The sequence below is a fragment of the Trichococcus ilyis genome, assembly GCF_900109135.1.
Lineage (GTDB): Bacteria > Bacillota > Bacilli > Lactobacillales > Aerococcaceae > Trichococcus > Trichococcus ilyis.
In genome coordinates, this window is the sequence record NZ_FNYT01000026.1 from 1 (window position 1) to 42592 (window position 42592).

At 53.5% G+C, this 42592-nt stretch carries 34 protein-coding genes, 1 tRNA gene, 1 pseudogene and 1 riboswitch; of the genes and pseudogenes, 8 read left to right on the top strand and 28 right to left on the bottom strand.

Features of this window, described 5'->3' with window-relative positions; genetic code table 11:
- Nucleotides 1-144 precede the first annotated feature (144 nt).
- Entirely contained in the window at nucleotides 145-1365 is a 1221-nt protein-coding gene (sstT, locus tag BMX58_RS11285) for a serine/threonine transporter SstT (protein WP_068624423.1), read from the bottom strand.
- Between the two features lie 224 nt (nucleotides 1366-1589).
- On the opposite strand from sstT, the gene BMX58_RS11290 reads away from it, so the two are divergent.
- The 3 genes from BMX58_RS11290 to BMX58_RS11300 all read left to right on the top strand — a co-directional run bounded on the left by BMX58_RS11290 (nucleotide 1590) and on the right by BMX58_RS11300 (nucleotide 2936).
- Nucleotides 1590-1679, top strand: a tRNA-Ser gene (locus BMX58_RS11290).
- A 180-nt stretch (nucleotides 1680-1859) separates the two neighbouring features.
- Complete coding sequence (locus BMX58_RS11295) at nucleotides 1860-2228, top strand: cyclophilin-like fold protein (protein WP_068624425.1); 369 nt, start codon at nucleotides 1860-1862, stop codon at nucleotides 2226-2228.
- A gap of 294 nt (nucleotides 2229-2522) precedes the next feature.
- On the top strand, nucleotides 2523-2936 hold the full coding sequence (locus tag BMX58_RS11300) for a hypothetical protein (protein ID WP_068624427.1): 414 nt from the start codon (nucleotides 2523-2525) through the stop codon (nucleotides 2934-2936).
- A 244-nt stretch (nucleotides 2937-3180) separates the two neighbouring features.
- Here the strand turns inward: BMX58_RS11300 and BMX58_RS11305 are convergent, their stop codons facing one another.
- From BMX58_RS11305 to BMX58_RS11315, 3 genes are read right to left on the bottom strand one after another with little or no spacing between them, the layout of a single operon-like run.
- Nucleotides 3181-3573 carry a type II toxin-antitoxin system PemK/MazF family toxin gene (locus BMX58_RS11305; RefSeq protein WP_068624429.1) on the bottom strand — a complete coding sequence of 131 codons (393 nt, stop codon included), beginning with the start codon at nucleotides 3571-3573 and terminating at the stop codon, nucleotides 3181-3183.
- On the bottom strand, nucleotides 3570-4085 hold the full coding sequence (locus BMX58_RS11310) for a Panacea domain-containing protein (RefSeq protein WP_068624430.1): 516 nt from the start codon (nucleotides 4083-4085) through the stop codon (nucleotides 3570-3572). The genes BMX58_RS11305 and BMX58_RS11310 overlap by 4 nt, the downstream gene beginning before the upstream one ends.
- A gap of 49 nt (nucleotides 4086-4134) precedes the next feature.
- Nucleotides 4135-4884 (bottom strand): NAD-dependent protein deacylase, encoded by a 750-nt coding sequence (locus BMX58_RS11315; protein ID WP_068624432.1) that lies wholly within the window; start codon nucleotides 4882-4884, stop codon nucleotides 4135-4137.
- 398 nt (nucleotides 4885-5282) lie between these two features.
- Between BMX58_RS11315 and BMX58_RS11320 the strand changes: the two genes are divergently transcribed.
- Entirely contained in the window at nucleotides 5283-7859 is a 2577-nt protein-coding gene (locus BMX58_RS11320; protein ID WP_068624479.1) for a vitamin B12-dependent ribonucleotide reductase, read from the top strand.
- A gap of 143 nt (nucleotides 7860-8002) precedes the next feature.
- Here the strand turns inward: BMX58_RS11320 and BMX58_RS11325 are convergent, their stop codons facing one another.
- The gene (locus BMX58_RS11325; protein WP_204243807.1) at nucleotides 8003-9250 is read right to left on the bottom strand and encodes an MFS transporter; all 1248 of its coding nucleotides are present in this window, start codon (nucleotides 9248-9250) and stop codon (nucleotides 8003-8005) included.
- 141 nt (nucleotides 9251-9391) lie between these two features.
- Here BMX58_RS11325 and uvrC point away from each other — a divergent pair, with 141 nt between their 5' ends.
- Both uvrC and BMX58_RS11335 read left to right on the top strand, forming a co-directional pair.
- Nucleotides 9392-11176 (top strand): excinuclease ABC subunit UvrC, encoded by a 1785-nt coding sequence (uvrC, locus tag BMX58_RS11330; RefSeq protein WP_068624434.1) that lies wholly within the window; start codon nucleotides 9392-9394, stop codon nucleotides 11174-11176.
- Between the two features lie 116 nt (nucleotides 11177-11292).
- Complete coding sequence (locus BMX58_RS11335; RefSeq protein ID WP_068624436.1) at nucleotides 11293-12144, top strand: DegV family protein; 852 nt, start codon at nucleotides 11293-11295, stop codon at nucleotides 12142-12144.
- A 294-nt stretch (nucleotides 12145-12438) separates the two neighbouring features.
- On the opposite strand, the gene BMX58_RS11345 is transcribed toward BMX58_RS11335, so the two are convergent.
- The 9 genes from BMX58_RS11345 to BMX58_RS11385 form a co-directional block, all read right to left on the bottom strand.
- The gene (locus BMX58_RS11345; protein WP_084254010.1) at nucleotides 12439-12942 is read right to left on the bottom strand and encodes an AbrB family transcriptional regulator; all 504 of its coding nucleotides are present in this window, start codon (nucleotides 12940-12942) and stop codon (nucleotides 12439-12441) included.
- A gap of 133 nt (nucleotides 12943-13075) precedes the next feature.
- Nucleotides 13076-15082, bottom strand: a complete 2007-nt coding sequence (locus BMX58_RS11350; protein ID WP_068624440.1) for an HIRAN domain-containing protein — start codon at nucleotides 15080-15082, stop codon at nucleotides 13076-13078.
- A 166-nt stretch (nucleotides 15083-15248) separates the two neighbouring features.
- Nucleotides 15249-16439 (bottom strand): iron-containing alcohol dehydrogenase, encoded by a 1191-nt coding sequence (locus BMX58_RS11355; protein ID WP_068624485.1) that lies wholly within the window; start codon nucleotides 16437-16439, stop codon nucleotides 15249-15251.
- A 143-nt stretch (nucleotides 16440-16582) separates the two neighbouring features.
- Nucleotides 16583-18820: a heavy metal translocating P-type ATPase gene (locus BMX58_RS11360; protein ID WP_068624442.1), complete on the bottom strand. Its 2238-nt coding sequence runs from the start codon at nucleotides 18818-18820 to the stop codon at nucleotides 16583-16585.
- 222 nt (nucleotides 18821-19042) lie between these two features.
- Complete coding sequence (gene ypfJ, locus BMX58_RS11365; protein ID WP_068624443.1) at nucleotides 19043-19924, bottom strand: KPN_02809 family neutral zinc metallopeptidase; 882 nt, start codon at nucleotides 19922-19924, stop codon at nucleotides 19043-19045.
- A 404-nt stretch (nucleotides 19925-20328) separates the two neighbouring features.
- Nucleotides 20329-21078: a beta/alpha barrel domain-containing protein gene (locus BMX58_RS11370; protein ID WP_068624446.1), complete on the bottom strand. Its 750-nt coding sequence runs from the start codon at nucleotides 21076-21078 to the stop codon at nucleotides 20329-20331.
- A gap of 44 nt (nucleotides 21079-21122) precedes the next feature.
- The gene (locus tag BMX58_RS11375; protein WP_068624448.1) at nucleotides 21123-21950 is read right to left on the bottom strand and encodes a DUF975 family protein; all 828 of its coding nucleotides are present in this window, start codon (nucleotides 21948-21950) and stop codon (nucleotides 21123-21125) included.
- Between the two features lie 107 nt (nucleotides 21951-22057).
- The gene (locus tag BMX58_RS11380; protein WP_068624449.1) at nucleotides 22058-22441 is read right to left on the bottom strand and encodes a zinc ribbon domain-containing protein; all 384 of its coding nucleotides are present in this window, start codon (nucleotides 22439-22441) and stop codon (nucleotides 22058-22060) included.
- Nucleotides 22441-22992: an O-acetyl-ADP-ribose deacetylase gene (locus BMX58_RS11385; RefSeq protein ID WP_068624450.1), complete on the bottom strand. Its 552-nt coding sequence runs from the start codon at nucleotides 22990-22992 to the stop codon at nucleotides 22441-22443. The genes BMX58_RS11380 and BMX58_RS11385 overlap by 1 nt, the downstream gene beginning before the upstream one ends.
- Before the next feature lie 189 nt (nucleotides 22993-23181).
- On the opposite strand from BMX58_RS11385, the gene BMX58_RS11390 reads away from it, so the two are divergent.
- Nucleotides 23182-24387 carry an MFS transporter gene (locus BMX58_RS11390; protein ID WP_068624452.1) on the top strand — a complete coding sequence of 402 codons (1206 nt, stop codon included), beginning with the start codon at nucleotides 23182-23184 and terminating at the stop codon, nucleotides 24385-24387.
- Nucleotides 24388-24670: 283 nt separating this feature from the next.
- On the opposite strand, the gene BMX58_RS11395 is transcribed toward BMX58_RS11390, so the two are convergent.
- The 12 genes from BMX58_RS11395 to BMX58_RS11450 form a co-directional block, all read right to left on the bottom strand.
- The gene (locus BMX58_RS11395) at nucleotides 24671-24880 is read right to left on the bottom strand and encodes a YdbC family protein (RefSeq protein ID WP_068624454.1); all 210 of its coding nucleotides are present in this window, start codon (nucleotides 24878-24880) and stop codon (nucleotides 24671-24673) included.
- A 351-nt stretch (nucleotides 24881-25231) separates the two neighbouring features.
- Entirely contained in the window at nucleotides 25232-26593 is a 1362-nt protein-coding gene (locus BMX58_RS11400) for an MmgE/PrpD family protein (RefSeq protein ID WP_084254011.1), read from the bottom strand.
- A complete protein-coding gene (locus tag BMX58_RS11405) occupies nucleotides 26581-27747 on the bottom strand; it encodes an amidohydrolase (RefSeq protein WP_275425231.1) in 1167 nt (388 codons plus the stop codon). Before BMX58_RS11405 ends, BMX58_RS11400 begins: the two co-directional genes overlap by 13 nt.
- A 56-nt stretch (nucleotides 27748-27803) precedes the next feature.
- Nucleotides 27804-28547: an amino acid ABC transporter ATP-binding protein gene (locus BMX58_RS11410; RefSeq protein ID WP_068624456.1), complete on the bottom strand. Its 744-nt coding sequence runs from the start codon at nucleotides 28545-28547 to the stop codon at nucleotides 27804-27806.
- Nucleotides 28548-28557: 10 nt separating this feature from the next.
- Nucleotides 28558-29229 (bottom strand): amino acid ABC transporter permease, encoded by a 672-nt coding sequence (locus BMX58_RS11415; RefSeq protein ID WP_068624457.1) that lies wholly within the window; start codon nucleotides 29227-29229, stop codon nucleotides 28558-28560.
- Between the two features lie 96 nt (nucleotides 29230-29325).
- Nucleotides 29326-30147, bottom strand: a complete 822-nt coding sequence (locus tag BMX58_RS11420; protein WP_068624459.1) for an amino acid ABC transporter substrate-binding protein — start codon at nucleotides 30145-30147, stop codon at nucleotides 29326-29328.
- Between the two features lie 14 nt (nucleotides 30148-30161).
- Nucleotides 30162-30662 carry a GNAT family N-acetyltransferase gene (locus tag BMX58_RS11425; protein ID WP_068624461.1) on the bottom strand — a complete coding sequence of 167 codons (501 nt, stop codon included), beginning with the start codon at nucleotides 30660-30662 and terminating at the stop codon, nucleotides 30162-30164.
- Entirely contained in the window at nucleotides 30659-32044 is a 1386-nt protein-coding gene (purB, locus tag BMX58_RS11430; protein ID WP_068624463.1) for an adenylosuccinate lyase, read from the bottom strand. The genes BMX58_RS11425 and purB overlap by 4 nt, the downstream gene beginning before the upstream one ends.
- Before the next feature lie 311 nt (nucleotides 32045-32355).
- A complete protein-coding gene (locus tag BMX58_RS11435) occupies nucleotides 32356-33804 on the bottom strand; it encodes a UDP-N-acetylmuramoyl-L-alanyl-D-glutamate--2,6-diaminopimelate ligase (RefSeq protein ID WP_068624465.1) in 1449 nt (482 codons plus the stop codon).
- Nucleotides 33805-34027: 223 nt separating this feature from the next.
- The gene (locus BMX58_RS11440; protein ID WP_068624467.1) at nucleotides 34028-34693 is read right to left on the bottom strand and encodes an SIMPL domain-containing protein; all 666 of its coding nucleotides are present in this window, start codon (nucleotides 34691-34693) and stop codon (nucleotides 34028-34030) included.
- A gap of 100 nt (nucleotides 34694-34793) precedes the next feature.
- Entirely contained in the window at nucleotides 34794-35258 is a 465-nt protein-coding gene (locus tag BMX58_RS11445; protein WP_068624469.1) for a hypothetical protein, read from the bottom strand.
- A 2-nt stretch (nucleotides 35259-35260) separates the two neighbouring features.
- Nucleotides 35261-36028, bottom strand: coding sequence for a hypothetical protein (locus BMX58_RS11450; RefSeq protein ID WP_131814085.1), 768 nt, complete (start codon nucleotides 36026-36028; stop codon nucleotides 35261-35263).
- Nucleotides 36029-36272: 244 nt separating this feature from the next.
- Nucleotides 36273-36348, top strand: a riboswitch (Fluoride riboswitch).
- Nucleotides 36349-36401: 53 nt separating this feature from the next.
- Here BMX58_RS11450 and BMX58_RS11455 point away from each other — a divergent pair.
- Nucleotides 36402-37595 carry a cation:proton antiporter domain-containing protein gene (locus tag BMX58_RS11455; RefSeq protein WP_068624473.1) on the top strand — a complete coding sequence of 398 codons (1194 nt, stop codon included), beginning with the start codon at nucleotides 36402-36404 and terminating at the stop codon, nucleotides 37593-37595.
- A 49-nt stretch (nucleotides 37596-37644) separates the two neighbouring features.
- Here BMX58_RS11455 and BMX58_RS15040 read toward each other — a convergent pair whose 3' ends face one another.
- Together BMX58_RS15040 and kdpA are read right to left on the bottom strand one after the other, a co-directional pair.
- Nucleotides 37645-40578 (bottom strand): response regulator, encoded by a 2934-nt coding sequence (locus BMX58_RS15040; protein WP_068624475.1) that lies wholly within the window; start codon nucleotides 40576-40578, stop codon nucleotides 37645-37647.
- Nucleotides 40579-40598: 20 nt separating this feature from the next.
- Nucleotides 40599-42283 (bottom strand): annotated as a pseudogene (gene kdpA, locus BMX58_RS11465) (potassium-transporting ATPase subunit KdpA).
- Between the last annotated feature and the right edge of the window lie 309 nt (nucleotides 42284-42592).

Below are 42592 nucleotides of genomic sequence, written 5' to 3' on the forward strand. Positions count from 1 at the left end.
GTGGACACCCTTGTCTTTCGCTAACAGTTCCTACTGCAAAGCCTGTAGTGGACTTTCACCACCAAGTTATCACCCATGCCGGGCGCACAAAAAAACCACTGCCCGACACACGGAGCAGTGGTTTTCTTTCTATTTGATATTCAGTCAGGCTTTGTTGCCTTCCTTGCGGCGTTTCGCGAATTCGGCAGTCGCGGTGAAGAGGACGTCCGTCGATGAATTGAGGGCAGTCTCGAAGGAATCCTGCAGGACGCCGATGATGAAACCGACCCCGACGATTTGCATGGACACATCATTCGGGATGCCGAACAGACTGGCCGCCAGCGGGATAAGCAGCAGGGACCCACCAGCAACACCCGATGCCCCACAAGCGCTGATCGCTGCCAGGACGCTGAGGATGAACGCTGTCGCGAAATCCACTTGGATGCCCAAGGTGTTTACCGCCGCCAGGGTAAGGACGGAAATCGTTACCGCCGCCCCGGCCATATTGATGGTCGCACCAAGCGGGATCGATACGGAATAAGTATCCCGATCCAGCCCCAAGTCATCACACAGCGTCATGTTCACGGGGATGTTCGCAGCGGAGCTTCTTGTGAAGAAAGCTGTGATGCCGCTCTCCCTCAAGCATCTGAAGACGAGCGGGAATGGATTGGAACGGATATAGATGTAGACGATGATCGGGTTGACGACCAAAGCGACGAACAGCATGCAGCCGATCAAAACTGCGAGCAGTTTGCCATAGCTCAACAGAACGCCGATTCCGCTTGTCGCGATGACATCGAACACAAGCCCCATGATACCTAAAGGAGCGAAAGCAATGACAATCCTGACCATTTCCGTCAGTGCATCAGAAACATTGGACAGCATCAGTTTGGTTGAAGCCGCGGCATTCTTCAGCGTAAAGCCCAGCATGAGGGCCCATGACAAGATGCCGATATAATTGGCATTGTAGAGCGCTTTGACCGGATTGTCCACGACGTTCAGCAGCAAGGCCTTCAGGACTTCCACAACGCCGCCTGGAGCGGCGACATCTTCGGCTCCGGCGCCCAACGTCAAAGTAACCGGGAACAGGAAACTCGCGATGACGGCTACAAGTGCCGCCAAGAAAGTCCCCATGAGATAGAGCACGATGACCGATTTCATGTTCGTCTCCTGGCCTTTTTTGTGCTGTGAAATGGCCGATGAAACCAAGAAAAAGACCAGCATCGGCGCGATTGCTTTCAGGGCACCGACAAACAAGGTGCCAAAGATTGTGACCGGCTTAGCCGCGTTCGGTGCAAGGAGCGCAAGGATAATGCCGACAATGAGGCCGATAATGATACGTTTGACAAGGCTCAGCTTGTACCAGTTATTCAATAGTTTATACAATTCAAATTCCTCCTGATATATACAAAAGTGACAAATAGATGAGTGCACAGAATTTCATTTTACCATAATTTAATCTATTCAGGGACAAAACCTTTCCATTTCCGGTTTAGAAATAAGGCGACACATCTAAAAGAGCCCTCTTGCCAAAGCTGTATCGGCCTTTTTTGAACTTTTTGAAAAATCCTCTTTCCCGATTCCCCAAAAAGCGTTATAATATCATTTATGGAGAATTACTCAAGTCCGGCTGAAGAGGACGCACTCGAAATGCGTTAGGTGTCGAAAGGCGCGCGGGGGTTCGAATCCCCCATTCTCCTTAAAAGCTCTAACTATTGTCCGAAAAACGGTCGGCATTCCTAATTGGGATGCCGACCGTTTTTTTGCTGTACGCCGTTTGTGTTTCATTAGCTGTTGACTTGGAGTCCACTTCAAGTGTTAGTCTGATAAAAAATGGATCGCTTCCGTTCCCCAGACTCATTCCGAAAGAAGGTACCGCAATGGCAAAAACAATGAAATTGCAGCTTGACGGCATCGCCTATACAGCCACGCTCCAAGAAAATACGGTCACGGACATGCTTGTTTTGCAAGGACCGATCGAGCTGCTCCTGAAAAGATATGCCGGGCAGGAATATTACGCCCCCCTGCCGAATCCATTGCCTATTTCGGGCATGCCTACGACAACGACTGTCCATGCGGGCGGTCTCTATTGCTATGAAGGTTTCGGCGTCTTGTCCATTCCTTTCCAGGATGTGCCGGTGCATCCCTACGAGGCTATGCACCTCGGCGACATAAATGAGGATATCCTCTCCCATCTGGCGAATGCGGGCAATGCCATCAGCGCCAGACTCGAAATCGTTGTTGCCTGAAAGCAATGATCCCCTTCCCGCAGTTAAGATTGGAACCCACACATGCAAATGAAAGAGCGCACTGAAATCAGCCTATCTGATTTACAGTGCGCTCTTTTTTGGCCTTCTATCTTCAATAGGCTGTTCAAGGCGGAAGTCGTCTGTAGTCTTATAAGACTATAAGGCGGGGGATTCGTGATGTCCATGGAATAATATAATCTCATTCGAAAATAAAGCGTCACCTCACGTAAGTACTGCGTGTTGGTCTGCTTATTTTTCACGGAACTTGCAAGCTCTGCATGACCTAAATATGATATGAAAAAAACCATCGTATCTCTTTTGTTTGCATTCGTGTTGTTCTTCGGAGCGCAAGCGAATGTTGCTGCAGCAACTGAAAATGATATCATTAAAACTTTGGTGGCTACTAGCTTACCAGCCAATTATGTGCAGCAAGCAAAAAATTATTTGAAGTCCAATGATGTGACTGCTGAAGAAGCAGACCAGATCATTGCCCACATCAATAATGCACAGGTTGTCGTGAACGCACGCGGCGCGAAAAGCATGAACCAGCTTACTAAAGCTGATAAACAAGCCATCTTGGCTGAGCTTACTGCAACTGCTGCCGTATTGGATATCACCATTTCAGTGACTTCAAAAGAAGTCGTTTTCAGTGATGCAAATGGCACTGTTGTTGCCATTTTCCCAACAAAGGGAAATGGCATCAAATAGACTGGAGCAAATAAGCTCTACTTGGCAGGTGGAATCTCCTTGCTGGTAGCCGCAGCTGGAGCAGCTGTTGTTGCTAAAAAAAGATTTCAATTTGCAGTGGAAGCTTAAGCGTACGTCGCTCAGTTTGCATATGCTGTTGTAAAAAACACCCTTGGATAGTCGGAGGCCCATCATGGACCTCCGCTGTGCAGGGGTGTTTTTTTGTGCGTTTCGAGTCCAGTCCAGGGGGCACGGCTCCGCCCAGTCAGAACAGCTCCGCAGAAAAATCCCGGTAAGCTGCCTTCACTTCCGCATAGAGATCCGGGTAGGCTTCGCTCAACGATGACAGGATCCCGATCGCCAGCTGGGAGCTGTTGATCGTCTGGATCTTATGGATGCGGATGTAGGAAATCTCGGCATTCAGGCTCAGTTTCGGATAGCGTTCCTTTTCAACCTTGATGTCATAGGCGAGATCGATGTTCTGCGCGGTCGAAACTTTCGAAATCGGAAAGGCCGTGAAGTCGCAAGGCAAAGTATCGTACTCCGCGCCGACGATCAGGAACGGGCGCGATTTGAAGGCGATTTTGTCCGTTTCCAAATCATGGTAGGCGAAGCGGGTCTTCACGATGGCTCCGATGTAGGCTTGCGTCTCGTTCATGGTTTCAGCACCTCCCCTTCGAATTCCTCCAGTTCGTCCAGATAAACATCAAACACTGTGTCATAGAGCCGCACTTTTTTCGCGTCTTCGCGGATGTCCCCTAGTTCCAGCAAATTTGGTCCGGCAGCTGCCGGTGCAAGCCCCGTTCTGCTCTTGCGCCAGGAAGTTTCGCGGCGCGCCGACTCGGACAAATACCAGCCTTCGTACTGTCCGTAGGCAAAGACGGTGCGGTCCAGTATGAACTGTTCGCGCTCCGTCAACTTTTTCATTTCCAACGGTTCGAACGGATCATAGTCTTCCTCGAAGAAGAAATGCAGTTCCGGAAGCACCGGCCCCTCTTCCCATCCTTCGAAGTTTTCCTCGAACAACGGCTCTCCGACCAGCGCCAGACATTCGCGTTGCGCAAAATAGAGCAGCATCTGCAGCTTCAGTTCATTGTCGCCGAACCGGGCTGCCGTATGGTTTTCATAGGAATAGACCAGATAGTTCGCCAGCTGTTTCAGCTTCGGCATAACGATTTCCCCTTTCAGGAGCTTCCTTTTTTTTCCGGCGCCTCATTGTTCATTTTGCAAAATATTCTTGCCAAACATCCGCCAGAAAGGCGCCCGCATCGGTCCGGATGGCCAGCTGGAACGACAGCGACTGCGGCACGGGTGTCCGGTTCAGCAACACGGCGTAAGGCCCTTTGAAATAGTGAACGAAGCTCGCGGCGGGATAGACGGCCAACGAGGTGCCGATGACGACCAGCATGTCAGCTGCGCCGATCGCTGCGGCCGCGCGCTCCATCGTTTGCTCGTCCAGCATCTCGCCGTAGAGCACGATATCGGGGCGCACCACCCTGCCTTGGGGATCGCGTTGGATGCCTTGCGCATCCATCCTTATTTCGGCAGCATAGGCGGGTTCGGCCGTGTCGAATGTTCGCCATCTCGTCCCGTTTCCGTGGAGCTCGATGACATCGCTACTGCCGGCGGACTGATGGAGATTGTCGATGTTCTGCGTGACGATGGTGACTTCCTTTCCGGTCTGTTCGAGCGCCGCAAAGAATCGGTGCGCGGCATTCGGGAGCGCCTGCGAAAAATCAAAATGCTCCGCATAATTGCGGAAAAAAAGTTTGGGGTACATCTCCAGGAAACCGATGCTGAGTGTTTCTTCGCCGCTGAAATGACGGCCGCTCAGCCTGTCGAACAATCCACCCGCCGAACGGAAATCCGGGATGCCGCTTTCCGTGCTGATGCCCGCCCCCGTGAAGGCGACGATGCGCTGCGAATGGCGGATCATGTCCGCGAAACGTTCTTTGTCGTTGTCGTTCATGCTTGAGCCTCCTTTCGTTTCTGGTTCTTGCTGCTTTTATTATAGCTTTCGGGAAGGGTTAGCGGGTACTATTTCGCATTGCATGCAGCAACGGCGGTGGGTTTGATTGGTGCGGCGTTGGGGTCCAGATAACAGCTTGGCCTCTCGGCTGTTAGGCACCCGTCTCCGGCCCAATAGCCGACGCCTCCATTCTGACGTTCGGCGTCCCTCTTCTTATTGGCCGATATATTTTTACAAAAGCGTCCATTCCCATCCAAACAGCGTTTTCATCCGTTTGCATGAACCGATGCTGCGCCTGTTCTCCTTGATTTATCCGGTGAACATAATTAATATATATAGTGCGAGGAACAAACTAACAACACAACATCTAGTGTTTCCCCATAAATGAAGGAGTGATTATTGTGGATGCCATCAAGACCACATTTAAAGCAGGATTCGAAAAATTGAACAAGGACATCGAGCGGTTCCCGCAAGTGTTTCCGATCACGGAGGATATGCATGTCACCTATGAGGGCGTTTCCCGCCTCGTCATGCTGGACCGCTACTCCTACAAGGATGCCACCAAGGAAACCCTCTCCGAAGGAGATCTCGTGATTCTGACGGTGAAAGAGGACCCGAAATATCCGGCTCGCGGTACCGGCACCGTCCTTTCCATCAACCACAAAGATCAGACTGTCCGCATCAAGGTTTCCGAGGAGTACCAGCACAACATCGACGATTTTGAGGTCGAGGAAGGCGGCATCGTGACGCGCCGGATCCTGACACTGGACAAACCCCTGGAGCTTTTCTACGAACAGATCGCGATGCGCAATGCCCATGGTCTGGCCGAGGTCGAAATCACGCCGGAACTGCGCCAGGAAGCTTTCCTGAAATTCTACGAAGAACAAAGAGCCTTGAACTTCATCCCGGCCGGGCGCGTGCTCTACGGCGCAGGATCCGGTACCGATGTGACTTACTTCAACTGTTACGTCATGCCTTTCGTGCCCGACTCGCGCGGCGGCATATCCGACCACCGCAAGAAAGTCATGGAAATCATGAGCCGCGGCGGCGGCGTCGGTTCGAACGGTTCGACGCTGCGTCCGCGCCACACAATCGTGAAAGGCGTCAACGGCCGCTCTTCCGGTTCCGTTTCCTGGATGGACGACATCGCCAAGCTGACGCATCTGGTCGAACAGGGCGGATCCCGCCGCGGCGCGCAGATGATCATGCTGGCCGACTGGCATCCGGACATCTTCGAATTCATCATTTCGAAGATGCAGAATCCGCGCATCCTCCGCTACATCATCGAAAATTTCGAGGATGAACAGATCCGCATGCTGGCGAAGGAAAAACTGCATTTCACGCCGTTCTCGCCGAAAGACATCAACATGTACACCGGCATCGTCAACTACAAGCACATCCCGGGACACGGCGGCTTCGATGCCTCGGTCATCCATGAAGCCGAGAAAAAACTGCGCGACGGCGGCACCTACACCGTCAACAATCCCGAATTCCTGACCGGCGCCAATATTTCCGTCTGCATCACCGACGACTTCATGGATGCCGTGATGCGGGGCGAAGAATATGCGCTGCGCTTCCCGGATGTCGAGCATTACGACGCCGAAGCGATGGCGCATTACGACGCCGAATGGACCAACTGCGGCGATGTCCGCGATTGGGAAGCTGCCGGCAATGCCGTGCGCACCTATCGGACCGTCAAGGCGCGCGAATTGTGGCGCTTGATCAATGTCTGCGCCACTTATGCGGCCGAACCGGGCATCTTCTTCATCGACAACGCCAACAAAATGACGAACGCGGTCGCCTACGGTCAGAAGGTCGTGGCCACCAACCCTTGCGGCGAGCAACCGTTGGCAGCCTATTCCGTCTGCAATCTGGCCGCAGTCAACTTGGCCGAGATGGTCAACAAGGACCTGCAGATGGTCGATTTCGCCAAACTGGAACAGACCGTCCGCACCGGCATCCACATGCAGGACAACGTCATCGACTCCACCCCTTACTTCCTGGAGGAGAACAAAAAACAAGCGCTCGGCGAACGCCGGATCGGACTTGGGATCATGGGCTTGGCTGATATGCTGATCTATTGCGGCGTGCGCTACGGTTCGCTGGCAAGCCTGCAGCTGATCGATCAAGTCTTCGAAACGATCGCCGTGGCGGCCTACGAAGAGAGCATCGAACTGGCGAAGACGCGCGGCAGCTTCCCGTTCCTGATCGGCAAGACCGGGAAAGAAACGCAAATCCTGCGCGAACGTTTCATCAACACCGGCTACATGAAAAAAATGCCGGAGCATATCCGCGAAGGTGTCCTGAAGTACGGCATCCGCAACTCGCACCTGCTGACTGTCGCACCCACCGGATCGACGGGCACGATGGCCGGCGTTTCGACCGGGTTGGAGCCCTACTTCTCGTTCACTTATTACCGCAGCGGCCGTCTCGGCAAATTCATCGAGGTGAAGGCGGAAATCGTCCAGGAATATCTGGACCGCCATCCGGAAGCAGATCCAGAAAACTTGCCGGATTACTTTGTGGCGGCCATGACGCTTTCGCCTGAAGAACATGTCGATGTGCAGACGACGATCCAGCGCTGGGTCGACAGTTCGATCTCGAAAACGGTGAACGCACCGAAAGGCTACACCGTCGACCAGGTCGAGAAGATCTATGAGCGCCTTTATCTGGGCGGAGCCAAGGGCGGCACCGTCTACGTCGACGGCAGCCGTGATTCGCAGGTGCTGACGCTGAAAGCCGAGGAGAACGTCTGGGACGAGGAAGCCAAGCTCGAGGAAGAGAAAGAGCACGTCAAGATCAACAAGGACAAAACCTTCCTGGTCGACTCGATCGCCACTCTCGAAGCGACCGACGTCACAATCGGCAATGAGATCGGCGACACCTGCCCGATCTGCCGTCAAGGTACGGTCGAAGATCTGGGCGGCTGCAACACCTGCACCAACTGCGGCGCGCAGCTGAAATGCGGATTGTAATTGAAGACAGCGAAGAAGGGCCGGCACATTTGATGTGCACGGCCCTTCTTTTGGTGTTGCTGGCATTCAGCTTGTCTTTTGTGGTTGCTTTCGGATTGCGGTTGTCCGATTAGTGCGAGGAATCGGACAACCCCTATGCATTCTTAGCGCTGCTTGTCCGATTCTTCCGGTTTTCCTGCTTCCAGCAGCACGCTGTCGCGGAAGGCAAAAAAGGCCACGACCATCAGCAGTACGCCGGAAACGGCCATCAGGATCTCGATCGCCATCCGGTCCGCCAGCGGTCCGAAAATCAGCATCCCCAACGGCATCATCGAGCTCGCGACCATGCTCTGGACGCCGAAAACGCGGCCAAGAAAGTCCTCCTCGACCTTCTCCTGCAAGAGCGTCATGCTCGGGGCGTTGAGCAACGGGATAAAGAGCCCGACGATCGCCATCAGGAAAAGATAGATCCAGAAGTCGGGAATGACACCCATTCCGAACGTGCACAGGCCCATGACCGCGATCGCCGCCGCGATGGAATGAATCCGGTTCTTGAAGCCGCCCCAGGACGCGATCCAGAGCCCCCCGCCGATCATGCCGATGGAAAAAGCGATCTCGATCGCCGTCAAGCGCCAAACTTCATCGCCGAAAGAACGAGCCACCTGCAAAGGCGACAGGAATGACACCGGAGCCGCCATGAAGAAGGCGAGCGAAAAATAGAGGAACAGCCTTTTGATGAAGGCATGATTTTGGATGTAGCGGAAACCGAGTCTCATGTCCTGCAGATAAGCGCTGACCTGTTCCTGGCTGGCCTTTTCGTGCGTCGGCACCTGCAGCAGCAACACCAAGATGGCGATCGCCAACGCCGCCGTCACGATATCGATCAGAAAAATGCCCTCCATCGGTGCGAATTGATAAAGCGCACCGCTGATCATCGGCGACACCAGCATCACGACTGCCTGGATGCTGCCGTTGAGCCCGTTGATGCGGGTCAGTTCCTTTTCCGGTACAATCTGCGGCAGGATGGCCCCCACCGCCGGCATCTGGATGCCGGCACCGAATGCGCGGATGGCCGAAGTCGCCAACAGGATCCAGATCGAGCGCCGCCCCGCCAGGAACAGCAGGAACAGCACCAAGGTCGAGAGTGCGGTGATGCCATCGGAAAGGACAATCAGGCGCTTGCGGTTGTACCGGTCAGCCCATACCCCGGCGAACGGCGAGATGAAGAAAGTCGGCAGAAAACCGAAAAGCGTCGAGAGCGTCATGATGAAGCCGGATTTGGTTTCGAGGGTCAGATACCAGAAAATCGCGTATTGGACGAGCGACGAGCCGAACAGGGAAATCGTCTGGCTGCCCAAAAAGAGCGCAGTTTGACGCTGCCATTTTTCATATCTCATCTTCTTGATCATCATTTTTCACTTCCTTGTTGTGGGAACGGCCACTCCACTGCCTTCCGAAGCAAGCATTCGGCCCTCTCCCCGAATCAAATAACTGAACGTACGTTTCCATCCATGGTATACTATTCACGACAAAAAGTAAAAGGATTGGAACTTATGAGCAGAGAAGAAATCAACCAAAAACTGGCGCTGTTGCCCGACTTGCCCGGCTGCTACATCATGCGGGACAAGGATGACGAAATCATCTACATCGGCAAGGCCAAAAATCTGAAAAACCGCGTGAAATCGTACTTCCACAGCAAGCACGAAGGCAAGACGCAGCTGCTGGTCGCGGACATCGAGCGCTTCGAAACGATCGTCACCAAAACGGACAAGGAATCGCTGCTGCTGGAGATCAACCTGATCAAGCGTTACCAGCCGAAATACAACATCAAGCTGAAGCAAGGGACGATGTATCCCTATCTGAAGGTCACGAACGAAAAGGATCCGCAGCTCATCATCACTTCGACGGTCGAGGATGACGGCGGCATCTATTTCGGACCCTATCCGCACGTCTTCGCGGCTTCGGAGACGCAGGAATTCATCCAGAAGATCTACCCGCTGCGCAAGTGCGCCAAAAATTCCAAGCGCGCCTGCCTTTATTATCATATGGGCCAATGCATCGGCTGCTGCGACCACGAGGTTTCGAAAGAGGAATACGATGCCCAGATCAAACGCATCGCCGCTTTCCTGAACGGCGAAGTCAGGGAAATCAAGAAGGATCTGCGCGAAAAAATGCACCGCGCCGCCGACAGCCTGAATTTCGAACAGGCCGCCGATTACCGCGACCAGATCAGCTACATCGAAGCGACCGTCGAGAAGCAGACGGTCATGTCGCGGGACTACACGAACCGCGACGTCTTCGCCTTCCATATGGACAAAGGCTGGCTGTCGATCCAGGTCTTCCTGCTGCGCCAGTCCTCGATCATCAAACGCGAGGCCGCCCTTTTCCCTTGCTACGACACACCGGAAGAGGAGCTGGCTTCCTTCATCATGCAGTTCTATCAGGATCAAAACCACATCCTGCCGAAGGAGATCCTTGTGCCGAAAGGCGTCGACACGGAACTGCTGCAGGAAGCTTTGGGGACGAAAGTGCACACCCCTGTCCGCGGCAGCAAACGCAGCATCCTCGAACTTGCGATCACGAACAGCGAGCTGGCGCTGACGGAAAAGTTCATGCTGATCGAGCGCGACAACCGCAAGACGGTCGGCGCCATCCAGGAGCTTTCCGAAGCGCTCGGCATCGAATACCTGGAAATCATCGAGTCGTTCGACCATTCGAACATCCAGGGGACCAACCCGGTCTCGGCGATGGTCGTCTACAAGGACGGCAAGTCGGAACGCAAAAACTACCGGAAATACAAAGTCAAGACGGTCGAAGGCAGCAATGAATTCGCGACGACGCAGGAAGTCATCCGCCGCCGCTACAGCCGTTTGCTGCGCGAAGGCCGCGCCATGCCTGACCTGATCCTGATGGACGGCGGCAAAGTCCAGGTCCGCGCCGCCAAGGAAGTGCTCGAGGATGAACTCGGCCTGGACATCCCGGTGGCGGGCATGGTCAAGGACACGAAGCACAAAACGTCCTCGCTCATATTCGGCGAAAAGGATGAAATCGTGGAACTGGATCCGAACAGCCAGGCTTTCCATCTTGTCCAGCGGATCCAGGAAGAAGTCCACCGCTTCGCGATCACCTTCCACCGCCAAGTGCGCGCAAAGAACAGCATCGCATCGCAATTGGACCAGATCGAAGGGGTCGGACCGAAAACGCGCACGAAGATCCTGAAGCATTTCAAAACGATGAAGAACATCCGCGAAGCCAGCTGCGAAGACATCAAAGCGCTGGGCATCCCGGAAAAGACCGCGCTGCTGATCAAGGAGGAGCTCGGGGAACTGAACGACTGAGCTTTTGCTTCGGCGGCCGCGGCGCTGAAATTTTCCAAAAGGCCGAACTGTGCTATACTGTAGAGTAGTCCACGGAATATCCCGTGATAGAACTTGCGCTGGAGGAGGCGTTTATTATGAAAATATTTACCGATAGTGCTTGTGATCTGTCCTATACCTATCTGCAGGAGAACGATGTGGAAGTATTCCCGTTGACCACTTTGCTGGATACCGGCGAGTACGAAGACATGATCGAAATCCAAGCCGACAAAGTCTATGAAATGATCGGACGCGGCGGCCACCCGAAAACGAGCCAAGTTTCCTTGGAAAAATTCCTTACCGGTTTCCGCAAAGCGGCCGAAGCCGGCGAAGCTGGCATTTACCTTTCCCTTTCCGCCAAGCTTTCCGGCACTTATCAAGCCGCCTTTCTGGCCTATCAGCAACTGAAGGAAGAGTTCCCTGACTTCGATCTGCGGCTCGTTGATTCAATGAGCGCTTCCGTCGGTGAAGGATTGTCCGTCGTCGAGGCGATCGAAATGCGCGATGCCGGCTTCACTCTGGATGAGATCGAAGCGCGGGTGCGTTTCACGGCAGCCAACGTCGTGTCCCTGTTTACGGTCAAGGATCTGAATTACCTGGCAGATGGCGGGCGGCTTTCGAAATCCAGCGCCTTTTTCGGCGGGCTTCTGAATATCCAGCCTTTGTTGGAAGTCATCAACGGCGAGTTGGTGCCCGTGGAAAAACTGCGCGGACGCAAAAAGGTCATGAACCGGATGTACGAGCGCTTGCGCGATGAAGCGGACATGATCCAGGAACAGAACGTCTTCCTGTGCCACAGCGACGATGCGGAAGCGATCGAGGAAATGCGCCAGTATATCGAAGAAAATTTCCATCCGCGCCGCATCTACGTGAACACAATCGGCGCCACAATCAGCTCGCATACCGGGCTAGGGACGCTGGGCTTGTTCTTCCTGAAGAAATACGAATGATAGTTTATGTCTTTATGCAAAAAAGCGGCCGTCTCGAAAAAATGAGACGGTCGCTTTTTTGTTGCCGCTTGGGCGTATTTCAAATGGAAACACCGATAAGATCAGAGGGTTTATCGGTGGCGGCGGCCTCAACTCCCGGGAACGGATGCTTCGCCGGAGTTCAGCCCACATTCCGCTGGCGTGCTCCGATAAAGGAGGCTTCACCGGAGCTGAGGCCGCAGGTTACCGGTTTGCTCCGGCAGGCGCAGCCTTCGCCGGAGCAAAGGGCCGATTCCGGCCGGCCCATTGTTTGGGCTACCTGTTGATGAACGTGCTGAGGATCCGGACGAAGATCGGCATCAGAAAGATGACCGTGAAGATCCGGACGAGATGGATCGAGGATACGACAATCGTGTCCGCTTCGAAGGCTGCCGCCAGGATGGTCATATCCGTCAATCCTCCCGGTGATGTCCCCAAAAAGGCGGTGATCAGATCGATGCCCGTAACCTTGTGCAGGACATACCCGATCACCATGCCCACCGTCAACAGCAGGAATACGGAACCGATCGCAGGCAGGAAAACTTGCTTGATTTCCGCCAAGCTGCTCTTCGTGAAGTTCATGCCGATCGTCCCGCCGATGATGATCTGGCCGACGATCTTCAGATTGGCCGGCATATAGCCCATCTGCGAAAAATAATTGTAGATCGCAACTGCGACCAGCGAACCGATCATCCCTCCGGCTGGAATGCGGAAACGGATCCCGGCCCAGCCTCCGATGAATGCCACGAGCAACGTACCCAACAATTTCCCAATATTCATATCCTCACGCTCTCCCTCATGTCAACTTAATACTCTCTTCTCATTTTCGGCTTTCCGCCGAAATAGTCAAGTTCATTTGAGCATAAAAAAAGGAACCCCGTGTTCTTTCGGTGTTCCTTTGCAACTTTTCTTATCATTCGTATTTCTTTTTCTTGGGCGGCGGGAATGGCAGGATGACGCCCTGACCCTGGCCTTGCCCGTTCGGCTGCGCCTGGAAAAAAGTGCGTTTCAGCACAATCGTGATTTTCGGCCGTTCCATCTCGACTGTCGGCGATTCGAGGACGGCATAAAGCCGTTCTTCGGCATCGATCAGTTTGGCCAGCACCGGATTCTCCGACCGCGGCACATAGCCCAGCATGTAGCCGGCTTGGGTCGCAACGGCGATGGCGTTCGGATCGTAGGCATTATCGGCCTCGCGGACAAGCTGCAGCAGATCCCCCGCTTTCAGGAAATCAGCGACCCCGCCCAGCTCATGGAACTGCGTGCCGGCGATGTAGGTGTGCAGCAATTCCTTGTCCGTATGGGCATAGCTCAACGGGGGGTGCTTCACTTTCAGATAGCGGCTTTCCTTTTGGTCCTTCCCATCTTCAGGCAGCAACAGTCGTTCGATTTGCCGTTTCAGCTTGATGTTCGGTTCCTTTTGGAGCGCAATCCGGAGTTCGCGTTCCACCTGGCCGGACCATTTTTTCTTGTGCAGCTGCAGCACTTGGGCTGCTCTCTTGCGCACGCCGGCATGGCGGTAATGGATGCCGCGGATGCACCAGGCTTCATTGTACTTGCGTTTTTCGCTCATCACTTCGAAAAGCCGCAGCACCCATTCGTCGGCCCGCATCAGATCGGTTACGCTCGGATTGACCGGCTCCTCCGTTTCCAGCGGGAGTGTGAACAGATCCGGATTCAGGATGGCTTCCAGATATTCGCAGACATCGTCGAAGTAGAGTTCCGGGTTGATTTTCAGGAAAAAGTCGAGCATATTGAAGCCCAGCGGTTGCCGGCTCAGCACTTCCATGAAGGCGGAAAAATCGGGATGCATGTTCAGATAGACGAGCACTTTCATGATCAGATTATCCGATTCCTGAGGGGCAGAAATTTCCTGATAGACGATGTGGCGCCATTTTGGTTGGTGCAGGAAGCTCTCCACTTTATGCACCAGCTTTTCGTAGCGCGCGATGCGGGTATCCCACATCGTTTTGGTGCGGCGGTATCTCGTTTCATTTTGACTGATGAAGTCGTAATCCTGTTGCCAATACTCGACTGTCTGATACCAAACGCTGACGAGCGCGCCCAGATCGATGAAGCTTGATGCATAATCGCGCTTGTCGATGAACTTGTACAGGAAGTCCAGTTGGGCATCGATGGTCAGGCTATCGTTGTTGTAATCCGCGTAGCAGATCAGGTAAGCGAAATCCGTGAAATTGGCTGCCGTGATTTCCGTCTTCTTGAAGTAGGCGCGCATATCGGTTTTCTGGATGCAGAGGTTTGCGTAGATATTGGCAAGGAAATCGCTCTTGATGCCTTCATGCAGCAGCCAGTGCTGCTGTTCCCAAGTGACCGGCTTCAGCAGGAAAAGCGCCGCCAGTTTTCCGTATCCGACCGTGTGCTTGGCCAACTCAAAAATGAAATTGTTCTGCAAAGGAAAAACGTACTGGATGCTCTCGAGCACATACAGGGTGTAGTCGCTGTGATAGCCGAGTGTGCGCATAATCTGTTTGGTCGTGTCGTACGGGAAGAAGCCCAAAAGGATGATGCCCAATTTCACCTGTTCCGGATTGGAGCCGCTGCGGGCCAACCGCATCCCCAAGTGATAAAGCCGCTCCCTTGCGGCTGATTCCGCTTCCAAAGTGATGCGCACCCTTTCGCGCAATTCGATGAAATAGCTGCAGATCGGATACTGCTCCAGGAAATGGCGCAGGACCGGATCGGTCAGAACAGTGTCATCCTTGTTGACGAGGTCCTTCAGGATGCCGCAGCATTCCTTCGCCAAGTCCTCCTTGCGCCAAAAAGGGATCCCTTCGGATGCGAGCACATACAGCACGTCTTTTTGCCCGGCCGTCCGCTCATCCTGGAACCGGTATGGCAAACCAGGCTGTTCTTCGCGCAGCCGGCTGATCGTTTCGAAAATGCTCTGCTTATTCTCCAAATGGCACCCCTTCTTTCCTGTTCGCTAAAAGGCTTTCTTTCCTTCAATCTTACCATATATTATGGGGTGTCACTATGTTCATTTAAAAAATAATTAAATTTACCTGAGCGAAATGCATAAAAAAACTCCCTATTCAAAAGGGAGTTCAGGTTTGCTGTACAATTTATCAAAGCGCTGCCGTGTAAACGGCTTGGGCATCCACGGCAGTGAAGTCGCCGCGTTCGGAAATGTTCTCTTTTTTGTGGCGGACAAGTGCTTCCACCAAACCCGGAATGACAGTTTCATCCAGTCCGACATCAGCCAAGCGGATCGGCGCATCCAAACTTGCGAAGAAGTCTTCGGTCTTTTTGATCGCCAGATCGATTTTTCCTTCATCAGTCAGATCGGAACCGCTGCGGATATCCCATACGCGTTCCGCATACTGCAGCAATTTGTCCCATTTCTGCTGCTTGCGGACTTTCATCATCGCCGGCAGCACGATCGACAGCGTGCGCGCATGGTCGATCCCGAACGCCAGCGTCATTTCGTGGCCCAGTGCATGCGTCGCCCAATCCTGCGGCACACCCGGGGAAATGAAGCGGTTCAGCGCATTCGTGGCCGTCCACATGAAGTTGGCGCGGGTGGCATAGTCGTGGTTATCCTCATCGACAACGTCCGGGCCGATTTCGATTAGCGTCTGCAGCAAGCCTTCTGCCCAACGGTCCTGCACTTTCGCATCGATCGGATAGGTCAGGTAAGCTTCCATCACATGCACGAAAGAATCGATGACGCCATTGGCCAGTTGGCGTTTCGGCAGGCTGTAAGTCAGTTCCGGTTCCAGAACGGAGAATTGTGGATAAGTATGCGGGCTGGCGAAGCCGATCTTCGCCTGTTTTTCCACAAAAGTCACGACCGCGTTGTTGTTCATTTCCGATGCCGTGGCCGGCAAAGTCAAGACGGTACCGAAAGGCAAAGCCCGCGTGACCGGCAGGCCCTTGCCGACGCCGCTGCCGAACATATCGACCGGTTCGCCCTCGAACACCGCCGCAGCCGCGACAAATTTCACGCCGTCGATGACGCTGCCGCCGCCGACCGCCAACAGATAGTCGTAGCCTTCCGCTTTGATTTTGTCGACTGCCTGAATCAACGTTTCATAGGTGGGATTGGCTTCGATGCCGCCGAATTCGGCCCAGTCACGGTTGCCCAAGGCTTCGGCGACGCGGTCAAAGGTGCCGAATTTCTTCACGCTGCCGCCGCCGTACAAAATCAATACTTTCGCATCCTGCGGGATCAGCGCATCGATGCGTTTGATCTGGTCTTTGCCGAAAACTATTTTGGTCGGATTTTGAAACTCAAAATTGCGGATTCCATTTTCCAATCTCATCACTCGCTTTTCGCATTTTTTCTTTTTTCATTGTAGCACACGCACGCGGATATGCAGCTTGTGACGCCTTGGCGGGCGCCGACAGATATGGGAACGCAGCAAAAAAGGGGCCGCTCACGGCCCCCCAATAAGATCGCTTATTTCTTCAGGATCCGGATGCTGTTCAGCACTGCCAGCACGGTCACGCCGACATCGGCGAAGACGGCTTCCCACATCGTTGCGACGCCGAATGCACCAAGGATCAGGAACAGACCTTTGACCGTCATGGCGAAAATGATGTTCTGCCAGACGATTTTGCGCGTTTCCTTGGCCACGTTGATTGCAGTCAAGATTTTGGACGGTTGGTCATCCATGATGACGATATCGGCCGCTTCGATCGCGGCGTCGGAACCCAAGCCGCCCATCGCCACGCCGATGTCGGAACGGGCCAGCACCGGAGTATCATTGATGCCGTCGCCCATGAAGATGACTTTTTCGCCCTTACGTTTGCTTGCCAACACTTGCTCCAGTTTCGTTACTTTGTCCTGTGGAAGCAATTCCGCATATACTTCATCGATGCCGATCTCTTTGGCGACCGCTTCGCCTACCGCACGGGAGTCCCCGGTCAGCATGATGGTGCGGATCCCTCTCGCCTTCAGGCCGGCGATCGTGTCCTTCGCATCCGTTTTGATGGCGTCTGCGATCAGGATGTAGCCGGCATATTTTTTATCCACAGCGATATGCGCAACCGTCCCGGTTTCGGGGGCCTGCGTGTATGCGATGCCGAATTTTTCCATCAAACGGTTATTCCCGGCCAGGACCACTTGCCCATCGACGCAGACCTGCAGACCATGGCCCGCTATATCATTGGTATCGGCGATCCGCTCTTCAGCTATCGGTTTGCCATAGGCTTCTTTGATTGAATCGGCGATCGGGTGGCTCGAGTGCAGTTCCGCATAAGCAGCCAGTTCCAGCAAACGCTCGGCGGTCAAGTCACCGGCACTCTCGATGCGGGTTACGGCAAATTTGCCTTCCGTCAAGGTGCCGGTCTTGTCCATCACGACCGCTTTGACATCATTCAGGCCTTCGAGGAAATTGCTCCCCTTGACGAGGATGCCTTTGCGCGAGGCCGAACCGATGCCGCCGAAGAAGCCGACCGGGATCGAAACGACCAAGGCGCACGGACAGGAGATGACCAGGAAAATGCTGGACCGGTAAAGCCATTCCTGGAAGCTTTCGCCCGGGAACAACAGCGGCGGCAGCACCGCCAGCAATACGGCCGCGATTACGACAATCGGCGTGTAGTAGCGGGCGAATTTGGTGATGAAATTTTCCGTCGGCGCTTTCCGGCCGCTGGCATGCTGCACCAAATCCAAAATTTTGACGACGGTGGATTCGGCAAAGGGCTTTTCGACGGCAACTTCGATGACGCCGTTTTTGTTGAGGAAGCCGCTCAGAATGCTGTCACCGACTTTGACGCTGCGCGGCACCGATTCTCCGGTCAATGCCGAGGTGTCGACAGCGGAGGCTCCGTTCACGATTCTCCCGTCCAGAGGCACTTTTTCGCCGGGACGGATCAGGATGATGTCGCCGATTTGGACGGTTTCCGGTGCCACTTTTTCGATGCCGGCAGTTGTTTTTACGTTTGCGTAATCAGGCCGGATGTCCATCAGTTCGGCGATGGAGCGGCGGGATTTATCGACCGCGATATCCTGGAACAGTTCCCCCAGCTGGTAAAACAGCATGACGGCCACTGCTTCCGGATACTCCTGGATGTAGAAAGCGCTCAGTGTGGCGATCGTCATCAGGAAGTTTTCGTCGAACAGCTGCCCATTCTTGATGTTCAGAAGCGCATTCCAAACGATGTCGTAACCCGCAACCAGATACGCGGCCACATACAATGCCAATGAAACCGTTCCGCTGACCGGAGCGAAGATGGCGGCCAGCAAAATCCCGAAGCCGACGACTAGGCGGAGGAGGGACTTCCGGATTCCGCTCTTATCCCCTGCTCCGTGCGCATGACTGTGGCCATGCCCATGCGCGTGATCCTCGTGATCGGCGTCATGGTCGTGATGGTTGTGCACATTTTCGGCGTGCTTTCCTTCAGCCGATTGGAGCACAGCGATCGGCAATCCGTCCTCTCCGATAGGCGCACCGCTGCTTTTCAGAGTCGGACGGATATCCGGCTCCAGAACGCGAAGCTTTTGTTTCACTTTAGGCAATACTTCAGCCTCGAGTCCCTCTTCGATTTCGATCCGCAGCGTCTTCGTCATGAAGTTCACATTGCTTTCACGGATCCCTTCTATTTTCGCGATGCCCGCCTCGACTTTGCTGGCGCAATTGGCACAATCCAATTCGTCCAAATACCATTCTACTTGTTTTACCTTTCCAGACATTCCGATCCCTCCCCGGTTATTTGTCCTGATTTGCATTTATCCGAAAAACGGAATGATTCCGCATTACATATGAACAACCATTCATGTGTAACCCATATTATAGCCCTCGTCCATATCCCTGTCAAACAGATGGATCCGTTGCCAAGTTTTCACCGTGCTCCTCCTGTCAGCGTGCGCAAAAAAAGGCCATCTCATTACGAGACAGCCCCATGACTTCTTTCCCTACAGTTCGTCATAGCCGATATTGAATGTATCTCCAGCGCTCAGATCGCCAGTCTCGAAGCCTTTCGTGAACCAACGCATCCGTTGCTCGGAAGTACCGTGCGTAAAGCTGTCCGGCACGACATAGCCCTGGTACTGTTTCTGCAAGGTATCATCCCCGACGGCAAAAGCTGCCTGCAAGGCTTCTTCGAAGTCGCCTTCTTCAAGAACCCCCTGATCCTGGACATACCTTGCCCAAACGCCAGCCAGATAATCGGCCTGCAATTCCAAACGCACATTCAGCTCGTTGTATTCCGTTTCGCTGAGCTGGTTACGGGCGCTCTGTACCTGATCCATGATGCCCAGCAAGTTCTGGACATGGTGCCCGACTTCATGGGCGACGACATAGGCCATCGCAAAGTCGCCGGACGCGCCGTACTCCTGCGAAAGCTGATCATAGAAGCTCAAGTCGATATACAGTTTTTGATCGGCCGGACAATAGAACGGTCCGACCTGGGAGCCGGCCACCCCGCAGGCTGATTGGACCTGACCGCTGAAGAGCACCAATGTCGGCTCGACATACGCCATATTGTTGTTGGCAAATTCCTGTGTCCAGGCATCTTCCGTGTAAGCCAATACGACGGATACGAATTCAGCCATCTCGTCCTCGGTCTTATTGCTTGTTTCGGTGATGCCTGTCTGCGGTGTTTCAGTCGGCGTACTGCCGCCACCGCCGAACAGGTCGCCGCCACCAAAGAGGGCGATGATGATCATGATGATGATCCCAAAGATTCCGCCGCCTGCCATGCCGCTCATGCCCAGACCGCCGCCACCCGTCGAAAAACCGCCACTGCCGCGTCGGTCTTCAACATTCGAACTTCTCCTTCCACCCTTCCACTTCATAAGGATACCTCCAATATTCTATTTTTCGCATCGGTGGCTGAAGTTCAGCAAATTCATCTGACCTTTGCCCCAATCCGAAAATCGATTGCTTTGATACACTCATTATATAGTATGTGCGGATAATTTAAAAAAAATACACCTGAAGCGGCTCGTTTCCGAAGCGGATTCTGCTTCCAATAATGCTGCAAGATACCCTACAACTCCATTTATCGGAGGACTGCAAAAAAAGAGAGCAGGACAGAACGCGTTTAGCTCCGGACCACTGGAGCGAACAAGCGCAGAATGGCTGCAGGCCATTCGAGCATTGTTCGTGAAGTGGAGCCAGGGGCTGCGTTCTGTCCCGCGTTTACGCACACTATGTTCGGATACAAAAAGAGACTGGGAGTTTAGTCCCAGTCTCTTGCCTAATCTTTATGCTCTTCCAGATTTTCGACTTCTTCGATTGTCAAGCCCTGGTGTTCCTGCATGTAGCGTTCTTTTTCTTTGTTGCGGTACTTGTCCATCTTGCGGCGGAACAGTTCGCCGTTGGAAGGAGGCGTCCAGCTGATGGCATTAGCCCCCGCATCAATCGCCGCCAAGATGGTTTCATCCGTCGGGCCGCCCGTCGCAATGATCGGAACATCCGGGAAATTTTCGCGGATGCGGCTCACGATGTAGGCCGTGTCCTTCCCGCCGCTGACGTTGAGGATATCGACGCCGGCATCCAGCCGGGCTTGGATATCCATGTATTCCGTCACGATGGTGCAGACGATCGGGATATCGACCGCTTCTTCGATCTGTTTGATCGTTTCGATCGGAGTCGGCGCGTTGACGACGACCGCCAAGGAGCCTTGCGCCTCCGAAAACAAGGAAATATTGGCGCTGCGTTTGCCTTGGGTCGTCCCGCCGCCGACACCGGACAGAATCGGAATCGTTGAGACATTCGCGATACTTTGGATGACCGCCGGATGCGGGGTAAATGGATAAACCGCGATGACGGCATCCGCATCGTTGTTCAGGATGATCGCGATATCCGTCGTAAAAATCAGGGATTTGATCCGTTTCCCGAAAATCCGGATACCGGAGCAGTTCCGAATCACGCTAGGAACTTGGACCGTGTCACTGCGCAAATCGGTTGTGATGCTGGGTGCTTCCCGTTTGACTCTTGGTTCCATTGTTTCGCTCCTTTACTGAAAAATGTGTCGAAATCTACGGCAAATCAGCCGATGCTGAGGTTTTCTTCCTTCAGGACTTCCGAATAGAACACTGCGCGTGCGGCTTTTCTTCTTGGCTCCACGATGAAGGTCAGGATTCCGAAAATCGCGAAAGCCGCCAGCATCAACCCTACCAGCAATAACGCTTGGTACAATAACGCATCGGAATCAGCGTTCGCCGCTCCGGCATACATCGAAAACGCGGAGACCCCGATCCCCAAGAAAAGCGCAACCGGAATCAGGTAGACGACCAGATAGGAAAGATCCAATTGGAAAAGCCTCATCTTCTTGCCTCTCATGAAGGCTTCACTCTGCCTCAGGATGTCCGTCGTCTTCATATCCGGATTATCAAAATAGATGAAGTTGGACAATGCCAAGGAATAGAGCTTCATGATGCCCGGTATGACGAGCAGCACGGACCATAAAATGACGTAGACGGCCTGCAGCGCAAGCACGCCCAACGTTTTGGACAGCTGATTTTCGAACGGTTTGACCAGATGGCCTGCCGAAAGCGGCGTCCCGTCCAGCATATCCAGGTAGCCCCACTCATTCCCCATCTGCATGGAGCCGATGATCAGCGCCACGATGATTGAAAGAACCACATTCAGGGTCGTCTGGAACGGCGAATACTGCATCGAGAAGACAGAATCCCAATTCGGCAAGGTTTCTCCTGTCATCCGCATGTTCAAGGCGCTCTCTCCGGTCAACGTCCTGACCACCGATTGCAGCACGCTGTTCGCGATCGTGATGAGGATCAGGTTGATGACTGCCATTTTATAATTGCCGCGTAGATATTCTCGAGCTGTGGATCTGATTTCTTTGTTCGTTAGCATATAATTATGACCACCCCTTACAAATTTCGATAACTTTAGTATACCATAATTGAACAATTTGCAACGCTTTCAGATAATTGCCTTTCATTTATTTCCTTAACAATCCGTCAGCGTTCGTGTTCGTCGACTTTCGCTCCGCAATTCGGGCAAAAATGCGCGCCTTGCGGATAGGAGGCACCACAGTTCGGACATCTGCCCTCAATCGGTTCGCCTGTCTGGTACAGTTGCAGATCGCTTTCCCGGATCGAGACCGTTTCCTTCCGTTCGATCGCTTTGCCGATTTTCGGATCAAGCAAATACCACGTGTCGCAACAGGTCGTACGGACGAGATATTTTTTCCCGAAGCTGAGAATCGGAATGAAAAAAAGCCGGAAACGATTGCCCACGAGATAGACTTCATAGCGTCCAAAATGGCCGCAGCGGCTGCATGTGATCGTCTGGCTGTATTCAAGTTGCTTGCGGAACGGCAACACGTCAAAAAATAAAAACATCAATCGGTTCCCCTTTCTGATTCTTCGAATGCCTGCTCGTATGCACGAAACGTCGCATCGTCAAAGCAAACGAAAGTGATTTCAGTGATGATCGTCTGCGGATGGTTTTCCGAGTATGTTCGGACGGTCCCGACAGCGATTGCGGTCGCCCGATCCAGCGGGTAGCCGTAAATGCCGGTGCTGATCGCCGGAAAGGCAAGCGTGCGGATTCCGTTGGCCTCCGCCAATTCCAACGACTTTTGGTAGCATGATGCCAGCAATTCCGCTTCGCCGTGCGTTCCGCCCCGCCAGACCGGACCGACCGTATGGATGACATGAGCCGCCTTGAGCCGGAAGCCTGGCGTCAATTTTGCGTCGCCGGTACGGCATCCGTTCAAAAGGCGGCACGCAGCCAGCAGTTCCGGCCCGGCGGCGCGGTGGATAGCCCCGTCGACGCCGCCTCCGCCGAGCAGGCTTTCGTTGGCGGCATTGACGATGGCATCGACTTCGCAGCGGGTGATGTCCCCTTTTGCCAAGCGCAAATTCGTTTGATTGATCTGCAAATCTTTCATTTCGATTCCTCCCTCAGAACCCATTCAGTCTGGACATTTCGACAAGTACACTTTAACAAAATTCCGGCGGATTATCCATTTGGCCGAATCATCCAAAACGGTCGGCTACGCGCGGTCGCTCCGCTAGACTTTTGCGAAAAAAAGGAATTAAATGAAGGTGACGAAATACACGGAAGGAAGGTTTTCGAAATGGCGGACAACCAGAACAAGCATAAAAGGATCCTCGGTGTCGAAAGCAATATTTTCTTTGTCGGCTTGACCAGTTTCCTGACGGATACGACGACAAAGATGGTCTACAGCATCCTGCCATTGTTCCTGACGACATTGGGAGCTTCGAAAACGGAAATTTCCCTGATTGAGGGGATTGCCGAAAGCACCGCTTCGGTCCTGAAGTCGCTGTCCGGCTGGTGGAGCGACAAAATCGGCCGCAACAAACCGTTCATGATCATCGGCTACGGCATCACCGCCATCCTTTCCCCGCTGTTCGCTTTCGTTGCAACCCCGCTGCAGGTCCTCACGATCCGCTTCATCGAACGCGTCGGCAAAGGCATCCGCACGGCGCCCCGTGACAGCCTTGTAGCCGGATCTTCTGAGGAAAACAACAATGCCGGCCTGAATTTCGGCTTCCATAAGGCGATGGACAACAGCGGCGCCATCGTCGGTCCGCTGATCGCCTTTGCCGTATTGGCTGCCTTCCCCGGCGATTATCGGCGCGTCTTCCTGATTGCAGCCATCCCGGGATTGCTGGGGCTGCTGTCGATCATCTTCTTTGTGAAAGAAGCCAAACGCGCCAAGTCGGAGCGGCTCGGGAAATTGGCTTTCCGCGATTTCCCTAAGGATTTCTATCTGTTTCTGCTGATCGTCTTTCTTTTCACGCTGGGGAACTCGACGGATGCCTTGCTCCTGATCAAGGCAAGTGACGTCGGCGTCAGCGATGCCTTCATCCCGATCATGTACCTGGTGTTCAATACTGTTTCGGTCGCCTTCTCCGTACCGCTCGGGAAATTATCCGACAAAATCGGCCGCAAACGCATCATCATCGGCGGCTATCTGATGTTCGCGCTGATCTATTTCGGATTCGGCAAAGCCGCTACTCCGCTTGCGATCGTCATCCTGTTCGCTTTTTACGGACTTTACAGCGCCGCGACGGACGGCATCCAGAAAGCGTTGGTCTCCGACATCATCGGCAAGGAAAAGAAAGGCACCGGACTGGGCCTTTATAATGCACTTCTGGGAATGACGCTGCTTCCGGCCAGCCTGATCGGCGGCTGGCTCTATGATACGTTCAACAATCGGGTGCCTTTCTACTTCGGTGCGGTCACTGCCTTGCTTTCGGCATTTTTGATGTTTCTTTTCTATCGACGCGGGAAACGCAACGAGGAAAACCGTGCTTAATGAAGCGCTGCATACGAATCGTTCGGGTTTGCGAAGGAGACGGCGACAGCGAAGGCAGTCCCCGCCTAAACGGTTTTGACGGGGAATCTCGTGTCGTGCGTAGCTGTGTTTCCCCGCCAAGCTGATTTTGGCGGGGAGACTGAGTAGGATTCGAACTGTGTTTCCCCGCCAGCAAGGTTTTGGCGGGCTAATTCTGATCAGAAGTGCAGTGCCCGAACAAAAGGGCTGCACCGCACGTTCATGTTGGTTTCGCCAACCCGTACGTGCGGTGCAGCCTCTTTGGTTATTTCAGCAGTTTGGCGAGGGCCGCCATCTCTTCTTCGCTGAACGTCAATCCTTTGCCCATCTTTTCGTGGTTGGGACTCCATTCGCGGATGTCGTATTTTGGCGGCCGGCCGTTCCAGCTGACCAAGTTCAATTCTTTCGTCCAACCTTTTGCGGATGTGGACAGTACGCCGAGTTCTTCGACGATTTCAAAGGTGATGTCTGCCATAGGGAGGATCCTTTCTTTTTTCGAATGTGTGGACTGCCGCCTGGTCGGCCTTCGGATCGGCAGCTTACCCCTTCATTATAACGCAAATTGCGGTGCATTAGAAATATCCGCGGACTATTGAAAGACGCGTTTTTGTTTTTGTTTTGGGCCGGTCTGGAGTTCGTGTCGGTCGTTCCGAACGCTTCTCCCGGCTTCCAGTCGACAGATGGTTGGTCTCTCGGGTATTCAAAGTGCCATCCTGGGCTTCCAGTCGACAGATGCTGGGTCTATCAGCAGTGGGGGTTCCCCGACCTGAAAAAAAAAGATCCTCCGGAACAGCGCTTTTGCGTGGTTCCGGAGGATCCTTGGTCTCTACAGTAATTCTTCCAATCCGCTCAGCCAAGCATTCTCCAAACCGCGGATCGCCTGCAGCAAACGCTCGGCTTTATCCTGATCCGGTGCGGAGTCGCGCCACTTGTTTTCCAACTCCGCATCCGTCAATGGCGCCTGCGGAGAACCCGTCGGCACGCTCACTTCACGGCTGTGGACACTTCCGTCCGTCAGCATGATCCTGACGATCGTGAAGCGGCCGATCGGGATGGCTTGCGGATCCGGTTTATGGTCCGCATCGTAGCATCTGGACATTTTTTCCATCAGCATTCCGGCTTCAGACGAGACAGGGGCAGAACTGAAATTCGCGAGCGTATATGGCTGACCCAGCAACGCCAAGGCGACGACATATTCGATGCTGAAGCGCCCCTGTTCGCCGGTCTGCGGGCGGGTATGGATCAAAGCCGCATCGCCGCCGGGCGGAAAAACGATGTCTATCTTTTCGATAGCTGCGGCATCCACGTGCAGCTGCGCCAACTCCAGCGCGGCGTCCGCGCCATGGGCGGCAGCGGAGCAGAACGGGTTGCGTTTGAACCAGAGACCGGGAGCGGCTATCCGCCAAGTTTTCCCCCAATCCTCGGTCAATGCGGTCCGGGCGGCTTCATCCGCTGCTTTTCCGCCGTACACATGCAGAAAACCGATTTTTGAGTCGAGCGCCGCATCGGTTCCGCGGAAGGCCTGTTGGGTCCATTCAATCGCCTGGACCGCCTGTTGCGCGGCAAGCCCGGCATGCAACGGCTTCATTTCCGTGCCGAACTGGACCCGCAGTCCGCCAGCCTGACTGACGGCGATCCCAACGGCATTTTGTGTCTGTTCAGCTGTGAATCCGAGCAGACGCGCTCCCGCGAATGTAGCAGCAACGGCCCCGAGCAAGGAGGTGTTGTGCCATCCTTTCAGGTAACTGGCCGTTCCGATCGCTCGGCCAAGCCGGGCCATGACCTCGACGCCGAGGATGTAGGCATCGAGAAATTGTTTGCCGGAAATTTCGCGGCCGGAAGCCAAGGCGAAGAGCGTCGGCAGGATGACCGAACTGGGATGGCCGCGGACGTCGGAATGGACGTCGTCATAATCCAAGGCATGGCCCAAGAATCCGTTCACGAGAGCCGCCTGCCGCCGGTTCGCCCGCTTGTTTTGGCCGATCAAAGCCGCGATGGGACGCCCGCCTTCCGCTTCGATGGCGCCAAGTAATTTGACTGCACCTGCATCGTCCCTGCCGGCATAGGCGCTGGCCAGATAATCGAGGATGCCGCGTTTGGCTTCGCGCAAAGCGGCTACATCGGCTGTCGGCGTCGCCTTCAGAACTTCAGCAACCAGTTTTTCCGTGGATCCGATCAAGCTTCCCATCTTTCCAGCGCCTTGATCGCCAAAGCCGAGAAATAGTCCGCGGCGACCGCCAAGGCTTCCTCCTTGAGATTGAACTCAGGATGGTGCCATTCGCGCGTACCCTCGACACCCATGAACACAAAAAAACCGGGGATGAGCGTCTGGTAATGCGCGAAATCTTCTCCGCCGGCTACCGGTTTCGGTTCTACCCAACGGTAGCCCTGTTCGGCAGCCGTTTCTTCCATGATCGCCTTGAAGCGGGCATCATTGTCCACGATGGAAACGTACGGGTGCCAACGGAAATCGGCAATGGCGCCGAATGCGGCCGCGATCCCTTCCGCTGTCCGGCGCATCAAAGCCGGGATCTTCTCGCGGTCTTCCTTCTGGAAAGCGCGGACGGTCCCCTCCATATAGACTTTTTCGGGGATGACGTTCCATGAGTTGCCGCCGTGGATCTGGGTGATGCTGATGACGGCATTATGGAAAGGGCTCGTATTCCTGCTGATGATCGTCTGCAGGCCGGTGATGATCTGGCTGGCGATGACGATCGGATCGATGGCCGAATCGGGTATGCCGGCATGGCCGCCGACTCCGTGGATTTCCAGCTCAAACCGGTCCGCGCTGGCCATCAGCCCGCCTTCACGGATGCCGACCGTTCCGACCGGCAGATCCGGCTTGTTGTGCATGCCGAAGATGGCGGAGACGCCCTCGAGTGCGCCGGCTTCTTCGACCCATTTCGCCCCTTGCGCGATTTCTTCGGCTGGCTGGAAAATGAAGCGGACGGTCCCCTTCAAAGCCGCTCTTTTGGATTGAAGCAGGATTGCCGCTCCGATCATGGAAGCTGTATGATAGTCATGTCCGCAGGCATGCATAAGCCCTTCCGTTTCGGAAACGAACGGCAGACCGGTCGCTTCTTTTACCGGCAAAGCGTCGATATCCGCGCGCAACGCAATGGTCGGACCAGGCAGCAAGCCCACGACCTCCGCAATCAGACCCGTCTCCAGCGGGTAATCCAGGATCGTGATCCCTTCCTCCGCCAGCCAGCGGCGGATCCGCGCGGTCGTCGCGAATTCCTTGCCGGAAAGTTCCGGGTGTACATGGAGTTCGCGACGGTAAGCGACCAGCTTCTTATAGAGTTCCGTTGCGGTGTTCGTTTCTGTTTGCATTGCAGTCATGGTATCATTCTCCCTTTCGATGGTTCACTGACTGATTCAGGGCTGAGCGAACCCGTTCAGCTTTCGTTGTTTCCTAGTTGTTTCAAAAATTGTCTGGTGCGGGGCTGCTGCGGATCGCCGAACAGGCTTTCCGGCGGCCCTTGTTCCACGATGTTGCCGTCCGCCATGAAGATGACGTGATCGGCGACTTCGCGGGCAAAGTCCATCTCGTGCGTCACAATAATCATCGTCGTCTGCTGGTCGGCGATCGATTTGATCACCTGCAGCACCTCGGCGACCAATTCCGGATCCAGCGAGGAGGTCGGCTCATCGAAGAGGATGGCGTGCGGATTGACCGCCAAAGCCCTGGCGATACTGACGCGCTGTTGCTGTCCGCCAGAAAGCGTCGCCGGATAATTGTCGGCTTTCTCCTTCAGGCCGACTTTCGCCAGCAAGCCGATTCCAGTCGCTTCGGCTTCGGCTTTCGGCATTTTTTGGGCGACGATCAATGCTTCGGTCACATTCTGCAGCACGGTTTTGTTCCGGAACAGGTTGTAGTTCTGGAAGACCATGGCCGTTTGACGGCGCAGCTGCTGGACGTCTTTGTTGGTGTAGTTTTCCGCGTCCAATGTCGCCTCGCCGATTTTGATGAAGCCTGCATCGGGCTGCTCAAGGAAATTCAGGCAGCGCAAGAAGGTTGATTTCCCGGAACCGGAAGGGCCGATGATCGCCAATACTTGCCCTCGTTCCACTACTATATCGATTCCATTCAGCACGGTCAACTCGTTAAATTTTTTCTTCAAACTTTTTACTTCTATCATTGTATCCCCCCTAGGTCCGGTACGGTTTGCTCAGTTTTTCTTCCAACAGGCGCTGCAGATAGGTGTAGAGGATGATCAGCACCCAATAGACCAACGCGACCGCCAAGTAGCTCTCCAGGAATTTGTAGGAGGATGAGGCCATCATCTTGGCCTCGGCAAAGAGCTCCGTGACGCCCAGCGAGAACGCCAGCGAGGTTTCCTTGATCAGGCTGATGAAGGTGTTGCCTGTCCCCGGCAAGGCGTTTTCGGCGGCTTGCGGCAGGATGATCCGGTAGGCTGTCTGGAATTTTGACATCCCCACGGAAATGCCGGCCTCCATCTGCCCCTTGTTGACGGAGATGATGGCTGCGCGGAAAATTTCCGCCAGGAACGCCCCCTGCTTGATGCCTAAGCCGATGACGGCCGCTGTTACGGCCTGCATCGTGGTCAAGGCAGGGAAAAGTTGCGGCATGCCGTAGTATATGATGAACAGCAGCACCAATGTCGGAACGGAACGGAAGAAGGACAAGTAGAGGCTCGTGAAGCCGCGCAACACTGGCGTTTTGCTTTCCTTCGTGACCGCCAACAGGATACCGATCGCGATGGCGACTGCCATCGCCAATACTGACATGAACAGGGTCAACGGAACGTATTTCATGATCGCAGGGATCACTTCCAGGACATAGGCAAAATCAAAATTCATCTGTGTTTCACTCTTTTCTTTGGTGTGCATGAACGTACACAATATTCAAAATATATGACTGCATCAGGGGTGGGTGGACCCGTTCCGCTTTTCTTCCTATTCTCCGGCTTTGACGGTGATGTCTTCTTGGCTGAAGTATTTTTCGGATAGTTCTTTCAGTGTGCCGTCTTCGCGCAATTCGGCGATTTCGGCGTTGATTTCGGACTGCAGTTCTTCGCCGCGCGCCGTCTTCGTGAACGGGAAAGCGATGTCTTCATAGACGAACGGCTCGCCGACGAACTTCAGCGGCAGACTGTTCTTTTCGATTTCCGCGATCAGGGAAGCTTTGGAATTCACATAGCCATCGACACGTTTGGCCACCACGTCACTCATTGCGCCGTCGCGTGTTTCGTAAGTGCGGATCGTGATTTCACCGTTCGTGTCAAAGTTCTGCAGGTTCCTCACGTTGTTCGAACCCAATACGCCGGACACTGTTTTGCCCTTCAGGTCTTCGAGCGTATTGATGTCGGCGTTGTCCGTGTGCGTCACGATCGTTGCCCCGGCATACGCATACGTATCGGAAAAGAGGAATTTCTCTTCGCGTTCCGCTGTTTTCGCCACGAAATTCGCGACTGTATCGATTTTGTCCGTTTCCAATTGCCCCATCACGCCGCTGAAGTCGGAAAGTGTCCACTCCACTGTGTAGCCCAGATTTTCTGCAACCGTCTCGATCACTTCCACATCAAAGCCGACCAGTTCTTCGCCTTCGCGGTATGCGTTCGGATAGCTTTGACCGGTTGCTCCTACGCGCAGCACTTTTTCTTCCGTCGTTGCCTGGGAACTCGTTGCGCTGCTTGCCGAGCTGTCCGTTGTCGTGCCGTTTCCGCAGCCAGCCAGTACGACTGTCGCTGCAAATGCCAATGCCATCAATTTTTTCATTTCTATTACCCCTTTTATTTGAAAGATTTTATGATTGTTTTTTTGAAATAAGCGGTGATGTGCCCCAAACCGAGGTCGGCCTCGGCGAATTTTTCGTAGCCCCGGATTTCATAAAACTGCGGCAGCCACGGATGCTCGACCGCCGTTCCCAAGGTAAGCGCCGGGCATTTCAGCTGGTCGCGGGCGATGTCCTGTTCGATGAAGTCCAACAGGCGGCTGCCGATGCCTTTTTTCCCGGCAGTGGGCGAGACAGCCAGCCAGCCGATGTGCGGCAGCCCGGCCGGACCCGGATTCGGGCCCCAAGGCATCCGCAAAGAGATCGTCCCCAACAAGCGGCCGCCTTCCTCCAGAAAGTAGCAGACGTTGTTGGAAATGTGTTTTTCTGCGGCTTGCGCGTCCGCGTGCGCAGCGGCGAAATGGATGCCCAGTTCGGTGTTGGAAACGTAGGCTTGTCTGAGCAGTTCCGCCAATGCGGGTGCGTCCACTGCCTGCGCCAAACGGAAAGTCTGCGTCATACTGCATCCGCTCCTTTTGCAGCGGCTCCCAAACCGGTTGCTGCGAAGCGCTTCAGCACCTCATCGACTTTCTGCGGCGCCGATCCGAGATAGGTCTCCGGATCGAGCAGGTCAGCGATAGCAGTCTCGTTCAGATGCTGGCGCACCGTTTCATTTTCGACGAGCACATCGCGGAAAGAACGTTCCTCCTCGACCGCCGCCATCGACAATTCATAGACCAGATGGTGTGCCGTCTGTTTGCCCAACTGCTCGGACAGGATGAACATGATCCTTTCCGACAGCAGCAGACCGCCTTGCAGGTTCAGATTGCGCAGCATGTTTTTCGGCTTCACGACCAAGCCTTTCAGGACGGCTTTTGTGTTGGCCAATTGCGAGGAAAGGTAAATGCAGATTTCCGGCAGAGCGATCCATTCGCCCCTCCAGGTCATCGCATCGCGTTCATGCTCGACCATCGTCGACTGCTGGATCAGCGACACATTCGCCAAAATCGGACGCGTCAGGCTGGCGATGCCTTCGAATGCCGCCGGATTGCGTTTGTGCGGCATCGTCGAGGAGCCGATTTTGCCGGCCGTGAAAGGTTCTTCGACTTCATCGATTTCCGTGCGCATCAGGTTGTAGAATTCATTGCCGACCTTTCCGAGCGTGCCGCTGATCAGGCCGATGATGCTGGCGTACTCGGCGATGCGGTCGCGCGAGGACTGCCAGCAGATGTCCGGCGTATGCAGACCCAAGCGCTTCAATGCAGCGGTTTCGACAGCCGGACCTTGGTCGCCGAAGGAGGCATAGGTTCCGACCGCTCCGGCGATGCCGCCCACAAAAATCCGGTCTTCGCTTTCCTTCAAGCGATCCAGATGGCGCAAAACTTCACTGAGGACAACCGCCATCTTGAAGCCGAATGTCGTCGGCAAGCCTTGCATCCCGTGCGAGCGTCCGGCCATCGGTGTTGTGCGGTATTTTTCGGAAAGACGGGCCAATTCGCTTGCGATTTCTTCCAGTTCGCTGATGAAAATTTGATGCGCTTCCTTCAATTGCAGCACTGTCCCCGTATCGACGATATCTTGCGTCGTCGCACCGAAATGCACGTATTCGCCGTCAGCCCCGCTCAATTCCTGCAAGGCATTGATTGTCGGCATCAGCGAATGCTTCAGCTTCGCCCCGCTCGCCGCCAGCGCCTCGAGATTGACGTATTCGCCTTTCGCTTTCGAAGCGATTGTTTCGGCCGCAGCTTGCGGAATCAAGCCCAGTTCCCCTTCCGCAAGCGCCAGTGCGGCTTCGACATCCAGATGCTTCTGCAGCCGATTGTCCTCCGACCAGACGCCTCTCATCGCTTCCGTCCCGAAATTATTCCTCATCATGATCATATCTATCACATGTGATGCCATTGTCTGATTCCTCCCCCAATTTATGTCCGAATTTCCGTTCAAAATGAACAGAAATTAGCTTCTGCTAGCTTACCATTTCAAAGCGGATTGGCATATTTCGCATTTCCGAACAGTTTTGATAGGAAAAATCGAACACCCGTGCACTTTATTCCCGACGAGGGGGCCTTCGCCGGGAATTAAACAGTCGTTCTGCACCTGTTTCCCGACCAAGCAGCCCTCACCGTTTTTCGGCTCCTTCTCCACAAAAAAGAATCGAAAAAACACCCATTATCACAGTGCTTTTCGATCCTTTCCGGTATCATCTATTCTATTTATTCTGAATTCTTCAGGTACAGCACCGTTTCCTTGTCGGAGGAAGTCGGCAAAGCATGGGCGGTCTTGTATTTCTCATGGCCTTTCCCGGTCAAAAGGATCCAATCGCCTGCTTGAGCCTCGGCTACTGCAGTTTGGATTGCCAATGTCCGGTCCATAATGACATCGACCTTATTCAGCCCTGCGGAACTTTCCCGGTAACCCAAGTACTCCTGTTCCATCGTCTCTTCCGGAATGCCGTTCAGATCATCGGTCGTCAAGACCAAACGCGCACTCTGGCCGGCCGAAGCCGCGATCATTTCATCCCGCTTCGACGCATCCCGGCCGCCGCGGAAGCCGAAGATGTGCGTGATCCGCTCCGCGCCTTCCTGCTGCATCGAGGTCAGGATCGAGCGGACCGCTTCCGGCGTATGCGCATAATCGATGACGCAATGGACACCGTTCTTCAGATGGACGATTTCGTAACGCCCCGGCACGCCCGCAAAAGAGCGCATCTGTTCCGTGATATCCGCCAACGGATAGCCGAGTTCCCGGATCACGGCGCCCGCCATCGCGATATCATAGAGATTGTGTTCGCCGGGCATGTGCGGATCCAGCGCCGCCGTCTCGTCCGAAACGGCCAATGTGACTGCCTGATTCGTCATCTTTTTTATCGACAAAACGGATGTTTCCTGATGGCCCACGGTGATGACCGGTATCCCTTGGGCGACCAGACGCTGCGCCAACTCCAATCCCCCGGCATCATCGGTATTGACGACCGCTTTCCCATCCGGCTTCAGCTTGGCGAACAAAAGCGCCTTGGCTTCGAAATAAGCCTCCATCGTTTTGTGGTAATCGAGATGGTCATGCTGCAGGTTCATGAACAGGGCGTAGTCGAATGCGACGCCTTCGAGACGGTACTGGATCAGCCCGTGCGAAGACACCTCGATGACGACGAAGTCATCGTTTGACGCTGCAATCAACTCGTGCACTTTTTCGGCATTCGGCGTTGTGTTCAGCGTCGGATATTGGATGCCGTTGATTTCATTATAGATGGTGCCGATCATCGAAACGCCAAACCCCTGCTGCTCCAGCAAGCGCTTGAGGAAAAAAGCGGTCGTCGTCTTTCCGTTCGTGCCGGTGATGCCGATGATACGCTTCCTGCCGGAAGGATGGCGATAGAATTTATCCGCCAACTGCCCCAGCGTTTGACGACTGTTGGCGACTTTCAGGTATGGGATCGGCAGAGTCTCCGGGCAATCATGTTCGCCGACGATCAAAGCGGCCCCTTGCTCGATTGCATGCCGGATATAATCATGGCCATCCTGCTCGAAGCCGGCGATGGCGACAAATACCCTTCCTTCCGTGATGTCCCTGGAACTGTCGGTGATGCCGGTGATTATTTGTTCTCCATCCCACCTCGGCTGCTCTCCCAGCTGATAATCAGACAACATTTCTTTCAGTTTCATGGACTTGCTCCTTTGATGTTGTTTCTGGCGGGTTTCAGTATACTTACCAAATGCGAAGTTTTTATGAATTTTCATAAGAAACACGCGTTGCTTTGTATAGGATACAACATCAGGGGCGTTTTCCGATAATGCTATGTTGCAGAATCCACTGGGTAGGCGCAAAAATATTAGGATAGTTTTCGGACTTTCAAATATGCTTTAGCGATTACACAAGCCATGTCCGTCAGCCCTTTTGCGTATTCAGGATTTCCCAGACGACCGTCACCGTATCGCTGTTGCTGATGTCTTCCGGCTCGAGATCGATCATCGGGGCGCTTTCGTAGGCCATCTTCGAAGAGGCCGCATAGACACGGGAGCGCACTTCGATCTCGCCCCAATCGTAATCGACCGCCAAAATCTTACCGAGCAGGACGCCACTTGCAGCAGCCAAGATCCGGGCCTTTTCCTTGGCGTCGCGCACGGCATCCTCCAGCAAAGCTTGTTCGACCGCCTGCCGATCCTTCAGGTAAAAATAGACCGAAAATTCCGGGTCCGCTTCGCAGCTTGACAGCGCCAAGAGGATTTCGCCGAGGCGTTTGCTGTCGTTCCCGAAAGTGATCTTCAGGTCGTTGCGGTAGCGGTAACCGAGGAAGTAACGCTTGCTTTCGCCGCGGAAATCGTTCCGGTGCTCATACGCGCTGTCGATCGAAAAGTGCGTGGAACGGATCTCCTTTTTCGGGAATCCGAGCGGCAACAGTGTTTCCCGGACTTGCTCAAGCGCCAAAGCGGCATGCTGCATCGCCAATTCGTACGTGTCCTTGATGCCTTCCAACTGCAGCGAGATGGCGATGGCATCCGGCGGCGCGCTGGCGAAGCCCTTGCCTTTGACAGTCATTTTTGATGTTTCCATTTGAGTCGTCCCCTTTTCGATTGGTTTCATTTCCTTAAGCCTAGCATGCGGAGAAAGGTTTCGCAAAAATCAATGACTGCGTGCAGAAAAAAACAGCCGTTCAGGACGACTGTCGGGATTTTTCCTTATTCTGTTCCTTTGCTGCTAGCCGATCGATCAGCCTGCGCACGCCATACGTCAAAGGGATCGAAAGGTACAGGGCTATCTGCAGACTGTGCAGCATCAAAAATTCCATTTTATTGATCGGCTCAGGGAGGGCCCTGCCCAGCTGATACAGCTGATAAGCCTGCTGCGCCTGCAGCCCGGCCATCGCCAAAAAGAAAGCGTTGCTCCAGAACGGTCGGCGCGTATATTGGTCAAAGAAAGCGTGCCGATAAACAACATTCACCGAAAAGAAAAGGGCAGTGATCATGATGATGATCTTGATCGCATTCTGGGAGGAAATCCCGCCGAATTGGTCTTCCGGCATTGAGACATAAACAAGCAGCAGCGCTGTCATCACCAGCACACTGTAATAGCCAAATTGATGCCTCACTTTTTGCTGATGATCATCGTAAAATTTCATAATCAACCCTCCCTAGGTCCAGCAAAAGGTCTGACCAACGTATTCATTTCGCTTTCCAGCATATCGATTTCGCAATAGGCAAGACTCGGATTGTTGGCGGCGAAATAGCGATAGATCTGATTCACACGCAGGCGGAATTGTTTCGGGCCTATCGGCAACTGGTTCGCGCGCTTCAGGCCGCCCTTTTCGCCCAGCAGGAACTGCCCGTTCAAGGCATGGATGACCTGCACCCAGGAGCTGACCGCATGGGAGAAGCTGGCGCTGACGAAGTGGATATCCCCCTGCAAGGCGGAATTCCGGCCGTCTGCAAGCAGCAACGATGCTTCTTTCATGAAATAAGTGACTGTCGCCTGGCGCAACTTTTCCGGATACGATTCCTGCATCGCAAGTTTTCCCTTCAACGCTGACAGCGCATGATCCGGTGCTTCCCAGAGAATCTGGCCGTAATGGATTTCAGCCGCATAGCTGCTGTTCACAATGCCGAAAGGATGGCCGCTGACGTGCTGGACAGTGATCCTTCCTTCAAGGCACTCCACGATGGCCTGATCCACAAGTCCGATTTCCCTTAAATTGTAATCGATCAGCATACCGCCATCACCCAATCGGCGGATTGCCTGTTCCAATTCCTGCCGGAAAAGTTCTTCGGGCACATGGTACAGCAAGATAACGGGTTCCGATCCCCGCTCCCCTTCTTCACAGAAAACAATACCCAGCAAGCCAGAAACACTCCTCAACTCACCCACAAGCTTCTCTCTGTTCACTTCATTCACACACGTCACCTCATATTTTTCGATTGAAAAACGGACCGGAGTGGCAGATTGGGAAATATACTGAGTTCCTCACCGCCGGTACCCAAACTTGAATTGTGCAATTTGCTTACTTTTATCCTATCATTTTTAGCCCATTATCGCAATTTTGACAATATCCGTCTCAGCAGTGAAAGCAGGGGCCGAAAAAGTAAGCGGATTCTGTTTCCGCTTGTCTGCTTTCCGAAAACATGCTATCATTTTATCTATAAACGAGGGAATTGAGTGTCTCCCCTAGCCAATCGCTTAAACCGCTTATCAAAGCTGATGACTTCTGCGCAATAGGCGCAGTCCGTCATCGGCTTTTTTTGGCGGCAACCATTTGGAGGTGTAACTTTTGATTTACAGTATCGCTCTTGTTCTTATCCTTGGTTTTCTGCTCAGTTCGCTTTTCACCCGGCTCCAACTGCCTGGCTTGTTGGGCTTGATTTTGACCGGCATCCTGTTGGGTCCCTACGGAATGGATCTGATGGCGCCGGAACTGCTGGCCATTTCCGCGGACATCCGCAAAATTGCTTTGATCGTCATTTTGGTGCGCGCCGGTCTGACGATGGAACTCGCGGATCTCAAAAGGATCGGCCGCCCCGCTTTGCTGATGACCTTTTTGCCGGCAACCTTCGAGATCCTGGCAGTCATACTTTTGGCGCCTAAGTTGTTGGGCATCACGCTGTTGGAGGCCGCCATCCTCGGCACTGTCCTCGGGGCCGTTTCGCCTGCGGTCGTCGTCCCGCGCATGATCATGCTGATCGAGAGCGGCTACGGCAAAGCCAAAGGGATTCCGCAGATGATCCTGGCCGGCGCATCCGTCGACGACGTCTATGTCATCGTCCTGTTCACCTCGTTCATGGGCATGTACACCGGCAGCGGTTTCCAGGCGATTACGCTGCTTTCCGTTCCGGTCTCCATCGTATTGGGTCTGTTGGGCGGCTTGCTTGTGGGCTTGGGTCTCGTGTTGCTCTTCAAGGCATTCCACATCCGCGACACGATGAAAGTCATGCTGGTGCTGAGCGCCTGCTTCCTGTTGGTGACGGCGGAAGATTCGTTCGCCAAATTCATTCCGTTCTCTGGTTTGCTCGGGGTCATGGCTGTCGGGGCCACCTTGTTGAAAAAACGGCCGGAATTGGCCAAACGCCTCAATGGCAAATTCTCGAAAATCTGGTCCGCAGCGGAAATCTTCCTGTTCGTGTTGGTAGGCTCCGCCGTCGACATCACGGCCTTGAGAGGCGCCGGCTTCGCGGCTGTCGCTTTGATTTTCGGAGCCTTGATTTTCCGGATGCTGGCAGTTTTCCTGGCGGTTTCGGGGACGAGCCTGAATGCGAAGGAACGCCTTTTCTCCGCGATGGCATATACGCCGAAAGCCACGGTCCAGGCCGCCATCGGATCGATTCCTTTGGCGGCCGGAGTCGAAGCGGGCAGCATCATTTTGAGCGTTGCTGTCTTGGCGATTGTCCTGACCGCACCGATTGGAGCCACTTTCATCGACCGGACCTACAAAGCCTTATTGACGAAGGATGCAGCATCCAGAAATTAAAAAAGATACGCCCTTTTGCGCATAAGCGCTTTTAGAGGCGTATCTTTTCTTATTCTTCCAATTCTTCGACCATGCGATAACCGACTCCAATATCAGTCAGGATATATTCCGGTTGCGCTTGGTTTTTTTCTATTTTCCGGCGGATATTGGCCATATTTACCCGCAATGTCCGGTTCTCATCCATATACGGCCCCCAAACCGCCTTCGTGATAAAATCATGCGTCAGTACCCTTCCCGCATACTGCGACAACAGGACAACTATTTTGTATTCGTTGGGAGTCAAATGGACCTCGTTCTTCCTCACGGTCACTTTCCTCTTTTCATAATCGATCGTCAATTCTCCGACACTGAAACTGCCCTCTGGCAATGCCGGATTGTTCATCTGATGCAGGCTATGCCGCAAGGCAGTGCGGATGCGAGCCAGCAATTCCGAAGTGCTGAATGGTTTGGTGACATAGTCGTCCGCACCGCAATCCAGCGCCTCAACTTTTTCCCGTTCATTCCCGCGCGCGGATACGACCATGACAGGGACAGCGGAGAAGGTACGGATCCTTTTCAGGACCTCCATCCCATCCATATCCGGCAAGCCAAGATCCAACAGAACCAAATCCGGATTATATGAGGTCATCAGCGCCATCCCTTCCTTACCTCTCGCCGCCTTCAGGACAGAATAATCATTTGAAAGCAGGATAGCGGTCAAAAAATCCGTAATGTGCTGTTCATCCGAAATTCCTTCTCCGTAATCGACAACAGCAAAAACGGCATCCCCGTTCTTTTTATGCAAGAATAAATCGATGACAGAATCATCCGGGGAATGCGTAATGGCGTTCTCCATCAGATTGATCAACACTTGCATGATCAACGTGGCATCCATTGGTACAAACAGCGCTTTTTCGGGAATGCTGACTCTGAACTTGCGTTTCGGAAACCTTTTCTTGACCCGGCTGAGCGCATCGGAAATGACTTCCTCAGCGAGTTCATCCGTTTTGTTTACGGACACCGAACCTTCTTGAATACGGGTAACCGATAGAAGGTTTTCCACAAGCCGAATCAGCCACTGCGCTTCGCTCTGGATCGAAGACAGCAACTTATGCTGAGTCTCTTTGTCGAAATCCCCTTCGTTTTCCAGCATGGCTGAGCTTGCCCCAAAAATACCAGTCAACGGTGTCCGCAAATCGTGGGAAATGGAGCGGAGCAAATTACTCCTCATCTTTTCCCTCTCATTTTCCACAATCGTTTCCCTTTGTTGATCTGACAACTGTTGACGCTCAACAGCTAAAGCTATCAGCGAAGAAATCATCTGGAGTGTCGACCGGCTTTCATGGTTCACGACACCTTCTCTGCAGCCGATGCCGACTACGCCCAAGACGTTCCCTTCGGATGCAATCGGCATGTAAAAACCATCCGCTCCGCTCAGCGTATCCGTACCTGATCCGGCAATTTTGTTGTTCAAAAACACCCAATTGGCGACCGCTTTCTCGTCCCGGGTGAGCAGGTAGTCCGCCTCTGCTCTATTTGAGCTACTGACTGAGATCCTAGGGATGCCTCCCCTTTCGTCGCCGGCATAAAAAACAACCGGGCGATTGAACGAACGGCTGATATAGTCATTCACACTGGCAACGATGCTGTCTAGTCCTCGTGTTCTCAGCAACTGTCTGTTGATATCATACAAGACCTGCAGACGCTGCTCCCGCTCCACTATCAGACTGGCTTGGTTCCGCGAACTCGTGATGAGGCTTGAGGTTATCAGAGCGATGATCAATAATATCAAAAAGGTGATCAAATAAGATGGATCATTTGTTTTGAAATGAAAAATCGGATCTACGAAAAGGACATCGAACAAAAGCACGCTGACCACGGAAGCAACAATTCCATAAGCATATCCATCCTTCGCCCGCGAAGTCAGGATGACTGCAAGCAGATAAATCATTGCCAGATTATGCTGTTCCACCCCCCAGGATTTCAACAGATAAGAAATAACGGTAGTCACAAATAAAATACCCAACATCTTGCTCGTCTGCGTGCTGGATAAGGTCCACCAACTCAACCATCGCTTGAATGGGAAACTGCGGAGCGCCCTCCCTTGGGAACCATCTGGGTCGTTGTTAGAAAGGATATGGATCTCGCTTTTGTCCAACAAGGAAATGAGTCTGTCCTCAAAATCATTTTCCCATAAACTGTGGATGCTTTTCTTCTTTTTGCTCTTCCCGATAACGATATTTGTGATCCCCGACATATTGGCAAATTCCGCCAATGCTTCAGCAACGTCATTTCCATGTAAAATCAATGTCCTGGCACCCAACTTTTCCGCCAAATTCATGTTTTCCTCCAAGTCATTCTGTTGTTGCGGAGACAGCCTGCTTTCGTCTCCAGTCGCCACATGGACAGCTGTCCATTTGCAATGAAAGGCTTCCGCCGTCACTGAAATGACCAGCCAGTCGGACAAAACGGTTGTCCCGCCCGTCACGGCGCTTCTGTCGCCACCGGATTCGCGGATGACCGGTGCTGACTCGCCAGTGATGGCACTCTCATCAACGGATGCCGCTCCATCCACGACGTCTCCGTCCATGGGGATCTGACCTCCGGCTTCCACGAAGACCAAATCGCCTTTTTTCAGGCTGCTTGAGATGATCCACTCAAACTTGTCATGGTCTTCCTTCGTCCGCAACTTTTTCGCTTGGACATCGGAGCGGGCGCTGCGGAGTGTGTCCGCTTGTGCGCGGCCGCGGCCTTCAGCTATCGACTCCGCAAAATTCCCAAAGAGCACCGTGAACCACAGTATCAGCGTGATGATGAACGTGTAGCCCGAAGACTCATCCTTTGTTCCCGCCAACGACAGGAAATACAGGATAGTAGTGAAGATGGCGCCCAAGTATACGACCAACATGACCGGATTGCGCACTTGTATTTTCGGTGACAGCTTCTTGAATGACTGTTTGACTGCATCCAATAATATATCTTTTGATATGGCATTATTTTCCATTTTTTAGTTTCCCCTCATCGTTATCGTGTGGCAAAAAAATCTGCAATCGGCCCCAGCGTCAATGCCGGCAAGTAGCTCAGCGCCCCAATGATGAGGATGACACCCAACAGGAAAGCCGTGAACAGGCCATCGCTTGTGGAGAGCGTCCCTTCGGTTACAGCGACCTGTTTTTTTCAGCGAAATTGCCTGCTAAATAGATGGCTGCGATCATCGGCACGAAGCGCGCAATCACCATGATGCCTGCCCCAGCCAAATTGGTGAATAATGTATCCGACTCGAAGCCCGCAAAGCTGCTCCCGTTATTGTTGGCGAGTGAGGTGTAATTATAGAGTGCTTCTGTAAAACCGTGCGCTCCAGAAGTATGCAGCCACTCCGTAATCATAGGCAGCACACTGGCAACGACCGTTCCGATCAAGCTCAACAGCGACGGCGTCAAAATGATAATGCTGGCCATCTTCATATCAAATGGTTCGACTTTCTTGCCCAGATATTCCGGTGTCCGTCCGACCATCAATCCCGCTATGAATACAGTCAGCAACACAAAAGCCAGCATCCCATAGATACCCGAGCCGATGCCGCCGAAGACGATTTCGCCTAACTGCATCAAGAACAAGGGCGCTAGGCTCCCCAATGCGGTATAGCTGGACAAGCTGGAATTGGTCGCTCCCGTGGAAGTCGCTGTTGTTGCTGCAGTCCAGAGCGCCGATCCGCCAATTCCATGGATCACTTCTTTCCCTTCCATGTTTCCGCCAGCCTGCACGCCTTCAAATATGGGGCCAAACGACCATTCACTGTAGGTCAACAAAGCCAACAGACCCACGAATAATGCCGCCATCGTGATGAAAAGGGCCCGTGCATGCAACCTGTCCTTCACGGCTTTGCCGAAAGTGAAAAGCAAAGATACAGGTATCAGCAAGATGGAAAGCATCTGCAGTACATTCGATAAGGCTGTCGGATTTTCCAAAGGATAGGCTGCATTCGTTCCGAAGAAACCTCCCCCATTTGTCCCCAGCACCTTAATGGCTGCTTGGCTCGCTACCGGTCCTAAAGAAATAGAGAACAGTTTTCCGGTCTCCAAAGCGGTTGCTTGTTGTGCGCCTTGAAAAGTCTGAATGACGCCCTGCGATGCAAGTAAAACAGCCAAGACGGTAGCCAATGGCAGCAGGATGTACAGGATGGCCCGCGTCAAATCCTTCCAGAAATTACCGATTGCTTCGCTTTCCTTTAAAACCAATCCGCGGATCACTGCAAAAAGAACAGCAAGTCCGACAGCTGCAGAAAGGAAATTCTGTACCGTCAACCCGAGCATCTGCGACAGATAGGAAAGGCTGGCTTCCCCGGCGTAGGCTTGCCAGTTCGTATTGGTAATGAAGCTGGCTGCGGTGTTCAACGCTAAATCCCAGGACATCCCGGCGTTCCCTTCAGGATTCAACGGCAGGAAACCTTGGACCATCAAAAGCATCCATAAACCGGCAAACCCAGCAAGCGAAAATTGGCCGACTGCAAGGGCATAGGTCTTCGCGTCCATCTGTTCTTCTTCATCGACTCCGATGAGCCGGTATACAGCCTGTTCTATCGGTGCAAGGGCCCGCGTGAGTAGCATTTTTTCCCCTGCCATCACTTTATAGATTCCATTTCCGACAACAACTGCAAGCAACACCAACAATACGAAGAAAACGAAATATTGCACAACTATGAAACTCATAGATCTTCACCCCTAAACAAGACATAAAATAAATAAAGCAATAAGCTCACTCCCAATAAATAGGCAAAGATGGACACAATACCCACTATTCCCACTCCCAACTTTTTATACTAAAGTTTTTTCATAAGTCCATCATACTGCCAAACCGCGTTAAGAAAGTGCAAAGGAAATATACAGCGGTGTTAAGATTGCATATAGATGGCGGTTTCATTTTCAAATCGAGTAGGAGGAGCCAACAGGCTCCGACCTCTCACACCACCGTGCGTACGGTTCCGTACACGGCGGTTCAATATCTTAAGTAAGCAGACT

Coding starts and splice junctions, on each gene's coding strand:
- BMX58_RS11370 (WP_068624446.1), bottom strand. CDS start 21,078: ATGGAACCAAGAGTCAAACGGGAAGCACCCAGCATCACAACCGATTTG.
- BMX58_RS11420 (WP_068624459.1), bottom strand. CDS start 30,147: ATGAAAAAATTGATGGCATTGGCATTTGCAGCGACAGTCGTACTGGCT.
- BMX58_RS11410 (WP_068624456.1), bottom strand. CDS start 28,547: ATGATAGAAGTAAAAAGTTTGAAGAAAAAATTTAACGAGTTGACCGTG.
- BMX58_RS11325 (WP_204243807.1), bottom strand. CDS start 9,250: ATGATGATCAAGAAGATGAGATATGAAAAATGGCAGCGTCAAACTGCG.
- BMX58_RS11380 (WP_068624449.1), bottom strand. CDS start 22,441: ATGTTTTTATTTTTTGACGTGTTGCCGTTCCGCAAGCAACTTGAATAC.
- BMX58_RS11295 (WP_068624425.1), top strand. CDS start 1,860: ATGGCAAAAACAATGAAATTGCAGCTTGACGGCATCGCCTATACAGCC.
- BMX58_RS15040 (WP_068624475.1), bottom strand. CDS start 40,578: ATGGAAAATAATGCCATATCAAAAGATATATTATTGGATGCAGTCAAA.
- BMX58_RS11440 (WP_068624467.1), bottom strand. CDS start 34,693: ATGGAAACATCAAAAATGACTGTCAAAGGCAAGGGCTTCGCCAGCGCG.
- BMX58_RS11385 (WP_068624450.1), bottom strand. CDS start 22,992: ATGAAAGATTTGCAGATCAATCAAACGAATTTGCGCTTGGCAAAAGGG.
- BMX58_RS11445 (WP_068624469.1), bottom strand. CDS start 35,258: ATGAAATTTTACGATGATCATCAGCAAAAAGTGAGGCATCAATTTGGC.
- BMX58_RS11435 (WP_068624465.1), bottom strand. CDS start 33,804: ATGAAACTGAAAGAAATGTTGTCTGATTATCAGCTGGGAGAGCAGCCG.
- BMX58_RS11310 (WP_068624430.1), bottom strand. CDS start 4,085: ATGCCGAAGCTGAAACAGCTGGCGAACTATCTGGTCTATTCCTATGAA.
- BMX58_RS11390 (WP_068624452.1), top strand. CDS start 23,182: ATGGCGGACAACCAGAACAAGCATAAAAGGATCCTCGGTGTCGAAAGC.
- ypfJ (WP_068624443.1), bottom strand. CDS start 19,924: ATGAAGTGGAAGGGTGGAAGGAGAAGTTCGAATGTTGAAGACCGACGC.
- BMX58_RS11345 (WP_084254010.1), bottom strand. CDS start 12,942: ATGAATATTGGGAAATTGTTGGGTACGTTGCTCGTGGCATTCATCGGA.
- BMX58_RS11335 (WP_068624436.1), top strand. CDS start 11,293: ATGAAAATATTTACCGATAGTGCTTGTGATCTGTCCTATACCTATCTG.
- BMX58_RS11315 (WP_068624432.1), bottom strand. CDS start 4,884: ATGAACGACAACGACAAAGAACGTTTCGCGGACATGATCCGCCATTCG.
- BMX58_RS11360 (WP_068624442.1), bottom strand. CDS start 18,820: ATGTCTGGAAAGGTAAAACAAGTAGAATGGTATTTGGACGAATTGGAT.
- BMX58_RS11425 (WP_068624461.1), bottom strand. CDS start 30,662: ATGACGCAGACTTTCCGTTTGGCGCAGGCAGTGGACGCACCCGCATTG.
- uvrC (WP_068624434.1), top strand. CDS start 9,392: ATGAGCAGAGAAGAAATCAACCAAAAACTGGCGCTGTTGCCCGACTTG.
- BMX58_RS11395 (WP_068624454.1), bottom strand. CDS start 24,880: ATGGCAGACATCACCTTTGAAATCGTCGAAGAACTCGGCGTACTGTCC.
- BMX58_RS11300 (WP_068624427.1), top strand. CDS start 2,523: ATGAAAAAAACCATCGTATCTCTTTTGTTTGCATTCGTGTTGTTCTTC.
- BMX58_RS11305 (WP_068624429.1), bottom strand. CDS start 3,573: ATGAACGAGACGCAAGCCTACATCGGAGCCATCGTGAAGACCCGCTTC.
- BMX58_RS11405 (WP_275425231.1), bottom strand. CDS start 27,747: ATGACTGCAATGCAAACAGAAACGAACACCGCAACGGAACTCTATAAG.
- BMX58_RS11415 (WP_068624457.1), bottom strand. CDS start 29,229: ATGAATTTTGATTTTGCCTATGTCCTGGAAGTGATCCCTGCGATCATG.
- BMX58_RS11375 (WP_068624448.1), bottom strand. CDS start 21,950: ATGCTAACGAACAAAGAAATCAGATCCACAGCTCGAGAATATCTACGC.
- BMX58_RS11400 (WP_084254011.1), bottom strand. CDS start 26,593: ATGGGAAGCTTGATCGGATCCACGGAAAAACTGGTTGCTGAAGTTCTG.
- purB (WP_068624463.1), bottom strand. CDS start 32,044: ATGGCATCACATGTGATAGATATGATCATGATGAGGAATAATTTCGGG.